Annotated in this window: 46 protein-coding genes (1 of these 46 cut by a window edge); 25 read left to right on the plus strand and 21 right to left on the minus strand. The window is 74.6% G+C overall.

Annotated features, from left to right (window positions below; translation table 11 throughout):
* Positions 1–1,154 carry the 3' portion of an alpha/beta hydrolase domain-containing protein gene (locus ACFYWL_RS24805; RefSeq protein WP_386976943.1) on the plus strand. The gene continues 586 nt to the left of window position 1, outside the view, so the window shows 1,154 of its 1,740 coding nt (coding positions 587–1,740); the start codon falls outside the window, past its left edge; its stop codon occupies positions 1,152–1,154.
* Between the two features lie 103 nt (positions 1,155–1,257).
* Here ACFYWL_RS24805 and ACFYWL_RS24810 read toward each other — a convergent pair whose 3' ends face one another.
* The 3 genes from ACFYWL_RS24810 to ACFYWL_RS24820 are packed head-to-tail and all read right to left on the minus strand — an operon-like array spanning position 1,258 to position 6,079.
* Positions 1,258–2,445: an osmoprotectant NAGGN system M42 family peptidase gene (locus ACFYWL_RS24810; RefSeq protein WP_386976946.1), complete on the minus strand. Its 1,188-nt coding sequence runs from the start codon at positions 2,443–2,445 to the stop codon at positions 1,258–1,260.
* A complete protein-coding gene (ngg, locus tag ACFYWL_RS24815; protein ID WP_386976949.1) occupies positions 2,442–4,292 on the minus strand; it encodes an N-acetylglutaminylglutamine synthetase in 1,851 nt (616 codons plus the stop codon). The genes ACFYWL_RS24810 and ngg overlap by 4 nt, the downstream gene beginning before the upstream one ends.
* A gap of 2 nt (positions 4,293–4,294) precedes the next feature.
* Positions 4,295–6,079 (minus strand): N-acetylglutaminylglutamine amidotransferase, encoded by a 1,785-nt coding sequence (locus ACFYWL_RS24820; protein ID WP_386976953.1) that lies wholly within the window; start codon positions 6,077–6,079, stop codon positions 4,295–4,297.
* Between the two features lie 384 nt (positions 6,080–6,463).
* Here ACFYWL_RS24820 and ACFYWL_RS24825 point away from each other — a divergent pair, with 384 nt between their 5' ends.
* Entirely contained in the window at positions 6,464–8,089 is a 1,626-nt protein-coding gene (locus ACFYWL_RS24825; RefSeq protein ID WP_386976956.1) for a PKD domain-containing protein, read from the plus strand.
* A gap of 12 nt (positions 8,090–8,101) precedes the next feature.
* Here the strand turns inward: ACFYWL_RS24825 and ACFYWL_RS24830 are convergent, their stop codons facing one another.
* From ACFYWL_RS24830 to ACFYWL_RS24855, 6 genes are all read right to left on the minus strand, one after another.
* Positions 8,102–8,764: a nucleotidyl transferase AbiEii/AbiGii toxin family protein gene (locus ACFYWL_RS24830; RefSeq protein WP_386976959.1), complete on the minus strand. Its 663-nt coding sequence runs from the start codon at positions 8,762–8,764 to the stop codon at positions 8,102–8,104.
* Positions 8,765–8,768: 4 nt separating this feature from the next.
* Positions 8,769–9,104, minus strand: coding sequence for a hypothetical protein (locus ACFYWL_RS24835; RefSeq protein ID WP_386976962.1), 336 nt, complete (start codon positions 9,102–9,104; stop codon positions 8,769–8,771).
* A 71-nt stretch (positions 9,105–9,175) separates the two neighbouring features.
* On the minus strand, positions 9,176–9,835 hold the full coding sequence (gene msrA, locus ACFYWL_RS24840) for a peptide-methionine (S)-S-oxide reductase MsrA (protein WP_386976964.1): 660 nt from the start codon (positions 9,833–9,835) through the stop codon (positions 9,176–9,178).
* Positions 9,836–9,935: 100 nt separating this feature from the next.
* The gene (locus ACFYWL_RS24845; protein ID WP_386976967.1) at positions 9,936–10,349 is read right to left on the minus strand and encodes an HIT family protein; all 414 of its coding nucleotides are present in this window, start codon (positions 10,347–10,349) and stop codon (positions 9,936–9,938) included.
* Positions 10,350–10,427: 78 nt separating this feature from the next.
* The gene (locus tag ACFYWL_RS24850) at positions 10,428–11,099 is read right to left on the minus strand and encodes a nucleotidyl transferase AbiEii/AbiGii toxin family protein (RefSeq protein WP_386976970.1); all 672 of its coding nucleotides are present in this window, start codon (positions 11,097–11,099) and stop codon (positions 10,428–10,430) included.
* 20 nt (positions 11,100–11,119) lie between these two features.
* Positions 11,120–11,449, minus strand: coding sequence for a hypothetical protein (locus ACFYWL_RS24855; RefSeq protein WP_386976973.1), 330 nt, complete (start codon positions 11,447–11,449; stop codon positions 11,120–11,122).
* Between the two features lie 133 nt (positions 11,450–11,582).
* On the opposite strand from ACFYWL_RS24855, the gene ACFYWL_RS24860 reads away from it, so the two are divergent.
* From ACFYWL_RS24860 to ilvA, 3 genes are all read left to right on the plus strand, one after another.
* Positions 11,583–12,725, plus strand: a complete 1,143-nt coding sequence (locus ACFYWL_RS24860; protein WP_386976976.1) for a cystathionine gamma-synthase — start codon at positions 11,583–11,585, stop codon at positions 12,723–12,725.
* Positions 12,726–12,741: 16 nt separating this feature from the next.
* Complete coding sequence (locus ACFYWL_RS24865; RefSeq protein WP_386976979.1) at positions 12,742–14,151, plus strand: amidase; 1,410 nt, start codon at positions 12,742–12,744, stop codon at positions 14,149–14,151.
* Between the two features lie 88 nt (positions 14,152–14,239).
* Entirely contained in the window at positions 14,240–15,460 is a 1,221-nt protein-coding gene (ilvA, locus tag ACFYWL_RS24870; protein ID WP_386976981.1) for a threonine ammonia-lyase, read from the plus strand.
* An 80-nt stretch (positions 15,461–15,540) separates the two neighbouring features.
* On the opposite strand, the gene greA is transcribed toward ilvA, so the two are convergent.
* Together greA and ACFYWL_RS24880 are read right to left on the minus strand one after the other, a co-directional pair.
* Entirely contained in the window at positions 15,541–16,041 is a 501-nt protein-coding gene (gene greA, locus ACFYWL_RS24875) for a transcription elongation factor GreA (protein ID WP_386976984.1), read from the minus strand.
* A gap of 141 nt (positions 16,042–16,182) precedes the next feature.
* Positions 16,183–16,617 (minus strand): DUF4307 domain-containing protein, encoded by a 435-nt coding sequence (locus tag ACFYWL_RS24880; protein ID WP_386976986.1) that lies wholly within the window; start codon positions 16,615–16,617, stop codon positions 16,183–16,185.
* A 179-nt stretch (positions 16,618–16,796) separates the two neighbouring features.
* On the opposite strand from ACFYWL_RS24880, the gene mca reads away from it, so the two are divergent.
* The 3 genes from mca (at position 16,797) to ACFYWL_RS24895 (ending at position 21,050) form a co-directional block, all read left to right on the plus strand.
* Positions 16,797–17,678 (plus strand): mycothiol conjugate amidase Mca, encoded by an 882-nt coding sequence (gene mca / locus ACFYWL_RS24885; RefSeq protein WP_386976989.1) that lies wholly within the window; start codon positions 16,797–16,799, stop codon positions 17,676–17,678.
* Positions 17,679–17,782: 104 nt separating this feature from the next.
* Complete coding sequence (locus ACFYWL_RS24890) at positions 17,783–18,124, plus strand: hypothetical protein (protein WP_386976992.1); 342 nt, start codon at positions 17,783–17,785, stop codon at positions 18,122–18,124.
* Positions 18,125–18,587: 463 nt separating this feature from the next.
* The gene (locus ACFYWL_RS24895; protein WP_386977116.1) at positions 18,588–21,050 is read left to right on the plus strand and encodes a putative bifunctional diguanylate cyclase/phosphodiesterase; all 2,463 of its coding nucleotides are present in this window, start codon (positions 18,588–18,590) and stop codon (positions 21,048–21,050) included.
* Positions 21,051–21,266: 216 nt separating this feature from the next.
* On the opposite strand, the gene ACFYWL_RS24900 is transcribed toward ACFYWL_RS24895, so the two are convergent.
* Positions 21,267–22,298, minus strand: a complete 1,032-nt coding sequence (locus ACFYWL_RS24900) for a phosphatidylinositol-specific phospholipase C domain-containing protein (protein WP_386976995.1) — start codon at positions 22,296–22,298, stop codon at positions 21,267–21,269.
* 126 nt (positions 22,299–22,424) lie between these two features.
* Here ACFYWL_RS24900 and ACFYWL_RS24905 point away from each other — a divergent pair, with 126 nt between their 5' ends.
* The 3 genes from ACFYWL_RS24905 to purE all read left to right on the plus strand — a co-directional run bounded on the left by ACFYWL_RS24905 (position 22,425) and on the right by purE (position 26,248).
* Positions 22,425–24,494 (plus strand): thioredoxin domain-containing protein, encoded by a 2,070-nt coding sequence (locus ACFYWL_RS24905; RefSeq protein WP_386976998.1) that lies wholly within the window; start codon positions 22,425–22,427, stop codon positions 24,492–24,494.
* Between the two features lie 102 nt (positions 24,495–24,596).
* The gene (locus tag ACFYWL_RS24910; protein ID WP_386977002.1) at positions 24,597–25,760 is read left to right on the plus strand and encodes a 5-(carboxyamino)imidazole ribonucleotide synthase; all 1,164 of its coding nucleotides are present in this window, start codon (positions 24,597–24,599) and stop codon (positions 25,758–25,760) included.
* Positions 25,757–26,248 carry a 5-(carboxyamino)imidazole ribonucleotide mutase gene (gene purE, locus ACFYWL_RS24915; RefSeq protein WP_386977005.1) on the plus strand — a complete coding sequence of 164 codons (492 nt, stop codon included), beginning with the start codon at positions 25,757–25,759 and terminating at the stop codon, positions 26,246–26,248. Before ACFYWL_RS24910 ends, purE begins: the two co-directional genes overlap by 4 nt.
* A 149-nt stretch (positions 26,249–26,397) precedes the next feature.
* Here purE and ACFYWL_RS24920 read toward each other — a convergent pair whose 3' ends face one another.
* Complete coding sequence (locus ACFYWL_RS24920; protein ID WP_386977008.1) at positions 26,398–31,395, minus strand: SCO7613 C-terminal domain-containing membrane protein; 4,998 nt, start codon at positions 31,393–31,395, stop codon at positions 26,398–26,400.
* A 263-nt stretch (positions 31,396–31,658) separates the two neighbouring features.
* Complete coding sequence (locus ACFYWL_RS24925) at positions 31,659–33,086, minus strand: UDP-glucose dehydrogenase family protein (protein ID WP_386977011.1); 1,428 nt, start codon at positions 33,084–33,086, stop codon at positions 31,659–31,661.
* A 269-nt stretch (positions 33,087–33,355) separates the two neighbouring features.
* On the opposite strand from ACFYWL_RS24925, the gene ACFYWL_RS24930 reads away from it, so the two are divergent.
* The gene (locus tag ACFYWL_RS24930; RefSeq protein ID WP_386977014.1) at positions 33,356–34,519 is read left to right on the plus strand and encodes an acyl-CoA dehydrogenase family protein; all 1,164 of its coding nucleotides are present in this window, start codon (positions 33,356–33,358) and stop codon (positions 34,517–34,519) included.
* 137 nt (positions 34,520–34,656) lie between these two features.
* On the opposite strand, the gene ACFYWL_RS24935 is transcribed toward ACFYWL_RS24930, so the two are convergent.
* Positions 34,657–35,313, minus strand: a complete 657-nt coding sequence (locus ACFYWL_RS24935) for a hypothetical protein (RefSeq protein ID WP_386977017.1) — start codon at positions 35,311–35,313, stop codon at positions 34,657–34,659.
* 23 nt (positions 35,314–35,336) lie between these two features.
* Between ACFYWL_RS24935 and ACFYWL_RS24940 the strand changes: the two genes are divergently transcribed.
* Together ACFYWL_RS24940 and ACFYWL_RS24945 are read left to right on the plus strand one after the other, a co-directional pair.
* Entirely contained in the window at positions 35,337–35,873 is a 537-nt protein-coding gene (locus ACFYWL_RS24940; protein ID WP_386977020.1) for an acyl-CoA thioesterase, read from the plus strand.
* A gap of 230 nt (positions 35,874–36,103) precedes the next feature.
* Positions 36,104–38,092 carry an acetoacetate--CoA ligase gene (locus ACFYWL_RS24945; protein ID WP_386977023.1) on the plus strand — a complete coding sequence of 663 codons (1,989 nt, stop codon included), beginning with the start codon at positions 36,104–36,106 and terminating at the stop codon, positions 38,090–38,092.
* Between the two features lie 23 nt (positions 38,093–38,115).
* Here ACFYWL_RS24945 and ACFYWL_RS24950 read toward each other — a convergent pair whose 3' ends face one another.
* On the minus strand, positions 38,116–38,805 hold the full coding sequence (locus ACFYWL_RS24950; RefSeq protein ID WP_386977026.1) for a TIGR03089 family protein: 690 nt from the start codon (positions 38,803–38,805) through the stop codon (positions 38,116–38,118).
* A gap of 152 nt (positions 38,806–38,957) precedes the next feature.
* Between ACFYWL_RS24950 and ACFYWL_RS24955 the strand changes: the two genes are divergently transcribed.
* The 4 genes from ACFYWL_RS24955 to ACFYWL_RS24970 all read left to right on the plus strand — a co-directional run bounded on the left by ACFYWL_RS24955 (position 38,958) and on the right by ACFYWL_RS24970 (position 43,627).
* Complete coding sequence (locus ACFYWL_RS24955; protein WP_386977029.1) at positions 38,958–40,103, plus strand: glycosyltransferase family 4 protein; 1,146 nt, start codon at positions 38,958–38,960, stop codon at positions 40,101–40,103.
* Positions 40,104–40,158: 55 nt separating this feature from the next.
* Complete coding sequence (locus ACFYWL_RS24960; protein ID WP_386977032.1) at positions 40,159–41,250, plus strand: mannose-1-phosphate guanylyltransferase; 1,092 nt, start codon at positions 40,159–40,161, stop codon at positions 41,248–41,250.
* Between the two features lie 32 nt (positions 41,251–41,282).
* Positions 41,283–42,317 (plus strand): hypothetical protein, encoded by a 1,035-nt coding sequence (locus ACFYWL_RS24965; RefSeq protein WP_386977035.1) that lies wholly within the window; start codon positions 41,283–41,285, stop codon positions 42,315–42,317.
* 305 nt (positions 42,318–42,622) lie between these two features.
* A complete protein-coding gene (locus ACFYWL_RS24970; RefSeq protein ID WP_386977038.1) occupies positions 42,623–43,627 on the plus strand; it encodes an ArsR/SmtB family transcription factor in 1,005 nt (334 codons plus the stop codon).
* A 74-nt stretch (positions 43,628–43,701) separates the two neighbouring features.
* On the opposite strand, the gene ACFYWL_RS24975 is transcribed toward ACFYWL_RS24970, so the two are convergent.
* Together ACFYWL_RS24975 and cofD are read right to left on the minus strand one after the other, a co-directional pair.
* Entirely contained in the window at positions 43,702–44,790 is a 1,089-nt protein-coding gene (locus tag ACFYWL_RS24975; protein ID WP_386977041.1) for a coenzyme F420-0:L-glutamate ligase, read from the minus strand.
* The gene (gene cofD / locus ACFYWL_RS24980) at positions 44,787–45,740 is read right to left on the minus strand and encodes a 2-phospho-L-lactate transferase (protein WP_386977044.1); all 954 of its coding nucleotides are present in this window, start codon (positions 45,738–45,740) and stop codon (positions 44,787–44,789) included. The genes ACFYWL_RS24975 and cofD overlap by 4 nt, the downstream gene beginning before the upstream one ends.
* A 98-nt stretch (positions 45,741–45,838) precedes the next feature.
* Here cofD and ACFYWL_RS24985 point away from each other — a divergent pair, with 98 nt between their 5' ends.
* The 6 genes from ACFYWL_RS24985 (at position 45,839) to ACFYWL_RS25010 (ending at position 52,965) form a co-directional block, all read left to right on the plus strand.
* Complete coding sequence (locus ACFYWL_RS24985; RefSeq protein ID WP_386977047.1) at positions 45,839–46,942, plus strand: hypothetical protein; 1,104 nt, start codon at positions 45,839–45,841, stop codon at positions 46,940–46,942.
* Between the two features lie 430 nt (positions 46,943–47,372).
* Positions 47,373–49,943 carry a bifunctional FO biosynthesis protein CofGH gene (locus ACFYWL_RS24990; protein ID WP_386977050.1) on the plus strand — a complete coding sequence of 857 codons (2,571 nt, stop codon included), beginning with the start codon at positions 47,373–47,375 and terminating at the stop codon, positions 49,941–49,943.
* 155 nt (positions 49,944–50,098) lie between these two features.
* Positions 50,099–50,374, plus strand: a complete 276-nt coding sequence (locus ACFYWL_RS24995) for a hypothetical protein (protein ID WP_043961986.1) — start codon at positions 50,099–50,101, stop codon at positions 50,372–50,374.
* 95 nt (positions 50,375–50,469) lie between these two features.
* Entirely contained in the window at positions 50,470–51,864 is a 1,395-nt protein-coding gene (locus ACFYWL_RS25000; protein ID WP_386977053.1) for a DUF4331 domain-containing protein, read from the plus strand.
* Positions 51,865–51,882: 18 nt separating this feature from the next.
* Positions 51,883–52,233, plus strand: coding sequence for a phospholipase (locus ACFYWL_RS25005; RefSeq protein ID WP_386977056.1), 351 nt, complete (start codon positions 51,883–51,885; stop codon positions 52,231–52,233).
* Positions 52,234–52,707: 474 nt separating this feature from the next.
* Complete coding sequence (locus ACFYWL_RS25010; protein ID WP_007074725.1) at positions 52,708–52,965, plus strand: WhiB family transcriptional regulator; 258 nt, start codon at positions 52,708–52,710, stop codon at positions 52,963–52,965.
* A gap of 166 nt (positions 52,966–53,131) precedes the next feature.
* Here ACFYWL_RS25010 and ACFYWL_RS25015 read toward each other — a convergent pair whose 3' ends face one another.
* Positions 53,132–53,575 (minus strand): metallopeptidase family protein, encoded by a 444-nt coding sequence (locus ACFYWL_RS25015; protein ID WP_386977060.1) that lies wholly within the window; start codon positions 53,573–53,575, stop codon positions 53,132–53,134.
* 175 nt (positions 53,576–53,750) lie between these two features.
* Here ACFYWL_RS25015 and ACFYWL_RS25020 point away from each other — a divergent pair, with 175 nt between their 5' ends.
* The gene (locus tag ACFYWL_RS25020) at positions 53,751–54,131 is read left to right on the plus strand and encodes a DUF3499 domain-containing protein (protein ID WP_386977063.1); all 381 of its coding nucleotides are present in this window, start codon (positions 53,751–53,753) and stop codon (positions 54,129–54,131) included.
* Between the two features lie 57 nt (positions 54,132–54,188).
* On the opposite strand, the gene ACFYWL_RS25025 is transcribed toward ACFYWL_RS25020, so the two are convergent.
* On the minus strand, positions 54,189–55,565 hold the full coding sequence (locus ACFYWL_RS25025) for an NAD(P)/FAD-dependent oxidoreductase (protein ID WP_386977066.1): 1,377 nt from the start codon (positions 55,563–55,565) through the stop codon (positions 54,189–54,191).
* 31 nt (positions 55,566–55,596) lie between these two features.
* A complete protein-coding gene (locus ACFYWL_RS25030) occupies positions 55,597–56,943 on the minus strand; it encodes an aspartate aminotransferase family protein (protein WP_077936245.1) in 1,347 nt (448 codons plus the stop codon).
* Positions 56,944–57,671: the final 728 nt, after the last annotated feature.

The raw sequence follows: 57,671 nt of genomic DNA on the forward strand, positions 1-57,671 counted from the left end.
CCAGCCGCTACGGCCCGTTGGACCTCACGGTGGGCGGCACGGTCACCGACGACAGCCTCTCGTACGACGTCTTCAGCCAGGCGGTGAAGGCGGTCCGCAGCCCGACCGGCGTCGACCCGCTGGGCAAGCTGCCGGCCCCCCGGTACGTGATCGCCACCGGCCACTCGCAGTCCGCCGGCCGGCTCGCGAACTACTACAACGGCGTCCAGCCGTCGGCGAACGTGCTCGACGCGGTCGTCCTGCACGGCGGCGGCGGGGTGCTGCGCACCGACCTGGCGACCCCGGTGTTCCGGCTCAACTCCGAAGGGGACGTCGCCAGCGGCATCCTGCCCGCGGCGGCGCGGGCCCAGCCCGACTCGCCGGTCCTGCGGTCCTGGGAGGTCGCCGGCGCGTCGCACGGCGACTGGAAGCTGATCACCGACTACGGTCCGCTGCGCAAGCGGGACATCGGCAGCTACCCGGGCGGCTACCCGGGCGAGCCGCAGACCTGCACGCTCCCCTCCCTGTCGCGGGTGCCGCAGCACATGACGCAGAACGCGGTGTACGACCACACCGTCGCCTGGGTCGCCCACGGCGTCGCTCCGCCGACCGCGCCCCGGATCGACATGACCGGCACGACGCCACCGGCCGTCGCCCGGGACGACCTCGGGCTCGCCCTCGGTGGCATCCGGCTCGCCCAGCACGAGGCGCCGCTGCGGATCAACAGCGGCAGCAACAGCGGGCCCGGCTTCTGTTTCCTCGACGGCAGTTCGGTGCCGCTGACCGACGCGCAGCTCGCCACGCTCTACCCGACCGTCCGGTCGTACGTCGACGCCAGCGTCGCCGCGACGCTACGCGCCGCCGACGCCGGACACCTGCCCGGGTCGTTCACCCGCGATCCCGCCTGGTACTCGGACCTGCGTGACCTGCTCGGCGAGTACGTGGCCGCCGGCCGGATCAGCGAGCACGTGGCGGCCCGGCTGGAGGACCGGCTCCGGCGAGCCGAGCAGGCCGGCACCGCCGGCAACGCGGCCCGCGCGAGCGCGCTGCTGGAGCAGTTGGCCGACCGGGCGGAGAAGTTGATCACCCGCGACCCGGCCGCCCGGGACGGGGTGCTGCGGACGACCGAGGCGCTGATCGCGCTCCTCGACGCGGCACAGCGCCGCACCCGGTGACCCGACCGCGCCGGCCGCCCACCGGCCGGCGCGGTCCCCGCCCGGCGGCGGGCACGGCGCAGGACGTCGTACCCGCCGCCGGGCGGCGGCACGGCCGGAGTGATCAGTCGGCGATGCCGATCGGGCCCTCGCGCGGGCCCTCCTCGCTGGCCGGCTGCACCGCCAGCGACGGGAAGTCGGCCAGGTCGCCCTCGGGCTCGGCGTCCCACTCGGGGAACACCAGCTCGCTCTGGAGGTAGAGGCAGAGCAACTGGGTGAGGTGGCCCAGCCCGTCGAGGTGGGTGCGCTCGTGGCCGTGGGTGGCGTCCACCCCGAAGCCGAGCAGCGCCACCCGGGCGTGCGCGCCCGCCTCCACCGCCGCCGCCACGTCCGAGCGGTAGAACTCGAAGACGTCGCGGACCAGGTCCACCCCGTGCTCGCGGGCGATCGAGGCGAGGTTGCGGGTCAGGTGGTAGTCGAACGGGCCCACCCCGTCGCCCATGGCCAGGGTGGCCGCGTTCTCCCGGGACTGCTGCCCGGGGGCGACCACCGCGGCGTCCACGGAGACGATCTCGGCGACGTCCGGGTCGAGGCCGTGGCTCGCCCCGTGCCCGATCTCCTCGGTGACCGTCACCAGCAGGTGCGCGGTCACCGCCGGGGTGACGCCCGCGTCGACCATCGCCTTGAACGCGGTAAGCACCGCCGCCACCCCGGCCTTGTCGTCCAGGTGCCGGGACTTGACGTACCCGCTCGGGGTGATCGTCGGATTCGGCAGGAACGCGACGAAGTCTCCGACGTCGATGCCGAGCGCCCGCAGCCCCGCCTCGTCGGCGACGGGCTCGTCGACCCGCACCTCGACCTGCTCCCAGCCGACCCCCTGGAGGTCGACGGCCTCGTTGTAGCGGTGCCCGCTGGCCTTCAGCGGCAGCACCTGGCCGGTGATTACCCGGTCCAGGTCGTCGGTGAAGATCCGCACGTGCGCGCCCTCGGCGAACCGGGCGCTGTGCGTGCCGACCTGCATCAGCTCCAGCCGGCCGTTCTCCTTGAGCCGCTTCACCATGCCGCCGATGGTGTCGGTGTGCACCACGATCGCCCGGTCCGCCCCGGTCTGGCGGGGCCCCGGCAGGCAGGCGCTGAGCGCGCCGCGCCGGGTCAGCGTGGAGGAGATCCCGAGCGCGGAGAGGCGTTCACCCACGTACTGCTGCACGTGGTCGGTGCGCCCCGACGGGCTCGGGATCTCCAGCAGCTCCACCAGCACCTGGCGGAGGTAGTCCAGGTCGATCTTCAGCGGGACGGGTTTGCGTGCGGTCATGCCTGAGAGCTTGCCGCACCCGCCGGTGTCCAGAGGCGTCGCGGTGCCCGCGTGCCGGGGAAGAGGAGGTCGACGAAGCGCTCGGCGGTCGGCTGCGGCTCGTGGTTGGCCAGACCCGGCCGCTCGTTCGCCTCGATGAACACGTGCTCCGGGGCGTCCGGGGCGCTGACCAGCAGGTCCAGCCCGGTCACCGGGATGTCCAGCGCCCGGCTGGCCGCCACGCACGCCTCGGCGATCGCCGGGTGCAGCTCGCCCGTCACGTCGTGGATCGTCCCGCCGGTGTGCAGGTTCGCGGTGCGGCGCACGGCCAGCACCGTGCCCTCGGGCAGCACGTCGTGCAGGTCGTAACCGGCCTCGGCGACCACCTCCCGGGTCATGTCGTCGACGGGGATGCGCGACTCGCCCCCGGTGGCGGCGGCCCGGCGGCGGCTCTGCCGCTCGATCAGCTCGGCGACGTCGTGCACCCCGTCGCCGGTGACCTGGGCGGGCCGCCGCACGGCGGCGGCCACCACCTCGTGGTCGATGACGATCACCCGCAGGTCCTCGCCGTCGCGCATCTGCTCGATCAGCACGTCCGGGCAGAAGCCGCGGGCCAGCGCCACGGCGGCGGTCAGCGCCTCCGGCGTGCGTACGCCGACGGTGATGCCGTTGCCCTGCTCGCCGCGCGCCGGCTTCACCACCACCCGGCCCACCTCGGCCAGGAACGCGACGTCGGCGTCGTCGCCCGTCGCGGTGCGCCCCGCCGGCACCGACAGGCCCGCCTCGGTGAGGATGCGCCGGGTCACCCGCTTGTCGTCGCACCGGCTCATCGCCACCGCCGAGGTCAGCTCGGACAGCGACTCGCGGGTGACGATCGTCCGGCCGCCGTTGCTCAGCCGCAGCTCGCCCCACTCCGGGTCGGTGACCTCCACCCGGATGCCCCGGCGCATCGCCTCGTCCGCGACGATCTTCGCGTACGGGTTGAGCCGGTCGTACCCCTCCGGGGCGGCCGGCAGGAACAGCCGCTCGTTGATCGGGTTCTTCCGCTTCACGCAGAGCGTGGCGGTGCGGTAGAAGCCGAGCCGCTCGTACAGCCGGATCGCCCCGGTGTTCTCGGCCAGCACCGACAGGTCGACGAACGCCCGGCCGCGCGCGGCGAGCCGAGCCGCCAGCTCGGTCAGCAGCGCCTGGCCGGTGCCGGGCGGCGCGGTGTTGAAGTCCACGGTCAGGCACCACAGGCTCGCCCCGTTGTCCGGGTCGGCGAAGACCGCCACGTGGTCCACGCCGGTGATCGTGCCGACCACGTCCCCGGCGGCGTCCTCGGCGACCAGGTGCAGGAACCGGTCGGTGCGGGCGTTGTCGACAAGCACGTCGACCGGGGCGGTGACCATGCCGTTGCGGGCGTAGATCCGGTTCACCGCGTCCGCGTCGTCGGCGTCGCGCAGCGTCCGGATCCGCAGCCCGGGCAACCCGTCGCGCTCGTCGGCGGCGGCCGGCGGCGCGGGCAGCCGCAGCCGGTACGTCAGCGACGGGTCGATGAACAGCTCGTCGGGCAGCCGGGACACCAGCACGTGCGGGTCGCGCAGGTAGATGCAGATGTCCCGCGCCCCGGCCGCCTCCGAGCGCAGCACCGCCGCCACGGCGGCCTGCTCGGTGAACGTCTGGCCGAACACCAGCCGCCCCCAGCCGCAGTCGAGCACCACGCCGTCGGCGGCCGGCTGTTCCCCCTCGGCCTGCCCGTCCGGGGCGTCCGGCGGGGCCGGAGCGGGGGCCACCGGATCGCCGCCCGGCCCCACCCGTTCGCGGCGGCGACCCAGCACCCGTTCCCGGTCGGTGCGCGCCGTCCCGGTCGCGAGGGTGTCGCTCACGGTCAGTCGATTCCGTGGCTCTGGAGCCACATTTCCAGGAGTCCCAGTTGCCACAGCTTGTTTCCGTTCAACGGGGTGAGTTCGGCGTTCGGGTCGGCCAGCAGCGCGTCGACGTACTCGGTGCGGAACAGGTTGCGGTGGCGGGCGGCGGGCGCGTGCAGCGCGTCGCGTACCCGGTCGAGGAGCTTGCCCTCCAGGTGGGTGAGGCCCGGCACGGGGAAGTAGCCCTTCGGCCGGTCGATGACCTCGTGCGGCAGGACCCGGCGGCCGATCTCCTTCAGCACGCCCTTGCCGCCCTGGGCCAGCTTCAGCTCCGGCGGGCAGGTCGCGGCCAGCTCCACGAACTCGTGGTCGAGGAACGGCACCCGGGCCTCCAGCCCGTGCGCCATGGTCATGTTGTCGACCCGCTTCACCGGGTCGTCGGTCAGCATGATCTGGGTGTCGATCCGCAGGCCCGCGTCGACGGCGGTCTGCGCGCCGGGCTGGGCCAGGTGGGCGGCCACGAACTCCCGCGCCGGGTCGCCGTCGGCCAGCCACGCCGGGTCCAGCACCCGGGCCAGGCCGGCCGCGTCCCGGTCGAGGAACGCCTTCGCGTACGTCTCGACGGCCCGCTCCCGGTCGACGCCGGCCAGCGGCGGGTACCAGTGGTAGCCGCCCAGGATCTCGTCCGCGCCCTGGCCGGACTGGACCACCTTGACGTGCCGCGACACCTCCTGGCTGAGCAGCCAGAACGCCACGCAGTCGTGGCTGACCATCGGCTCGCTCATCGCCGCCACCGCCGACTCCAGCGGGGGCAGCAGGTCCCGGGCGGCCACCCGGATCTGGTGATGGTCGGTGTCGAACGTCTTCGCCACGAGGTCCGAGTAGACGAACTCGTCGCCGGAGCGCCCGCCGACCGCGTCGAAGCCGATCGAGAACGTGGCCAGCCCGCGCTGCCCCTGCTCGGCGAGCAGGGCGACGACCAGGCTGGAGTCCAGCCCGCCGGAGAGCAGCACGCCGACCGGCACGTCGGCGACCATCCGGCGGCGCACCGCCGTGGTCAGCGACTCCAGCAGGGCGTCCTCCCAGTCGCGGGCGGACCACCCGGCCCGCTCCGCGCGCCGGGTGAACGCCGGGTCCCAGTAGACCCGCTCGCGGGTGGTGCCGTCGGCCTCGTACACCCGCACGGTGGCCGGGGGCAGCTTGGCGACCCCGCGCAGGATGGTGCGCGGCGGCGGCACGATGCTGTGGAAGCTCAGGTAGTGGGCCAGCGCCACCGGGTCGATGGCGGTGTCGACGCCGCCGCCGGCCAGCAGCGCGGGCAGGGTGCTGGCGAAGCGCACCACGCCCGGGGACTCGGCCACGTACAGCGGCTTGATGCCGAGCCGGTCGCGGGCCAGCACGAGGCGGCCGGTGTCCCGCTCGCTGATCGCCACGGCGAACATCCCGATCAGGTGGTCGACGAAGTCGAGCCCCCACTCGGCGTACGCCTTGACGACCACCTCGCTGTCGCCCGAGGAGAAGAAGCGGTGCCCCCTGGCCTGCAACTCCTCGCGCAGCTCCCGGTAGTTGTAGACGCAGCCGTTGAAGACGCCCGTCAGGCCCGACGCCGGGTCGACCAGGGGCTGCCCGCTCGCCGCCGACAGATCGATGATCTTGAGGCGGCGATGGCCGAGAGCGGTCGCCCCCTGGGACCACACGCCGCTGTCGTCGGGCCCCCGGTCGCTCATCGTGGCCGCCATGCGCTCCACCGCCGCGACGTCGGCCCGCGAGCCGTCACGGCGGAACTCCCCAGCCAGTCCGCACATGCCAGACAATGCTGCCAGAGGTGAGCTCCGCTCGCCTGTTGAGATGATGTCGTCGGCGTTACGTGCTTGCTAAGATGCCCGCCCCCGCGCCCGCGACGCGCCCCCGCCGGCCGACGGCGCTGCCCGGCCCGCCGCCTCCGCGCTCGGCCGCCTGCTCAGACTGCCCGGCCGGTTGTGAGAAACCCCGCATCGGCGCGACCCCGCCGGGCCCACGGTCGACCGTGCCCGGCCGGACGGCCGCGCCCCGCCCGCCGCCGGCGACCGGTCGTCCTCCGGACGGGGCATTCAGCGCCGAACGTCGCCGTGCCAGGGTGAGGTCCGGCCCACGAGGAGGCGATGACCATGCGCGCGACGCGACGGACAGGCGTGCGGACCGGACGTGGCGTGCGTACCGCAGGCCGGCTGGCGCTGGCGGCGGCGGTCGCGGCGGCCGGGGTGCTGGCCGGGGTCGCCCCCGCGCAGGCCGTCGCCACCCGCACCGTGGCCTTCTGGAGCATGGACGAGCCGGCGGGCGGCACGGTGCTCACCGACAGCAGCGGCAACGGCCGGCACGGTCGCGTCGGCGACGAGGTGGCGGCCGGGACGCGCTACGACGGCGCCACCGCACACCGCTTCGCCTTCCACAACCCCGCCGACCGGGAGTACGTGCCGGGGCACGTGAACCTGGTGCCGGCGAGCAACGACTTCAACCCCGAGGCCGGCGACTTCTCGGTCTCGATCCGCTACCGCACCACGAAGTCCTTCGGCAACATCATGCAGAAGGGGCAGGGCGGCACGGCCGGCGGCTACTGGAAGTTCGAGGCCCCCGAGGGCAAGCCCCGGTGCATGTTCCGGGGCGGCGACGGGTCGACCCGCACCGGCTACACCGGCGCCTCCATCGCCGACGGGCAGTGGCACACCGTGACCTGCAACCGCACCGCCAACTACGTCGAGATGTACGTCGACGGCGTGCGCACCAGCCGGCTCACCGGCCCCACCGGGACGATCGCCAACAACTGGCAGTTCTCCATCGGCGGCAAGAGCTCCTGCGACGGGGTGAACGTCACCTGCGACTACTTCGCCGGGGACATCGACTGGATCCGGCTGGTCAAGGGCCCCGGCGGCGCGGCCAACACCCCGCCGCGCGCCGACCTCGCCGCGTCCTGCTCCGGGCTGGTGTGCGCGTTCTCCGCCGCCGGGTCCACCGACGCCGACGGCGCGGTCCAGGACCACGCCTGGGACTTCGGCGACGGCGCGACCGCCGGCACCGCCAGCGTCCCCACCACCACCCACACGTATGCGCAGGCCGGCACCTACCGCGTGGCGGTCACCGTCACCGACGACCGGGGCGGCACCGGCACCGCCACCCGGGACGTCACCGTCGCGCCGCTGCCGGAGCTGATCTCGTACGTCGGGCAGGCCACCGCCAACGCGAACGTCACCAACCACTCCGTCGTCGTGCCCACCGGCGTCGAGGCGGGTGACACCCTGCTGCTGTTCCTCAGCCAGAACACCCACGCCGACACCGGGGAGCCCACCGGGGTCACCGGCTGGACGCGGCTGGACCGCCTCGACGGCGGCTACGCCACCACCACCGCCTGGTGGAAGGTCGCCGCCGCCGGCGACGCCGGCCGGACCCTGCGGGTCACCCTCGGCAAGCAGTCGAAGGGGAACCTGGTGCTCGTCGCCTACCGGGGCACCGACCCGGCCGACCCGGTGGCCGCGTTCGCCCGCGCCGCCGACCCGGCCAGCTCCGCCACCCGGGTCACCCCGACCGCCCCGGTCGCCGCCGAGCGCGGGTGGGGCGTGTCGTACTGGCTGCACGGCGACGCCACGTCCACCGCGCTGACCCCGCCGCCCGGGGTGCAGGTGCGCAGCAACGGCTCGCAGACCGGCGGGGGCCGCGTCACCGGGCTGCTCGCCGACTCGGGCGCGTCGGTGCCGACCGGCGCGTACGGCGGCCTCAGCGCGACCGCCGCGGCGGCCAGCACCACCACGACCACCTGGACCGTCGTCCTCCGCCCCGCCTGACGCCGGTCGGCCCTATTCCTGGTCCGGAGAGCGACTGAGCTCACGCCGCCACTGTGCGAACCGTTCCCGCAGGCCCGGCAGCTCGGCGGGAGAAACGCCGTAGCAGTCGAAGTCCGCGTCGGTGATCTGCGTCAAGGCGCCCAGGGCGTCGACGAAGGCCGCCACCTCGAACCCGGGATCGGCGTTCATCGCCAGCTCGAGGAGACGCCCGCGGGTGTAGCGGCCACTGCTGAGCGCTGCGTCCACGTCAAGGAAGTCCCGCGCCTCGGCGCGGCCGAACAGGGCGCACATCTTGTTGGCGACGGCGTCGTCCGGATGCAGGACAGGGCCGACCGGTGACGGGACCGGAGGGTGGGCACGCCAGTCCGCCGACATCTCCAGCTTCTCCGGCTCGCTCCCGGGCCTGGACCGATCAGCGAGAAGGAGACGGGCGAAGGTCTCGTTGCGGATGACAGCGGTCACCTCGAAGCCGTGCAGGTCGAGCGCCTTCACGACCTCGTCAACGGCACGGGGGAACTCGGCGCGGGTCTGCCAGGCGGTGAAGAGATCCACATCCCAGCTCAGTCGGGAACCCATCCCGTGGGCACTCACCGCGTAACCGCCCGCCAGAGCAAAGCCGTAGCGGCCCGCTACAGCGAGTGCGATCTCGGCGATACGGGCGTGTTGTTGCTGCATGACCTCAGGCGGCAACCTGCCCCGTCCGGCGAAGCTCGGGGAAACGATCCTCCCACGCCTTCCGTACGGACGGGGGCAGCCACATCGAGGGCCACAACTGGATCAAGGTCTGACAGTCGAGGAATGTGTGCAGGTCCTCGGGGGCTGCGGCCTCGTTGAGCACCGTGCGGTACAGGTCGAGGACGCGGCCGGGGTTGGCGAGGTTGTAGCGGGCGTTTCCCGACCACTTCAGGTGTCGGGGAAGGTCGACGACACCGCTGGTCGGACCGTCGAGCCGATCGAGGGAGTCGGGCACGACGACCGGCTTGGCGTATCCGCGTGGACGGATGTCACCGGCCATCGTGCCCTCCTAGACGTCTCTGTCAGAGTAACGGGTCAGGGCAGCCGGAGGTGCGGGCCACGCTGCCCCTTTCAGGCGGTGCGGGCCACACCCACCGGGCAGCTCAGCCCGTTCGGCCCGTGGTTGCAGTACCCGTTCGGGTTCTTCGTGGGCGCGAGATATTGCTGGTGATACTCCTCAGCAAAGTAGTAGTCGCCGAGGCGGGCGATCTCCGTGGTGATCTCACCCTTGCCGGCCCGCGCCACGATCGGCGCGAACGCGTCCCGCGACGCGGTGGCGGTGGCGAGCTGCTCGTCGGTGCTGGCGTAGATCGCCGACCGGTACTGGGTGCCCACGTCGTTGCCCTGCCGCATGCCCTGGGTCGGGTCGTGGTTCTCCCAGAACACCTTCAGCAGGTCCTCGTAGCTGATCACGGTGGGGTCGTAGACGACCTGGACGACCTCGGTGTGCCCGGTCATGCCCGAGCAGACCTCCTCGTACGTCGGGTTCGGGGTGATCCCGCCCGCGTAGCCGACGGAGGTGGTGAGCACGCCGGGCAGGGTCCAGAACAGCCGCTCGGCCCCCCAGAAGCAGCCCATCCCGAACACGGCGACCTGCGCGCCCGCCGGGAACGGCCCCTTCAGCGAGGAGCCGAGCACCTCGTGGCGGTCGCTGATCGGCATCGCGATCGGGCGGCCGGGCAGGGCCCGGTCGGGGGTGGGCAGCTCGGACTTCATGCGGCGAAGGAACACGGTGGAACTCCTCTCGTACTTCTCCCCGCGTGCAACACCGCCGGGCCCCGGTTCCTTACCCGCCCCGGCCCCGGGTAACCGATGCCCGTCGGGCGGGTCCTCAGGCCAGGGCGGCGGCGACCCGGGCGGCGTACGACCCGGCCTCGGCGTCGTCGGCGTAGCGGGTGCGGGGCCAGAAGAAGCCGCGCAGGCCGTCGCCCTTCGTCCTCGGCACGAGGTGGGTGTGCAGGTGCGGCACCGACTGGGACACCTTGTTGTTCATCGCCACGAACGTGCCGCCGGCCCCCAGACCTTCCTCCACGGCCACGGCGAGCCGCTGCACCAGCCCGAAGTAGCCGGGCAGGTCGCCGGCCGGCAGGTCGGCCAGGGTCACCAGGTGGGCGCGCGGCACCACCAGCACGTGGCCCTTGAACACGGGCCGGGTGTCGAGGAACGCCACCCCCTGCGGGGCGTCGGCGACCAGGAACGCCGGGACATCACCGGCCACGATCCCGCAGAACACACACCCGCCCATCCGGCCAGGCTAGCCGCGCGCCCCGCCTTCCGCCGCACCGCGAACTGCGGCTGCGCGCCGCACATTGCCCCGGACACGTCACCACGGATCGAGATAGGTGTCCCACTCGTCGTCGGCAACGCCTGGCGGGCCGGTCTCACCGTTCGCCAGGCGGGCCCTGATGTCGGCCTCCCACCGCAATGCCCAGCGTCGCAGCTCATCAAGGTTCGGCTCGGTCAGGCCGTAGCTCAGGAATGTGCGAGGGTCACGCTCGTCGACAGCACCGAGCCGGTCTGCCAACTCCTCCAGCGAGAACCCTGCGGTGTGACGCGCGCCGAGAGCCTCAAGCTCGGTCCAGCTGAGTTGTGCGTTCGCGGCGTGGATGTCGATGAAATCCCGGTGCGCGGCTCGATCGTGCAGGGCCCGCACCTTTAACCCGACCGCGTCCTCGAAGGCGAGAACGGGGCCGATGCTCAGCCGGGCTGGCGGCCCGAGCGCCTCCTTGAGGAGATCCACCTCGCACGACGCCGAGCCGTCCGACACGAGCATCCGGGCCATTCGTGGGCTGACCTCGATGGCCTGGGCAGAGAAGCCAGCACGCCGATAGGCATCGGTCAGCCCGCTCACCACGGTCGAAAGCGGCAGCGCCGAGGCGGTGGCGAAATCGATGTCCTGTGACGGCCGGCTCACCAGCTCATGCGCGCACATGGCGTACCCACCCGCCAACACCAGGCCGAGATCGTCACCAGCGTCGAAACCGATTCTGAGCAACTGGCGGTGCAGTTCCTCTATTAGAGGGCGGCGAGGCCGGGCAACCGGCGTTCCCAGAGAGCGATCAGGCGTCGAGCGGTCAACCGGCGGATGCGCGGCCAGTCGCGTCGGAGCAGAGTGGCGTTGACATACCGGATCAGGTCGTCCCGCTGGCCGCAGTCGAGCAGCAGGCAGTAGAGCGTCAGGCGCTCACGAGGGTCGCTGACGTCGAAGTCGGCCGGACCGGACCAGGCCAGCCGCACCGGAAGGCTGACCCGCCCGTGCTCGGGGCCGGCTAGCAGCCCCAGGGAGGGCGGGATCCGGTCTGCTGCGCCGACCAGGCGAGAGGGCAGCGGCACGGTCGAGGTCACCCGCCAATTATGGAACACCGGTCGGACAACCTCACAAAGGCGCGGCCGGCTCGGGAGGCGGTGAGAGGGGAACCCTTCTCTACCGTAGGCGTTAACAAGGGGCCCCTCCTTCCCACCGGCTAACGTCTGCGGCATGAACCACGGCTTCGATACGCTCGCGATCCACGCCGGCCAGGACCCGGAGGCCCGCACCGGCGCGGTCATCCCGCCGATCTACCAGACCAGCACGTACGCCCAGGACGCCGTCGGCGCGCCCCGGCAGGGCTACGAATACTCCCGTTCCGGCAACCCGACCCGCGACGCCCTCCAGGAGTGCCTCGCCGCGCTGGAGGGCGGCCCCGTCGGGCTGGCCTTCGCCAGCGGCCTGGCCGCCGAGGACGCCCTGCTGCGTACCGTCTGCAAGCCGGGCGACCACGTGGTCATCCCCGACGACGCGTACGGCGGCACGTACCGGCTGTTCGCCAGGGTCGCCGAGCGGTGGGGGCTGGCGTACACCCCGGCGAAGGTCTCCGACGTCGACGCCGTGCGGGCCGCGATCCGGCCCGGCGCGACGCGGATCATCTGGCTGGAGACGCCGACCAACCCGCTGCTCGGCATCGCCGACATCGCCGCCCTCGCCGCCGTGGCCCACGACGCCGGCGCGCTGCTGGTGGTCGACAACACCTTCGCCTCCCCGTACCTCCAGCAGCCGATCGCGTTCGGCGCGGACGTGGTGGTGCACTCCACCACCAAGTACGTCGGCGGGCACTCCGACGTCGTCGGCGGCGCGCTCGTCGCCGCCGACCGGGCGCTCGGCGAGGAGTTGCGCTACCACCAGAACGCCATGGGCGCGGTCAACGGCCCGTTCGACGCCTGGCTGACCCTGCGCGGCGTCAAGACCCTCGGCGTACGGATGGACCGGCACTGCGACAACGCGGAGCGGATCGCCGCCTACCTCGACGGGCACGCCAAGGTCGCCCAGGTGATCTACCCGGGCCTGCCGTCGCACCCCGGGCACGAGGTGGCCGCCAAGCAGATGCGCCGCTTCGGCGGCATGATCTCGTTCCGGGCGGCCGGCGGCGAGGAGCACGCCGTGCAGATCTGCAACCGGGCGAAGCTGTTCGTGCTCGCCGAGTCCCTCGGCGGGGTGGAGTCCCTGATCGAGCACCCGGGTCGGATGACACACGCAAGTGCCGCCGGCTCGCCGCTTGAAGTTCCCGGTGATCTCGTGCGACTGTCTGTCGGCATCGAGACGGTCGACGACCTGCTCGCCGATCTGGAGCAGGCACTGGGCTGACCGCTGGTGAGGGAGGGTGGCCGTGCAGGACCTCATGCCGACCTGGGTGGGCGCGACCGCGAAGCAGATCGCCCGCGGCGTACGCCGGGGTGACGTCTCCGCCACGCAGGTCGTGGCCGACCACCTCGACCACATCGCCCGGGCCGACGCCGACCTCGCCGCGTTCCGCACGGTGCGCGGCGGGGAGGCGATCACCGAGGCGGAGAAGGTCGACGAGCAGGAGGAGCTGGCCAACCTCCCGCTGGCCGGGGTGCCCGTCGCGGTCAAGGAGAACACCGCCGTCGCCGGCCTGCCCACCTGGCACGGCTCGGCGGCCGTGCGCAGCGCCGTCGCCGAGGCCGACCACGAGGTGGTCCGGCGGCTGCGCGGCGCGGGCGCAGTGATCCTCGGGGTGACCCGGATGCCCGAGCTGGGCCTGTGGGCGCTCACCGACGACGCGAGCGCGGTCACCCGCAACCCGTGGGACCCGCGGCGCACCCCCGGCGGCTCGTCCGGCGGCGCGGCGGCGGCGGTGGCCGCCGGGCTGGTGCCGATGGCGCACGGCAACGACGGGCTCGGCTCGATCCGCATCCCGGCTGCCTGCTGCGGCCTGGTCGGGCTCAAGCCGGGCCGGGGCGTGGTGCCGTGCCAGCTCGGCGCCGACGACTGGTTCGGCCTCACCGAGCACGGCATGCTGACGTCCACGGTCGCCGACGCGGCGGTCGGCTTCCAGGTGCTCGCCGGCCGCCCGCAGGAGAAACTGGTCCCGCCGCAGCGGCTGCGGGTGGGCGTCTCGCTGCGGTCCCCGGTGCGCGGCGTCGCCCCGGACGCGCCGAACCGCGACGCGGTCGCCGCCGCCGGCCGGCTGCTCGCCGCCGCCGGCCACGACACCGTGCCCGCCGACCCGGTCTACCCGACCCGCCTCGGCCTGGCCGGCATCGCCACCTGGTTCGCCGCTGCCGCCGCCGACGTGCGGGCCGCCGGGCTCGACCCGCGCGCCCTCCAGCGGCGCAGCCGCCGGCACGTCGCGCTGGGGGAGTGGGCGCAACGCCGGGGGTACGTCCGCGAGTCCGACCGGGTCGCCTGGCGCGAGCGGTCCATCGGCTTCTTCGCCGACCACTCGGTCGACCTGCTGCTCACCCCGGCGCTGGCGGGGCCGCCGCCGGAGGCCGTCGCCTGGTCCGGCCGGTCCTGGGCGGCCAACATGAAGGCCAGCATCCGGTACGCCCCGTACGCCGCCCCGTGGAACATCGCCGGCCTGCCCGCGATCGTGGTGCCGGTGGGCCGCCGCCCCGACGGGCTGCCGGTGGCGGTGCAACTCGTCGGGCCGCCCGGCTCGGAGCTGCTGCTGCTCGGCGTCGCCGGCCAGTTCGAGATGCAGGCCCCGTGGGCCCGGCACGCCCCCGGCTACCCCCACGTCGGCACGGAGTCGCCGGCCGTCACGTGACCTCCGGCCCGCCGTGATCGCCTCGTAGCCGCAGGTAGCGGCCGGTGTCGCCGCCGCCGGGCGGTGGCCGTGGTGGCACGATCGGGGCATGACGGAACTGGTCGGCCTCGCCGAGGTACGCGCCGCGCGCGAGCTGCTCGCCGGCGTCACCCGCACCACCCCGCTGGAGCCCTCCCGCCCGCTGAGCGCCGCGCTTGGCGGGCCGGTGTGGCTCAAGTGCGAGAACGTGCAGCGCGCCGGCTCGTACAAGGTGCGCGGTGCGTACGTGCGGATCTCCCGGCTGTCGGCGGCGGAGCGCGAGCGGGGGGTGGTGGCCGCGAGCGCCGGCAACCACGCCCAGGGGGTGGCCCTGGCGGCCGGGCTGGTCGGCACGCACGCGACGGTCTTCATGCCGGTGAACGCGCCGCTGCCGAAGGTCGCCGCCACCAAGGGGTACGGCGCGCAGGTCGAGCTGATGGGCAACACCGTCGACGAGTCGCTGCTGGCGGCGCAGACCTTCGCCGAGCGGACCGGGGCGGTCCTCATCCACCCGTTCGACCACCCGGACGTGATCGCCGGGCAGGGCACCGTGGCGCTGGAGATCCTGGAGCAGTGTCCCGACGTGCGGACGATCGTCACCGGGGTCGGCGGCGGCGGCCTGATCTCCGGCATGGCGGTGGCGGCGAAGGCGCTGCGGCCCGACGTGCGGCTGGTCGGGGTGCAGGCGGCGGGCGCGGCGGCCTACCCGCCCTCGCTGGCGGCCGGCGAGCCGGTACGCCTGCCGGCGGTCAGCACCATCGCCGACGGCATCGCGGTGGGCCGCCCGGGGGAGATCACCTTCAACCACGTCCGCAAGCTCGTCGACGAGATCGTCACGGTCTCCGAGGAGGACATCTCCCGGGCGCTGTTGATGCTGCTGGAACGGGGCAAGCAGGTCGTCGAGCCGGCGGGCGCGGTCGGGGTGGCGGCGCTGCTGGCGGGCACAGTGCGGGTCGACACGCCGGTGGTGGCGGTGCTCTCCGGCGGCAACATCGACCCGCTGCTGATGCTGCGCGTCATCGAGCACGGGCTCGCGGCGGCCGGGCGCTACCTGCGGGTGACCGTGCGCTGCTCGGACCGCCCCGGGCAGCTCGCCTCGCTGCTGCACGAGATCGCCGAGCACCGGGCGAACGTGGTCGACGTGGAGCACCAGCGGGCCAACCCGCACCTGCGGCTCGGCGAGGTCGAGGTGGCGCTGTCGGTGGAGACCCGCGGCGTCGAGCACTCCGACACGCTGATCAGCGCGCTGCGGGCCAGCGGCTACCAGGTGGTCTTCGCCGCCGATCACTGACGGCACAAGGAAGGGCCCCTTGTTAACGCATTCCGTTGCACAAGGGGCCCTTGTTAACAGTTGTCCGGCTCGGCGGCCGGTCAGCCGGTGAACGGCTCGAACTTGACCACCGTCACCTTGATGTCCGCGCCGCTCGGCGCGGTGTAGGTCACCGTCTGGCCGGGCCGGCTGCCCAGGATCGACTTGCCCAGCGCCGACTCGGGGCTGTAGACGGTCAGCTCGGTGGTGGAGGAGATCTCCCGCGAGCCGAGCAGGAAGGTCTCGGTGTCGTCGGTGTCGTCGTCGAAGTAGATCGTGACGACCATCCCGGGCGAGACCGTGTCGGCGCTCGGCGCCTCGCCGACCTTGGCGGTGCGGAGCAGCTCCTTCAAGTAGAGGATGCGCCCCTCCTGCTTGCCCTGCTCCTCGCGGGCGGCGTGGTAGCCGCCGTTCTCCCGGAGGTCGCCCTCCTCGCGCCGCGCGTTGATCTCGGCCGCGATCACGGGCCGGTTGGCGATCAGCTCGTCGAGCTCAGCCTGGAGGCGGTCGTGCGCGTCCTGGGACAGCCAGGTGGCGGGCGCCTCGTTTCCGTTGTTGGACACAGGCGATCTCCTCGGTTGTGCGGACTGGCTGACGGGTGAACTACCAAGTTACCAGTGCGGTGCCCGTCCGGGTGCGGACGATCACCGCGGGTGCCGGCGGCGAGGCCCGCGGTGCGTGTGGCGCAGTGGCGTTTCAGCAGCTCAGTCGGCCTGTCGGCAGCGCACCACCTCACCGATGAAAGGGCGGGCCGTGGTGGCCAGCCGATGCCGGGCGGCGGCCCGGGACTCGCCCGGCCGGGCGGTCACGGTGACCTCCTCGCGGGCCACCTCGGCCCCGTCGTGCGAGCGGGCCCGCAGCACGCAGGTCGCCGAGCCGCCCGCCGGGACCGTCACCCGGAAGTCGACCACCACCTGGGAGTCGGTGATGTCCGTGTACGTGACCACCTGGGCGTCGTAGGTCGGGTCGCCGTATTTGCCGTACATGCTGAACGCCGCCAGCCCGAGTGCCGCGACCAGGGCTGTCGCGAGCAGCGCGACCAGCGCCGGCCGGCGGCGGCCCGGCTCCCTGCGCCGGCCGTAGCGGCCCGGGGGGAACGCGGGCGCACCTGGCGTGATTGTGGCGTGCGTCTCGGTCACCGGCGGCGGTCTCCTGGCGTTGTTGTCGGCCCCATCGGCAAGAATGGCAGAGTCCAATCTTTCCAGCCCGGCGCCGGCTCGTGGACGAGTCCTCAGTCACCTTTGCTGAGGTAAGGATGACAGGCCGGCGGGCGACGCCGGCAGGCAGCGCCGGTGGGCACAGACGAGGAGCGCCGCAAGTGGCAGAGCAGCTGCGTCTCATGGCCGTCCACGCGCACCCCGACGACGAGTCGAGCAAGGGTGCCGCGACCATGGCGAAGTACGTCGCCGAGGGGGTCGACGTGCTGGTCGTGACGTGCACCGGTGGCGAGCGCGGCAGCGTGCTCAACCCGAAGATGGACAGGCCGGACGTGTGGGCCAACATCGCCGAGATCCGCCGCGCCGAGATGGACGCCGCCCGCGCCATCCTCGGCGTCGAGCAGGCATGGCTGGGCTTCGTCGACTCGGGGCTGCCCGAGGGCGACCCGCTGCCGCCCCTGCCCGAGGGCTGCTTCGCCCTCCAGGACGTCGAGGTGGCCGCGGGCCCGCTGGTGCGGCTGATCCGGCAGTTCCGTCCGCACGTGATCACCACGTACGACGAGGAGGGCGGCTACCCGCACCCCGACCACATCATGACCCACAAGATCACCGTTGCCGCGTTCGACGCCGCCGGCGATCCGGAGCGCCACCCCGACCTCGGCGAGCCCTGGCAGCCGCTCAAGCTCTACTACGACGTGGGCTTCTCCAAGGGCAAGATCCTCGCGCTGCACGAGGGCATGGTCGCCGCCGGCCTCGCGTCGCCCTACGAGGAGTGGCTCAAGCGCTGGGAGGACCGGCCCGACAAGGGCCCCCGGATCACCACCCGCGTCGAGTGCGCCGACTACTTCCCGGTCCGCGACGACGCGCTGCGCGCCCACGCCACCCAGATCGACCCGGACGGCTTCTGGTTCCACGTGCCGATGGAGCTCCAGCGGCGGGCCTGGCCCACGGAGGACTTCCAGCTCGCCCGCTCGGTGGTGGACAGCCCGCTGCCCGAGTCCGACCTCTTCGCCGGGGTCCGCGAGACGGCCCACGCCTGCTGAGCCAGCCCACGCCTGCTGAGCCAGCCCATGCCTGCTGAGCCGGCCGTGCCCACCGATCCGGGGCCGGGCTACGCTGGGGGCCTGCCACGATCCGGAGGAACACCATGCTGACCGCCGCCCAGGTGCTCGCGCAGAACAACTTCGGTGACACGCGTACGGGCGGCCTGGCCGGCCCGATGGGCCTCTTCCTCATCGTGCTGCTGGGCACCGCCACCGTGCTGCTCATCCGCAACATGAACTCCCGGCTGCGCCGCCTGCCCGACCACTTCCCCGCGCCCGGCGGGTCCGCCGACGCGGGCCGGGCGGACGCCGCAGTCGGGGGCGGGCCGGCGGGCGTCGAGGCGGGGCGGGCCGACGCTACAGTCGTCGATCCGACAGACGGGACCTTGGGGCACGACTCACGCTCGACCGCCCCCAACGGCCCCCAGCAGCACGGAAACGGGTGATCGGGGCGTGATTCACGCCGAAGCCGGCCGTCGCCCCCTGTTGCGCTCCCCGGCTTTGGCTTAGCCTTCCGCCGGGGGACCAAAAGTCCCCGGGCCGCGCGCGGGAGGGGGCACCGATGACCGGGTCAGCGACGGCTGCCCGCTGTGCGGTGCGACGGGCCGTCCGTCACGCGGTGCGGCGACCGGCTGCCCGCGGCGCGGTGCGACCGGCTGCCTGTTGTGCGCCGCGACCGGCTGCCCGATGCGCGGTGCGACCGGCTGCGCGCGGCGCGGTGCCGCGAACGGCGGACGGGGGAGGTCGGTGACCTCCGCCAGGGCCGACGATCCGCTCGGCCTGCCGCAGCCGGTCAGCGCCGATCCTGGCCTGCCACCGCGGTCCGGTGCCGAATCCGCCCTGCCGGAGCGCGTCGCCGCCGACGATTCCGACGGGTCGGCCGAGCGGGGCACGCCGCACCGTGTCCTCGTGCTGACCGTCGCCGTGGCGCTCACCGCCCTCGTGGTCGCCGCGATCGGCCTCACCCTCCCCACCCACCTGCCGCCCGACGACCCGCTCCCGACGCCCGCCCGGTTCGGCATCGGCGTCGCCGTCGTCGTGGTCGCCCAGCTCGCCCGGCTGCGGTTCCGCACCGCCTCCGGGATGGTCAGCACCACCTGGGGCGAGGCGGCGCTCGTCGTCGGCCTCTACCTCGTCCCCGCCGGCTGGCTTCCGGCCGCCACCCTCGTCGGCGCCGGGCTGGCCTGGGCGCTGCTCTCCCTGACCGCCGACCGCCAGCCGCCGCTGGAGACCGTCCGCATCGCCGCCTCGCTGAGCGCCGCCACCGCCCTCGCCGTCGCGGTCACCAGCGCCCTCGGCGTGCCCCTGCTCGCCGCCCCCACCCCGGAGCTGGCGCTGGCGCTGGCGGCCGGCGCGGTGACGTACCTGCTCGCCACCGCCTGGCTCGGTGGGGTCGCCGTCGCCCTGCGGCACGGCGTGCCGATGGGCCCGCCGCTGCTCGCCGCGCTGCGCGGCAAGCTGCTCATGTTCGTCGGGAACGTGGCCGTCGGCCTGGCCGCCGTGGCGCTGCTGGAACTCGACGCCCGGTGGCTGTTCGCGTTCCCGCCCGTGCTCTGGCTGCTCCAGCAGACCTACCGGTACCGGCTGCGGGCCGACCAGGAGCGGCGCACCTGGCGGGCCTTCGCCGAGGCCACCGCCGCGCTCAACCAGCTCGACGAGCGGGGCGTCGCCACGGCGGCGGTCACCGGCGCGCTGACCCTCTTCGGCGCCGAGCTGGTCGACGTGGACGTGGCGCGGGGCGACGGCCGGTGGCGACGCTACCGGGGCGACAGCGGCGGCCGGGTGACCGACCGCGAGATCGACCCGCCCACCGGCACCGCCGCCGGCCCGCACGAGCTGGTCCGCCCGCTGACCGTCGGCAGCACCCGGGTCGGCGAGCTGCGCGTCCGCCTCCCCCGCTCGGCGCCGCCCAACGCCCGCGAGCAGGACGCCGCCGCCGCATACTCCGAAGCCCTCGCCGCCGCCCTGCACGACGCCGCCACCCACCGCGAGCTGCGCCTGGTCACCGCCCGTTCGTCGTACGAGGCGGTGCACGATCCGCTGACCGGCCTGCTCAACCGGGCCGCCATGCTCGGCAAGGGCGACCAGGCGCTGCGGCAGCGCGCGCACGACCACCCCGTGGCCCTGCTGCTGCTCGACATCGACCAGTTCAAGGAGGTCAACGACACCCTCGGGCACGCCGCCGGCGACCAGCTGCTGCGGTTGACCGCCAACCGGCTCGGCACGCTGACCCGCTCCGGGGACCTGCTCGGCCGCCTCGGCGGCGACGAGTTCGCCCTGCTGTTGACGTCGGTCCCGGTGGTCGGCGCCCGGACCGCACCCATGGCGTACGCGCTGCGCCAGGCCCGGGAGATCGCCGAGCGGCTCGCCGCCCCGACCGAGGTGGCCGGGGTGCGGATGTCCGTCGAGGTGTCCGTGGGGGTGGTGGTGGCCGACGCCGGCACCGCCGACCTGACGGAGCTGCTGCGCCGGGCCGACATCGCGATGTACCAGGCGAAGGAGGGCGGCGGCAGCGTCGCCGCGTACGACAGCTCGAAGGACGCCGCGAGCACCGACCAGCTCGCGCTGCTCGCGGAGCTGCGGGAGGCCCTCGCCGCCGACGACCAGCTTGTGCTGGCGCTCCAGCCGGCGGTGGACCTCGCCACCGGCGCGCCGACCGGCGTGGAGGCGCTGATCCGCTGGCGGCACCCGCGCCGGGGCTGGCTCGGCCCCGGCGACTTCATCCGCCCGGTGGAGAACAGCGAGCAGCTCGGCACGTTCACCCGGTACGTGCTGGACAAGGCGCTCACCGTGGCCGCCGAGTGGGCCCGCGCCGGCCTCGACGTGCCGATCTCGGTGAACCTGTCGGCCCGCAGCCTGCTCGACCCCCGGCTGCCCGCCGAGATCGGCGAGGCGCTGCGCCGCCACCAGGTGCCGCCGCACCGGCTGGTGCTGGAGATCACCGAGACGGTGGTGATGAGCGAGCTGGAGGTCATCGACGAGGTGCTGGCCACCCTGCGGTCGATGGGCGTGCAGCTCGCCGTGGACGACTTCGGCACCGGCTTCTCGTCGCTGGCGTTCGTGACCCGCATCGCCGTGGACGAGCTGAAGGTCGACCGGTCGTTCGTGATCCGGATGGCGGACTCGCCGGAGGCGGCGGCCATCGTCCGGGCGACCGTCGGGCTCGCCCACGAGCTGGGCCTGCGGGTGGTCGCCGAGGGCGTGGAGACCGCCGAGCAGCGGCTCGCCCTGGCCGAGCTGGGCTGCACGGCCGCCCAGGGCTACCACTTCTTCAAGCCGATGCCGGCGGACAAGATCGGCGCGGTGCTCGGGTCGCTGGTGGACACGTCCCAGGCGAACGTCGTTCCCCTGCGCGCCGATGGCGCCTCCTGACCCGTACGCCAAGCGGCCCCGCGCTCGACGCCTTTGCAATCTTGGAAAAGAACGGCCCCCGGAGGGGCCGAAATCTCCCAAGATCTCTATCGCCTTCGCGCCTCAACACAACCAGCGCATCGCATCAAGAAGCGCCACTCACCGAACAAGACGAGCGGGCCAGCTGAGGCGCCGACTCATGCTCGGCAGCCTCTTTGCCGCCGACGCGCGGGTCGGTCAGCCGCGGGGGAGGACGTCGTCGACCACGCTGGGCAGGGCCGCCCAGTCGGCCGAGGCGATGCTCGCGTGCGCCCGCGCCAGTTGCGCCACCCGGGCCGCCGCAGCGGCCGGATCGGTGTTTCCCACCGCCGGGGGGACGTTCTGCGCGTCGGTCATCACCAGCAGGTAGTGGTTGGTGTCGTACCAGGCGGTGTCGATGCCGCCGGTGACGTACGCCGACGCGTCGCCGTCGAAGACGACGAACCAGGGGCGCAGGGCGGTGTCGGCGTACCGGGTGCGGGGGTCGCCGGCCTGGGCGCGGTGCACGGCTGGGAACGCCTGCGCCGAGCCGAGGGTGCCGGCGGCGGCGAGCGCGGCGAGGTGCTGGGCGTACTCGATGTCGGTCCACAGCTTGTCGGTGGGGTTGCCCTCCTCGACGGTGCCGGGGATGAGGTGCACGACGACCCGGCCGGCGAGCTGCTGCCGGGTGGGCCAGTTGTCGGCGCGGGCGGCGGCGTCGAGGGTGGCGTGCCCGCCCAGGAGGTCGGCGGGGCGGAACACGGCCGGGCCGAGCCGGGCGGCGAGCAGCGCGTCGAGCTGCGCCGGCCCCTGCCCGGTGCGGGCGCTGAAGCCGGTCTTCAGCTCCAGCTTGAGGTGCAGCGGGCCGGCGTCGGGGTGGGCGGCGAGCCAGAGCCGGATGTCGTCGAGGCAGTGTTCGAGGTTCTTGTTGCGGGTGCCGGTGTAGAGCTGGGCGGCGCTGGTGGCGGCGACGCAGTTGTTGTTGTTGCCGAGCGGGTTGGAGTGGCTGACCCGCCACTGGTTGGCCACGATGTCGGGCCACACGTCCAGCTCGATCATCCCGGGCCGGTCGTCGAGGGCCTGCGCCAGGTAGTCGTACGTCCCCTTGTCGTACGCGTTGTGGGTGCCGACGGCGGTGGTCGCCGAGAGCCGGGCACCGGGGTCGACGGCGGCCTCGGCGGGGCCGGCGGCGACGAGCGCCGCGAGCGCCGCGATCGACGTGAGCGCGGGCAGGGAACGGGATCGGCGCATGCGTGCCTCCTCGGCGGGGCCGGCGACCGTCGCCGGGCATGCACCGATATAAATGCATGAACGTGAATGGGGGAAGACCTGCGGGCGGCCGGCGCGGGACCGCCGCCCGGTGGATATGGTCGACGGGTGAACCGACTCGCGAGCGCCACCAGCCCGTACCTGCTCCAGCACGCCGACAATCCGGTGGACTGGTGGCCGTGGTGCGACGAGGCGTTCGCCGAGGCGAAGCGGCGTGACGTGCCGGTGCTCGTCTCCGTCGGCTATGCGGCCTGCCACTGGTGCCACGTGATGGCGCACGAGTCGTTCGAGGACGAGGCCGTCGGCAAGCTGCTCAACGACGGCTTCGTGGCGATCAAGGTGGACCGCGAGGAGCGGCCCGACGTCGACGCCGTCTACATGACCGCCACCCAGGCGATGACCGGGCAGGGCGGCTGGCCGATGACGGTCTTCGCCACCCCGGACGGCACCCCGTTCTTCTGCGGCACCTACTTCCCGAAGCCCAACTTCGTCCGGCTCCTGGAGTCCGTCGGCACCGCCTGGCGGGAGCAGCGCGAGGCCGTGCTGCAACAGGGCGCCGCCGTGGTCGAGGCGATCGGCGGCGCGCAGGCCGTCGGCGGCCCGACCGCCCCGCTCACCGCCGAGCTGCTCGACGCCGCCGCCGCCCAGCTCGCCCGGGAGTACGACCGGGAAAACGGTGGCTTCGGCGGGGCCCCGAAGTTCCCGCCGCACCTGAACCTGCTCTTCCTGCTGCGCCACCACCAGCGCACCGGCTCCGCCGAGAGCCTGGAGATCGCCCGGCACACCGCCGAGGCGATGGCCCGGGGCGGCATCCACGACCAGCTCGCCGGCGGCTTCGCCCGCTACTCGGTGGACGGGCACTGGACGGTGCCGCACTTCGAGAAGATGCTCTACGACAACGCGCTGCTGCTGCGCGTCTACACCCAGCTGTGGCGGCTCACCGGCGACTCGCTGGCCCGGCGCGTCGCCCGCGACACCGCCCGCTTCCTCGCCGACGAGCTGCACCGGCCCGGCGAGGGCTTCGCCTCCGCGCTCGACGCCGACACCGAGGGCGTCGAGGGGCTCACGTACGCGTGGACCCCGGCGCAGCTCGTCGAGGTGCTGGGGGACGAGGACGGCCGCTGGGCCGCCGACCTCTTCGCGGTCACCGAGGCGGGTTCGTTCGAGCACGGCACGAGCGTGTTGCGGCTGGCCCGGGACGTCGACGACGCCGACCCGGCGATCCGGGGCCGCTGGCGGGACGTGGTCGGGCGGCTCCTCGCGGCCCGCGACACCCGCCCCCAGCCGGCCCGCGACGACAAGGTGGTGGCCGCCTGGAACGGGCTGGCGGTCACCGCGCTCGCCGAGTTCGTCCGCCTCGTCGAGGTCCTCGGCACCGGCACCGGCACCGGCACCGGCACGGGCACCGGCAGCGGCGACGAGGCCGACGCCAACCTGCTGGAGGGCGTCACGATCGTCGCCGACGGGGCGCTGCGGGAGACCGCCGAACACCTGGCCCGCGTGCACCTCGTCGACGGCCGGCTGCGGCGGGTCTCCCGCGACGGCGTGGTCGGCGAGCCGGCCGGGGTGCTGGAGGACTACGGCTGCGTGGCCGAGGCGTTCTGCGCCATGCACCAGCTCACCGGCGAGGGGCGCTGGCTGGAGCTGGCCGGCGGCCTGCTGGACACCGCCCTGGCCCGGTTCGCCGCCCCCGGCGGCGGGTTCTACGACACCGCCGACGACGCCGAGCAGCTCGTCACCCGGCCGGCCGACCCGACCGACAACGCCACCCCGTCCGGCCGGTCCGCGATCGCCGCCGCCCTGGTCACGTATTCGGCCCTCAGCGGCGAGACCCGCTACCGGGAGGCCGCCGAGGCCGCCCTCGCCACCGTCGCGCCGATCGTCGCCCGGCACGCCCGGTTCACCGGGTACGCGGCGGCGGCCGGCGAGGCGCTGCTGTCCGGCCCGTTCGAGATCGCCGTGGTGACCGACGACCCGGCCGGCGACCCGCTCGTCGCCGCCGCGTACCGGCACGCCCCGCCCGGGGCGGTGCTGGTGGCGGGTCGCCCCGACCAGCCGGGCGTGCCGCTGCTCGCCGGCCGGCCGATGCGCGACGGGCGGCCCACCGCGTACGTCTGCCGGGGGTTTGTCTGCCAACGCCCGGTCACGACCGTCGACGACCTCCTCGCCCAGTTGTAAGGAAGGGCCCCCTGTTAACGCATTCGGTATAGCGGGGTACCCCGCTCACCCTTCGCCCCGATCCTCGCCGGCGGCGGGGTCGCCGCTAGGCTGGCCCGCGAGATGGATACCCGAACCGGTCTGCCAGTTGTCGGCATGGTGGGGGGCGGTCAGCTGGCCCGGATGACCCACCAGGCCGCGATCGCCCTCGGTCAGTCGCTGCGCGTGCTCGCGCAGGCCCCGGACGACGGGGCGGCCCTCGTCGCCGCCGACGTCCAGTACGGCGACCACACCGACCTCGCCGCCCTGCGCACCTTCGCGAAGGGCTGCGACGTGGTCACCTTCGACCACGAGCACGTGCCGACGGAGCACATCCGCGCCCTCGCCGCCGAGGGGGTGAAGCTCTTCCCGCCCGCCGACGCCCTGCTGCACGCCCAGGACAAGCAGGTCATGCGGGAGCGGCTCGGCGAGCTGGGCGCGCCCAACCCGGCGTGGCGACCCGTCGCCGACCCCGCCGACCTGGTCGCCTTCGGCGACGCGCAGGGCTGGCCGGTGGTGCTGAAGGCGGCCCGGGGCGGCTACGACGGCCGGGGCGTCTGGATGGTCGACGACGCCGCGCAGGCCGCCGAGCTGGCCGCCACCCTGCTCGCCGGCGGCACCCGGCTGATCGTCGAGGAGCGGGTCGCGCTGCGCCGGGAGCTGGCCGTGCAGGTGGCCCGCTCGCCGTTCGGGCAGGTCGCCGCGTACCCGGTGGTGGAGACCGTGCAGGTGGGCGGCATCTGCGTCGAGGTGCTCGCCCCCGCGCCGGGCCTGCCCGAGGAGCTGGCCGTCGCCGCCCAGCAGCTCGCCATCGACCTGGCCACCGCGCTCGGCGTGGTCGGCCTGCTCGCCGTGGAGCTGTTCGAGACCCCCGCCGGGCTGGTGGTCAACGAGCTGGCCATGCGCCCGCACAACTCGGGGCACTGGACGATCGAGGGGGCCCGCACGTCGCAGTTCGAGCAGCACCTGCGGGCCGTGCTCGACTACCCGATGGGCGACACCTCGCTCGCCGCCCCCGTCGTGGTGATGGCGAACGTGCTCGGCGGGCAGCCGGGCGGCATCTCCATCGACGAGCGGCTGCACCACCTCTTCGCCGCCGAGCCGGGCGCGAAGGTCCACCTGTACGGCAAGCAGGTGCGCCCCGGCCGCAAGATCGGGCACGTCACGGTGCTCGGCGACGACCTGGCGGACGTACGGGCGCGGGCCGCCCGGGCCGCCCACTGGCTGACGGAAGGGACGCCGGCATGACCACCGTCGGTCTGATCATGGGCAGCGACTCGGACTGGCCGACCATGAAGGCCGCCGGGGAGGCCCTGGCGGAGTTCGGGGTCGGCTACGAGGTGGGCGTCGTCTCCGCCCACCGCACCCCCGGCAAAATGATCGAGTACGGTCGCACCGCCGCCGACCGGGGCCTCAAGGTGATCATCGCCGGGGCGGGCGGGGCGGCCCACCTGCCCGGCATGGTCGCCTCGGTCACCCCGCTGCCGGTGATCGGCGTGCCGGTGCCGCTCAAGCACCTCGACGGCATGGACTCGCTGCTGTCCATCGTGCAGATGCCGGCCGGCGTGCCGGTGGCCACCGTGTCGATCGGCAACGCCCGCAACGCCGGGCTGCTCGCCGTCCGCATCCTCGCCGCCGCCGACGAGGACCTGCGGGCGCGCATGGTGGCCTACCAGGCGAGCCTGGAACAGCTCGTCGCCGACAAGGAAGCCGCCCTCCACGCCACCTTGAGGTGATCGCCCGGCCCGCTGGCCCCTAACCGGCGTGCGGACCCGGCCCGCTCTGCCGTCACCGGCGAACGCACCCGGCCCACTCTGCCGTCACCGACGGACGAACCCGGCCCGCTCTGCGCAACAGGGCACCCACGCCGCAGGGCCCCTCCGCTTCATCTCATGCCGCGCAGGGCCGTCTGGAGGCGGTCCTGGGCGCGGCGGCGGCGCTCGTTGCTCGCCCCGAGCACCAGCAGCACCAGCCCCACCGGGATCAGCACCAGCCAGGGGCCCAGGCTGAACAGCGCGTGGACCGCCGCGATCGCGGTGACCGTCGCGCCGACGACCACCGGGGCCTGCTGCTGGCTGGTGGTGCCGAAGATCAGCACCGCCACCGCGCCGAGCAGCAGCAGCACCTGCCGCAGCATGCTGGAGTCGGTGGCCAGCACGATCGCCAGGGTCGGCACGAATGCGGCGACCAGCGCCGGCCCGTACGCCACCCAGCTCGACAGGTCCGGCCGCTGCCGCAGCTCCAGCACCCCCACCAGCAGGGCCAGCGCCGCGAACGGCAGGGTGTAGGCCTCCGGCAGCGCCACGTCGGCGACCCGCATCAGGATCCACCAGGCGACGATCTCGCAGAAGACCACCGCCCAGAACAGGATCCGCCGCTCGACCGGCCGGCGGCCGGGCCGGGTCGCCGCCACCCCGAGCACGGCACCCCAGGCGGCCAGCAGCGCGGCGATGTGCCGGGGCGAGTCGAAGGCCAGCGCCAGGGCGATCAGCGCGGCGGCGAACCCGCTCCACTCCACCGTGGCCGCCTCGCGCCGGGCCTCCGGCCGGCGCAGCCGGGGCAGGGTCGCGGCGAACACCTGCAGGGCCGCGCCGACGGCCAGCACCCCGAACGCGGACCAGACCGCGGCCAGGCCCGCCACCAGGCCGACGACCAGCACGAACAACTGCGCCGTCAGCGAGGCGAACAACCAGCCGAGGATGCGGGCCCGCTGCGTGGTGCCGTACAGGGCGGCGACGACGCCGACGCCGACCGCGCCGCCCAGCGTGAACAGGGTCAGCTCCCGGGTGGCCAGGCTGCCCAGCAGCCCGGCCCCGCCACCGGCCAGGCCGATCACGAAGACCAACACCCGGGCGGTACGCAGCGACCGGGCCCGCTCCGCGATCGGCGGGGGCGGGCTGAGCGCCAGCCCCAGCATCGAGATCGTGAACACCGACAGGGCGGCCAGCACGCTCACCGGCCAGCCGTGGCCCAGGGCGGTCGGCGTGATCAGCAGGGTCACCGCCGCCCCGGGCAGCACCACCGGCACCGCCCGGGACCGCCGCCCGCCGCTGAGCCCGACGGCGGCCAGCGCCGCGGTCAGCGTGAGCAGCAGCGCGGTCAGCACGTGCGTCGGGTCGACCGCGTCGGCGGGCGGGGTGAGCAGCTCGGGCGGCGGCCCCTGCCACACCCGCCCCAGCGCCCGGTACGGCTCGACCAGCGCCACCTCCAGCGCGGGCGCGAGCGAGAACACGGCCAGCGCGACGGGCAGGGCCGCGGCGGCCAGCGCGCCGGCCGCCGGGCTGACCCGCCAGCGCACCGCCGTCGGTTCGTCGTCGGGGGCCCGGCGCAGCGCGCCGTCGAGCAGCACCGTCCAGCGCCGGACCGGTTGCGCCGAGCCGGCGGGCGGCACGGTCGACGCGCGGACCAGCTCGGCGAGCACCCCGAGCAGCGCGGCTGCCGCCGCGTACACGCCGGAGGGCAGGCCGGCCACGATCGCGCCGACGGCGCTGACGGTCGCGCCGCCGACGATGGCCGCGCTGGCGTACGGAAGATATTGCGGGACCTGCCGGCGGACCGCGGCGATCGCGGCCAGGCCGAGGCTCGACGCGGCCAGCGCGGCCGTCAGCACCACCTCCGGCGACCGGCCGGACTCGGCGGCCAGCGCGGCCACCGCGCCGGGGAGCGCGAGCAGCGCCGCCCCGGCCGCGATCCCGCCGACCTGCACCAGGTGCGGCGGCATCCCCTCGGTGGCGACGTCGTCCACCAGCGGGGCGGCGAACACCCGGGACAGGGCCGCCACGACCACGCCGATGAGCACGATGCCGCCCAGCGCCAGCGCGGTCGTCCACGGCCGGACCAGCCCGGCGCCGGCCGCGTGCAGGGCGACCGCGCCGGCCACGGCCGCCCGGGACAGCCCGGCGCGCGGGTCGAGCGACGCGGCGGCGGCCGTGCCGAAGGCCGTGGCGACCGCCAGGCCCACCAGCACCGGCGACCACCAGGGCAGGTCGAAGGCGGCCGGGAGGCCGATGGTGGCGAGGACGGCGGCGACGCCGGAGACGTCGTGCTTCCAGGGATGCGGCAGCAGCACCCCGGCGGCGACGCCGAGCAGGGCCAGGGCGACCGGCGCCTGCCAGGCGGAGCCGCCGGTCGGCGCGGCCGGCCACCCGGACAGGTCGCCCGCCCAGATCGGGCCGGGTACGGCCAGGACGCCCCAGCCGCCGCGCAGCGCGCTCCAGCCCGCGATCAGCCCGATCAGGGTGCCGCCGACGGCGAGGCCGAGGATGGGCCCGCGCCGCCACTGCTCGGGCATCGCCCGTGCCACCACCGCGACCACCGCCACCAGCGCGGCGGCCACCACGAGCTGCCCGCCCGGGGTGAGCACCGCCGCGACCCGGACCAGCGTCGCGACCAGCGCCGCGGTGACCGCCGCCGTGGCCAGGTCGGAGCCGTCGAGCGTCAGGTCCGCGCGCCGCCCCGCGTCGATCGAGGGGGCGAGGAAGACCAGCAGGCCGGCCACGAACAGCAGCGCGCCCACCCAGGCGTCGGCGGCGGTGGCCCCCGGCGCGGTGAACGCGGCGGCCGTGATGATCAGCGCCCCGAGCCCGGTGCCCAGCGCCAGCGGCGTGGGGATGCGCCGCTCGGACACCTGCACGAGGGCCGCGTAGCCGAGGGTGACGCAGACCGCGAGGAAGCTCGCCGCCAGCACCGGCACGGTCGCCACGCGCAGGCTCGCCGGGGTCGGCGTCGGGTCGGTCGGCACGGTCGCGGCGACGAAGGCCGCCACCGCCCCCGGCAGCGCGAACGCCGCACCGCCGGCGGCCCAGTTGGCGACGGCGTCCGCGGCGGCGGGGACCATCCGGATCCGGGGGACCACCGCCACCAGCGCGCCGCCCACGAAGAGGGCGAGCAGCACGGCGGCGGTCAACGCCGGCCGGGCCAGCCCGGCGCCCGCGCCGAGCAGGCCGACGACGGCGGCGGCGACCGCGTGCACCGTCGCGGACCGGGCCGTCGTGGCGGTGAGCCCGACCGCGCCGATGCCGACCGCGGCGAGCACCATCGGCCACGGGGCTGCCGCCCAGCCCAGGCCGAACGACGCGGGGACGGCCAGCGCGGTCAGCGCCGCCCCGGCCACCGCGAACTCGCGGCGGATCTGCGCGGGCAGCGCCAGCACGGCGGCGACCGTGAGCAGGAAGGCACTGGCGGCGAGCTGCCAGGCCGCCGGGCCGACGGCGGCGGCCAGCTCGGCGGAGTATCGGTCGAGGTCGGCCGACCAGGCCGGGGTGGCCGCCAGGGCCGGGGCCAGGCCGGCGCGCAGCGCGCCGACGGCCACCACCAGGCCGCTGACCGTGAGCGCCGCCGCCGAGGCGAGCTGCGGGCCGCGCCGGCCGGCCTCCGGCAGGGCCCGCACCGCCAGGCCGGTGAGGGTGATGACGGCGGCGACGAGCAGCAGGGCCCGGCCGGGGAACGCCACCGAGGCGACCCGGCCCAGCGCGCCGATCACCGCGAGGGTGACCACGCCGGCGGCCACGTCCGGCAGCGGCGGCCGGCGCAGCACCAGCGCGCCGCCCAGCCCCACCAGGGCGGCGAGCAGCAGCACCGCGCCCGCCCCGGCCGCCGTCGGCACCGTGGCGGCGCGCAGCAGCGCGGTCACCGCGTACGCCAGGGCCAGCACCACCGCCACGCCGTGCAGCAGCCAGGTCAGCTCGCGCAGGGCCGGCACCGGGCGGGTCGGCGGCTCGGCGGCCGGCACGCCCGAGAGGGCGTCGAGCACCTCGCCGGACTCCTCCGGGTCGCCCTCCGGCCGGCCCTCCCCGCCGGGCCGAACGCCCCGGGTGGGCCGGCCCTCCGCGGCGTCCTCGGTGGACGGCTCGGCCCCGGTCGGCCGGCCGTCCTCGGCGGGCCGCCGGGGCGGCGGGGCGGGCGGGCCGATCCGGCCGCCCGGCAGGTCCTGCCGCACGGGCCGCTCCACCGTCACCGGCGAGCGGGCCAGCCAGAGGTCGACCACGGCGACGACGGTCAGCACCAGGGCCCAGCCGGCCGGCCCGGACACCCGGTCGTACGCCAGCAGCGGCAGCACCGGCTGCGCGGCCAGCACGGTGGCGAAGCGGGGCGCGCGCAGCCCCGTGAAGAGGGCGTAGCCGAACCCGACGGCGGCGGTGACCAGGAAGATCACCCCGGCGAAGACCGCGCCGGACGCGCCACCGCCGCCGATGAGGTCCACCGTCCACAGCGCGTAGCCGGCGAGGGGCACCAGCAGCAGGCCGACGGCGGAGATGGTCTCGGCGGTCGAGGTGAGCCCGCGCCGGGCCAGCACCGGCGGGGCGAGCAGCAGCAGCACCGTGGCGACGAGCAGGACGCCCAGCCGGGACAGGGCGTCCATCGAGCTGGTGGCCACCAGGGCGAAGACCACCGCGGCCACGGCGAGCAGCAGCGCGCCCAGCCCGAGGGGGATGTTCTGCACCTCGCGCGACGACGCCTCCGGCGGGTGCTCGGGGTCGTCGGCGTCCAGCCAGCGGGCCGCCGACGGCGGCGGGGGCGGCGGATCCTGCGGCGGGGGCGGGGTGACGCCCTGGCGGGGCACCCGGGGCGGCGCTCCCGTCGACGCGGTCGGCGGACGTCGGCCGGGGCGGCGGCGCAGCACCCGCCGGGGGCGGGCGGCCTGCTTGAGGCGTTCCTCGCCGGCGTGCGTCAGGATGTCCCGCTGGAAGAGCGCGGCCTGCATCTTCGCGGCGATCTGCCGCTGCTCGGCGGCGATGGCGGCCTCGCGGGCCTTCATCTCCGCGATCGAGCGCTCGACCTCCGCGAGGTGCCCGGCCCACTGGGGCTGGTGCGCGCCGCAGTGCGGGCACTGGGCGGCCGGCTTGATCTCCCGACTGCACGAGGAGCACTGAAAGGTCTGCACGACACCCCTCCACCCGGCCGGCCCGCACTGTGGACTACCACTGTCGCAGCATGCCCTGAGCCGGCGCGGATTTCGACACCTGTCGGCGGTTCGGCGGTGACGAATGGGCGACCGGGGACGCCGCCGGGGTCGACCGGGGACGCCGCCGGGGCGGCCGGAGCGGCCGGCCGGGTGAGGGGAACGGCCGACCGGTGTGGCCCCGACGCGCGGCGGCCGGCCCGGGGCGAGGTCCGGGGCCGGCCGTCACCGCCGTCGGATCGAGGTCAGGGGCGGCCCATGCCCCGGTACTCCCAGCCGGCCTGGCTCCACAGTGTCGCGTCGAGGCAGTTGCGGCCGTCGACCACGCGGCGGCCGGCGACCAGCTCGCCGAGGGCCACCGGGTCGGCGTTGCGGAAGTCGGCCCACTCGGTGAGCACGCAGACCAGGTCCGCCCCGGTCACCGCGTCGGCCATCGTGGACTCGTACGTCAGCTCGGGGGCCACCCGGCGGGCGTTCTCCGCGCCCTGCGGGTCGAACACGTGCACGTCCGCCCCGGCCTTGCCGAGCAGCCCGGCGACGGCGAGCGCCGGGGCGTCGCGTACGTCGTCGGTGTTGGGTTTGAACGTGGCCCCGAGCACGGCGATGCGGGTGCCGGACAGGTCCGGGCCGGCGGGGCCGGCGCGGCGGCCGAGCAGCTCGGCGGCCAGCGCGATCACCCGGGTCCGGCGGCGCAGGTTGATCAGGTCGACCTCGTGCAGGAAGCGCAGCGCCTCGCCGGCCCCCAGCTCCTGGGCGCGGGCCTGGAAGGCGCGGATGTCCTTGGGCAGGCACGCCCCGCCGAACCCGAGGCCGGCCTGGAGGAACCGGTTGCCGATGCGGGGGTCGTACCCGATGGCCTTGGCGAGCTGGGTGACGTCGCCGCCGGCGACCTCGCACACCTCGGCCATCGCGTTGATGAACGAGATCTTGGTGGCCAGGAAGGCGTTCGCGGCGACCTTGACCAGCTCGGCGGTGGCGAAGTCGGTGACCACCAGCGGGACCTCGCGGTCCTCGGTGGCGGCCAGGTCGAAGACGCCCTTGTGGGCGGCGTAGAGCATGCCGTTGGCCCAGTCGCTCTTGACGCCGACCACGATCCGGTTGGGGCGCAGCACGTCGTCGACGGCGAAGCCCTCCTGGAGGAACTCGGGGCTCCACGCCACCTCGACGCCGAGGTCGGCCGGGGTGTGCTTGCCGACCAGCTGCTCCACCCACTCGGCGGTGCCCACCGGCACGGTGGACTTGCCGACGATCAGCGCCTTGCGGGTCAGGTGCTGGGCGAGGCCGGTGACGGACGCCTCGACGTACGACAGGTCGGCGCCCATCCCGTCGGCCCGCTGCGGGGTCCCCACGCAGATGAAGTGCACGTCGCCGAAGTCGGCGGTCTCGGCGATGTCGGTGCTGAACCGCAGCCGGCCGGCGGCGAGGTTGCGCCGCAGCAGCTCGTCGAGGCCGGGCTCGTGGATCGGCACCTCGCCCGCGTTCAGCTTGGCGATCTTGTCGGCGTCGACGTCGAAGCCGAGCACCTCGTAGCCCAGCTCGGCATAACAGATGGCGTACGTCGCACCGAGGTACCCGGTGCCGAGGAAGGTGACCCGGGGCCGGGCCGCGCCCGACGGCGGCGTCACCGCGGCGATGGCCGACATCGGTTGGGTGTTCGGGTACGGGATCGTCACGCCTGTCTTCTCCGCTCGGGCTGGCGGCGCTTCCTCGCGTCGCTTTCGGCTGCGGCGCCTGACCGGCACCGAAGGGGGATTGTGTCCTTTGCTGCTCGCCGTGCCGCGTCGACCTCCGCGCGCCGTGTTGCGTCGACGCCTCGGTCAGGTCCGAGCCTACGCGGCGGTAAGGATCAACCGAGCGCTGGTCGCTATCCTTCAGTCTGCGCGGTCGGCGGTTCCGAGACGCTACAGACTGGGCATGATAGCCGTGAAGGGGAGGGGCCGACATGGCCGCAGAGCAGTCGTTCGACGTCTACCGGTTGCCCGAGGAGCACGAGGCGGTCCGCGAGGCGGTGCGTGAGGTCTGTGCGGCGAAGGTGGCCCCGCACGCGGCCGAGGCGGACGAGACGGGCGAGTTTCCGAAGGCGTCCTACGACGCGCTGCGCTCCGCCGACTTCCACGCCCCGCACATCCCCGTCGAGTACGGCGGGGCCGGGGCGGACGCCCTGGCCACGGCCATCGTGATCGAGGAGGTCGCCCGGGCCTGCGCCTCGTCCTCGCTGATCCCGGCGGTCAACAAGCTGGGCACCATGCCGCTGCTCCTGGCCGGCTCCGAGGAGCTGAAGCGCGCCTACCTGACCCCGGTGGCCGCCGGGGAGGCGATGTTCTCCTACTGCCTGTCCGAGCCGGAGGCCGGCAGCGACGCCGCGTCGATGACCACCAGGGCGGTCCGCGACGGCGACCACTGGGTGCTCAACGGCGTGAAGCGGTGGATCACCAACGCCGGGGTGTCGGAGTTCTACACCGTCTTCGCCGTGACGGATCCCACAGCCCGCTCGAAGGGCATCTCGGCGTTCGTGGTGGAGAAGTCCGACCAGGGCGTCAGCTTCGGCGCCCCCGAGAAGAAGCTCGGCATCAAGGGCTCGCCGACCCGCGAGGTCTACCTCGACAACGTCCGCATCCCCGCCGAGCGCATGATCGGCGCGGAGGGCACCGGCTTCGCCACCGCCATGAAGACCCTCGACCACACCCGGGTCACCATCGCCGCGCAGGCCGTCGGCATCGCACAGGGCGCGCTCGACTACGCCAAGGGGTACGTGCAGGAACGCAAGCAGTTCGGCAAGGCGGTCGCCGAGTTCCAGGGCGTCCAGTTCATGCTCGCGGACATGGGCATGAAGCTGGAGGCGGCCCGCCAGTTGACGTACGCCGCCGCCGGCAGGTCCGAGCGGGGCGACGCCGACCTGACCTACTTCGGCGCGGCGGCCAAGTGCTTCGCCTCCGACGCCGCCATGGAGATCACCACCGACGCCGTGCAACTGCTCGGTGGGTACGGCTACACCCGCGACTACCCGGTCGAGCGGATGATGCGGGATGCCAAGATCACCCAGATCTACGAGGGCACCAACCAGGTCCAGCGCATCGTGATGGCCCGCCAGCTGCTGCGCGGCTGACCCGTCGGCGGCGCTCCCCGTTCGGGGGCCGGCCGCCGGCGGCCCGGGGTTCCGGCCTCCGGTTCGGTCCGGTGCGCCGGGCACGGGGTGCGGTGGCGGGCAGGCCCGTCCGCGCCCCGTGCCCGGCGGCGGTCTCGTCAGCGCAGCTCGGTCGTGGTGTCCTCGGCGCGGCGCGGCGGGGCCGACCAGGGGGACTCCCCGGCCGTGCGGCGGGGCAGGGGCTCCGGCGGCGGCTGGTCCGGGTAGCCCAGGGTGAGCGGTGCGGTGTCCCGCTCCGCCGCGGTGCCGCCCGACGGCCAGTCGGTGAGCGTGAAGGTGTTGGCGGCGGCGTCCTCCGGCCGCTGCGCCGGCACGGGCTCGGCCGCCGGCCGGGGCCAGCGCCGCCACCGCTGCCCGCTGAACGTGGCCATCAGCAGCAGCACGCCGACCAGGAAGAGCGTGCCGTTCTGCACGGGCAGGAACAGCGGCAGCGGGTCGCCCAGCGCCTTCCAGCCCTCCGGGACGCGGTCGCGCACCTCGAACGGCGCGACGAACATCCCGACGTACGGGGCGATCAGCAGCAGCCCGGCGACCAGCGGGCCGAGCGGCGAGAAACGCAGCGTGCCGAGCAGGCCGAGCAGGACGCCGGCGACGGCCAGGTAGACGCCCGGCTCGATCAGGTTGGCCGTGTTGAACGTGCCGATCTCCACCCACCGGGTGATCGTGCGGGTCGACCCGTCCTGCCCGAGCGCGAGCAGCGCCCAGGTGACGGGTGCCACCACCAGCCCGGCGAGGAAGCTCCAGAGATGTCGCATTGGCGCACCGTACCGTTTCCGGCATGACAGATCACCCCTCCGCCGCGCCGCATCCCTCTGCGTCCCCGCAGGGAAAACCCACGTCGTACTCCCGCGTCACGCTCAGTCGAATCATGACCGCGGTCGATGTCAATCTGTACGGGACCGTGCACGGAGGGGTGTTGATGAAGTTCGTCGACGACGTGGCGGGCGCGGCGGCGGCCCGGCACAGCGGCGGCACGGCGGTGACGGCGGCGATCGACGAGATCGTGTTCTCCGAGGCGGTCCGGGTGGGCGACCTGGTGCACGCGCACGCCCAGGTGAACTGGACCGGGCAGACCTCGATGGAGGTGGGCGTCCGGGTGGTCGCCGAGCGCTGGGACTCGGCCGAGGACGAGCCGGTTCCGGTCGCCACGGCGTACCTGGTCTTCGTGGGGGTGGACGTGGGCGGCCTGCCCCGACCGGTCCGGCCGGTGCTGCCGGAGACCCCGGAGGACGAGCGCCGCTACCGGGAGGCGGAGATCCGCCGCGCCCACCGGCTGGCCCGCCGCCGCGCCATCCAGGCCCACCGCGAGAGCTGACCCGCCCCTTGGGCGCGGCCTGGCGGCCAGTGTGAGAAGGGTGCCCTTCTCTACCGTATGCGTTAACAAGGAGCCCTTCCTTACACCCCACACAGCGCGGGCGTCGGGGGTGTGGGGCGGGCACGCCCCGGCGGTGGGCACCGGGGCGGACAATGGCGCTGCGACATAGGGCAAGATGGCATCACGGCCCACGTGACGGGGCGGTCCGGGGTCTGGAGGAGGGGGGAGCTGTGGGTGACGTGCTGTGGACACCGCCGGCGGACGTGCGCGAGCGGTCCCGGATCGGTGCCTACCTGCGTTGGCTGGCGGAGCACCGGGGGCTGGAGTTCGCCGACTACGCCGCGCTGTGGGAGTGGTCGGTCACCGACCTCGACGGGTTCTGGCGGTCCGTCTGGGACCACTTCGGCGTCGTCGCGCACACCGAGCCGACGGCCACCCTGGCCGACCCGGCGATGCCGGGCGCCCGCTGGTTCCCCGGGGCCACGCTCAACTACGCCGAGAACGTGCTGCGCATGCCGGGGCTCGGCGACGACGACCCGGTGGTGATCGCGCACGGGCAGACCCGCGCGCCGCAGACCCTGACCGCCGCCGGGCTGCGCGAGCAGGTCCGCCGGGTGGCGGCCGGGCTGCGCCGCCTCGGCGTCGGCCCCGGCGACCGCGTGGCCGCGTACGCGCCGAACATCCCCGAGACGTACGTGCTGCTGCTGGCCGCCGCCAGCCTCGGCGCGATCTTCTCGTCCTGCGCGCCGGAGTTCGGCACCCGCAGCGTCACCGACCGGTGGCGGCAGATCGAGCCGAAGCTCCTCGTCGCCGTCGACGGCTACCGGTACGGCGACAAGCCCGTCGACCGGCGCGGCGAGGTGGCCGCCATCCGGGCCGCCCTGCCGTCGCTGGAGCACACCGTCGCGATCGCGTACCTCGACCCGGCCGGCCCGGCCCCCGACGGCGCGATCTCCTGGGCGGAGCTGGCCGCGCCGACCGACGAGCCGCTGGCCTTCGCCGGGGTGCCGTTCGACCACCCGCTGTACGTGCTCTACTCCTCCGGCACCACCGGGCTGCCCAAGCCGATCGTGCACGGCCACGGCGGCATCCTGCTGGAACACCTGAAGATGCTCGCCCTGCACCACGACCTGGGCCCCGGCGACCGGTTCTTCTGGTTCACCACCACCGGCTGGATGATGTGGAACTTCCTGGTCTCCGGGCCGGCCGTCGGCGCGGCGATCGTGCTGTTCGACGGCAACCCGGGCCACCCCGACCTGGGCGGGCTGTGGCGGCTGGCCGCCGAGACCGGCACCACCTACTTCGGCACCTCCGCGCCGTTCCTGCTGGCCTGCCGCAAGGCCGGCCTGGTGCCGCGCGAGGTCGCCGACCTGTCCGCGCTGCGCGGCGTCGGCTCGACCGGCGCGCCGCTGCCCGCCGAGGGCTTCACCTGGGTCTACGAGACGGTCGGCCGCGACCTCCAGCTCCAGTCGCTCTCCGGCGGCACGGACGTGTGCACGGGCTTCGTCGGCGGGGTGCCGCTGCTGCCGGTGCACGCCGGGGAGATCACCTGCCGGGCGCTCGGCGCGCGGGTGGAGGCGCGCTCGGCCGACGGCACCCCGGTCCTCGGCGAGCTGGGCGAGCTGGTGATCACCGCGCCGATGCCGAGCATGCCGGTCGGGTTCTGGAACGACACCGACGGGTCCCGCTACCGGGAGGCGTACTTCGAGCTCTACCCGGGCGTGTGGCGGCACGGCGACTGGATCACCATCAACGAGCGGGGCGGGTGCGTGATCACCGGCCGCTCCGACGCCACCCTCAACCGGGGCGGCGTGCGGCTCGGCACCGCCGAGTTCTACTCCGTCGTCGAGGGCCTCGACGAGGTCGTCGACTCGGTGGTGGTGCACCTGGAGGACGACGAGGGCGGCGCGGGGGAGCTGCTGCTGTTCGTGGTGCTCGCCGACGGGCTCGAACTCGACGACGCGCTGCGGAAGAAGATCTGCCGCGAGCTGCGTACCGCCCTGTCGCCCCGGCACGTGCCCGACCAGATCCACCAGGTCCGGGCCGTCCCGCGCACGCTGAGCGCGAAGAAGCTGGAGGTGCCGGTGAAGAAGATCCTCACCGGCACGCCGGTGGACGACGCGGCGGCCAGGGGCGCCCTGGCCAACCCGGAGTCCCTGACGGCCTTCGCCGCGTTCGCCCAGCGCCGGCCCGCCCCGGAGGCCCCGGCCCGCTCCTGACGGCCGGCCCGCCCGAACGCGCGTCAGGCCAGGGTGCGGGTGACCCGCTCCGTGTCGGCGCGGGCGGGCAGCCGGGCCGGGTCGGCGTTGGCGCACAGCACCGTGGACGCGCCGGCCACCAGCGGGGCGAGCAGCCAGTCGACCGGGTCCGGGTGGGCGGTCACGTCCAGCAGGACCCGGTCGCCCCGGGCCAGTCCCAGCTCCGCCGCCCGGGCCGCCGCGCGGCCCAGCAGCTCCGCGTCGGCCGGCCCACCGGCGGCGTACGGGGTGAAGTGGTCGCCGTGCGCCCGCACGGCGACCACGTAGTCGGCGAAGCCGGCGGGCACCTCGCGCAGCGGCAGGGCGAACGGGGCGAGCGCCAGCGCGTACCGCTCGCCGGCCGGCCAGGCGTCGGCCTCGCCGACCCGCTCGGCGGCGGCGAAGATCACCTCCACCGGGCCCGGCGCGTCGGCCACCACCAGCCCCGCCGACCAGCAGCCCAGCAGCACGGCGGCGGTCTGCCAGTGCGGCGGCAGCAGCGCCCCGGCCGACTCGCCCGGGCCGGCGGCCACCTCGTCGGTCAGCAGGTTGGCGGTCTTGGCCACCCAGTTCGCCAGCGTCGCGCCGGACAGCTCGGTGCGTTCGCCGGTGGCGTCGTCATACCAGGTCAGCAGGGGTTGCGCGGGGTCGGGTGCGATCGCTGCGGCGAACACCCGGGCAATGTTGTCGGCCATCGGCGCGAACGATACGCCGCCGCGGCCCGTATCCCACGACAGTGACAAGTCGGCGAACGGTCGGGTCGCAGTCAGCGACCGGGCCGGGCTCCGGCGTAGGCTTGCCCGGAGTGTTGTTCCCCACAGATTTCGCCACCGCAAGGAGTCGCCCCGTGACCGCCGGTCGTCCGCCCCGCGTACTCATCGACGCCACGAGTGTCCCCGCCGACCGTGGCGGCGTCGGTCGATACGTCGACGGCCTGCTCGGCGCCCTCGGGAAGGTGTGCGGCCAAGGGGTCGACCTGGCCGTGGTCGGCCTGCGCACCGACCTGGAGCGCTACTCCCGGATGCTGCCCGGCGCGGAGATCGTCGCCGCCCCCGCCGCCGTGGCCCACCGCCCGGCCCGGCTTGCCTGGGAGCAGACCGGCCTGCCGCTGCTGGCCCAGCAGGTCGGCGCGCAGGTGCTGCACTCGCCCTTCTACACCTGCCCGTTGCGGGCGGGTTGTCCGGTCACGGTGACCGTGCACGACGCGACCTTCTTCACCGAGCCGGAGCACTACGACAAGTCCCGCCGCACGTTCTTCCGCAGCGCGATCAAGACGTCGCTGCGCCGGGCCGCCCGGGTGATCGTGCCCAGCAAGGCCACCCGGGACGAGCTGATCCGGCTGCTCGACGCCGACCCGACCCGCATCGACGTGGCCTACCACGGGGTCGACCACGCCGCCTTCCACGCGCCCGGCGAGGAGGAGAAGGCCCGGGTCCGGGCCCGGCTGGGGCTCGGCGACAGCAGCTACGTCGCCTTCCTCGGCGCGAAGGAGCCGCGCAAGAACGTCCCGAACCTGATCCGGGGCTGGGCGCGCGCGGTCGCCGACCGGCAGGACCCGCCCGCCCTGGTGATCGCCGGCGGCCAGGGGCACGACGACGACATCGACCGGGCCGTGGCCGAGGTGCCGTCGCACCTGCGCCTGCTGCGCCCGGGCTACCTGCGCTACGCCGACCTGCCCGGCTTCCTCGGCGGCGCGCTGGTCGCCGCCTACCCGTCGTACGGTGAGGGGTTCGGCCTGCCGATCCTGGAGGCGATGGCCTGCGCCGCCCCGGTGCTGACCACGCCGCGGCTGTCGCTGCCGGAGGTCGGCGGCGACGCGGTGGCGTACACGAGCGAGGCCCCGGAGCAGATCGCCGCCGACCTGGCCGCCCTGCTCGACGACGAGCAGCGCCGGCTGTCGCTGGCCAAGGCCGGCTTCGACCGGGCGAAGGAGTTCACCTGGGAATCCAGCGCCGAGGTGCACATCGCGGCGTGGACCCGGGCCCGCGCCTGACGGCGCGCGGCGTGACGATGCGCCCGTACCGTGCTGGTTCGGGCATGATGTGCTGATGCTCTACGCCGTCATCCCGGCGGGCGGCAGCGGCACAAGGTTGTGGCCGTTGTCCCGTGCGGGCCATCCCAAGTTCCTCCACCCGCTCACCGGCACCCCCGCGTCCCTGCTCCAGGCGACGGTGGACCGGCTGACGCCGCTGACCACCCCGGAGCGCACCCTGGTGGTCACCGGAGCCGCGCACGTCGCGGCGGTGGCGCGGCAACTGGCCGGCCTGCCCGAGGAGAACATCCTCGTGGAGCCCTCGCCCCGCGACTCCTGCGCCGCCATCGCCCTCGCCGCGGCGGTGATCGCCCAGCGCGAGCCGGGCGCGGTGATGGGCTCGTTCGCCGCCGACCACCTGATCCGCGACGCCGACGTCTGGCGGGCCACGGTCGCCGAGGCGGTGGCCGGCGCGGAACGGGGGCTGCTGATGACGGTGGGCATCACCCCGACGCGCGCCGAGACCGGGTACGGCTACCTGCACACCGGCGACCCGGCCGCCGACGGTCCACAGCGGCCGGTGCTGGAGTTCAAGGAGAAGCCGGCCGCCGAGGTCGCCGAGGCGTACCTGCGCTCGGGGCACCACCTCTGGAACGCCAGCATGTTCGTCTGGCGGGTCGACGTGTTCCTGGCGGAGCTGGCCCGCCAGCAGCCGGCCCTGCACGCCGGGATCACCGCGATCGCCGCCGCCTGGGGCACCCCCGAGCAGGACGACATCCTCGGCACGGTCTGGCCGACCCTGCCGAAGATCTCCGTCGACTACGCGGTGATGGAGGGCGCGGCGACCGCCGGGCGGGTGGCCACCGTCCCCGGCGACTTCGGCTGGAACGACGTCGGCGACTTCCACACCCTCGGTGAGGTGCTGCCCGCCGACGCGGCCGGCAACGTGGTCCTCGGCACCGACGCCAAGCCGGGCGTGCTGCTGCGCGACGCCAGCGGGCTGGTCGTGGTGCCGCACTCCGGCCGGCTGGTGGCCGCCCTCGGCGTGCACGACCTGATCGTGGTCGACACCCCGGACGCCGTGCTGGTCTGCCCCCGCGACCGCGCCCAGGACGTGAAGGCCCTGGTCGACGAGCTGAAGGAACGGGGCGAGGAGAACCTGGTCTGACCACGGTGGGCGGCGGGTGTCACCCTGGGCGGGTGACCTTGCGACTTGTCGAGTTCGTCGTCGCCGGCAACGAGGCCAGCGACCTGCTGCCGGTGCGCTCGCCGGCCGTGCTCGCCGCCCACCGTGCCCGGCGCGGCTTCTGGACCGTCCTCGACGAGGGCCCGGTCGAGCAGTGCCTCGCCCTGCTGCTCGAACACGACGGCGGCGAGTGGTCCGCCCACCACGTCGACGCCGACGCCGGCACCGAGAACGGCCGCACCGAGGACGGCGAGGCGCTGGCCCACCACGACGGCTGGGTCTACGTCTTCGGCTCCCACTTCGGGTCGAAGGCGGGCCCGCTGCGGCCCCGCCGCGCGTTCGTGGCCCGGTTCCGCGAGGACGACGCCGTCGGCGGCCGGCTGCCCGTGCGGGTGGTGCGCAACCGGTTCCGGCTGCACCGGGCGGTCAACGACGCGCTGGCCGCCGCCGAGCTGGCCACCCTGCCGCCCGGGCAGCGGGTGCGGGAGCGGTTCATCGGCGCGACGGTGGCCCGGGGCGCCGCCCGGGCGAAGGGCTGGGTGGGCCGGCTCGCCGAGGGCGACCTGCCGCTCAACGTCGAGGCGGCGGCGTTCACCCCGCACGGGACGGTGCTGCTCGGCCTGCGCTTCCCGGTGACCGTCGACGGGGAGCCGATCCTGGTCGAGGTGGCCGGGGTGCCGGAGATGTTCGACGGCGGGGACTGGCCGCGGGCCCTCGGCGCGTACGCCCTGACCGGCGTCACCCCGCCCGGCGCGCTCACCGGCTTCCGCGCGCTCGTGCCGCTGCCCGACGGCGGCTACGCGGCGATCGTCGGCTCGATCGACGCGCTGGGCAAGGGTTCGGTGCTGCTCGACGACCACCCGCAGGGCGGCGACGTCACCTCACGGCACGTCCGGTTCCGGCTGGAGAGGGCGGGCGGGCACCTCGTGCCGGGCGAGCTGGTGGCGGACCTGACGCCGTTCCACCACGTGGAGGGGCTGGCCGAGGCCGACGGCCGCTGCTGGTACGTCACGGACGAGGACCACCGGGTCGCGCTCTGGATCGGCTGACCGGGCGCGCGGAACCAGGCGGGCGAGCCTCGGCCCGGCCGGGTGGGCGGACGGGGACACCTCTGCGGAGCAAGGGCCGCAGACCCTCGTGGTGCCGCCCGTCCGCCGGATCCTCCCCGGCCCCGGTGGCCCGGGCCGGCGTCGATGACGGACGGCCCGTGCGGGACAACCCAGAGCATGCCGAAGGCCGACCGGGGACGTCGAGGTTTTTCAGCCCACGCTTAAAAGTGGAGATAACTGCCGCCCGGGTACAGTGCGAACGGTCGGCAGTGCCTCCCCCTCTGCCCGCCGCACGGGAGCGACCAATGCTGAAGATCTATTTCTCGCCCGACGACGTCCTCCGGATCCGGGTGGCCCCGGGCGCGGACCCGCTCTGGGAACTGATCCTCAGCGTGCACGTGCTCCAGGTCCGCAGCCGGGACCCGCTGACCTCCGGCTGGCGGCGGGGCGTCTCCCGGGAGCTGCGCCGGCAGGTCGGCGTGGAGCCGATGCGGCTGCTGTTCGCGCTGAACCCCGGGCGGGGCTACTTCCCCGACTTCCTCACCCCGCAGGAGGGCCTCCAGGGGCTGGCGGAGGGGCTGGAGGCCATCCGCAGCACCCCCGTGCGGCTGCTGCACCGCGACATGACCCGGATGGCCGGGGAGCACCCGCTGCCCTCCTCCGCGGCGGCGCTGGCCCGGGGCGAGCCCGAGGTGCTGCGCCACCTGACGGACTCGATGGAGCGGTACCGCGAGCTGGCGCTGAGCCCGTACTGGGCGCACATCCAGGCCGCGATCGACTCGGACCGGATGCGGCGCGCCCGCGCCCTGCTCGACGGGGGCGTCGAGGGGCTGCTCGACAGCTTCCGCCCGCTCGCCCGCTGGGAGTCGGGGGTGCTGGAGATCCACGGCTACCCGGAGAGCCGGGAGCTGCACCTGGACGGCCGGGGCCTGCTGCTGGTGCCGTCGTTCTTCTGCGCCGGCACCCCCGTGGCGCTGGCCGATCCGGACCTGCCGCCGGTGCTCGTCTATCCGGTGGACCGGCTGGGCGGGCTCGTCCCGGCGGAGGCCGCCGGCGGCGCGTCGACCCGGGCCGGCACCGGGCGGGAGGCGCTGGCCGCGCTGCTCGGCCGCACCCGGGCGGCGGTGCTGGAGGCCACCGACGCCGGCTGCACCACCGGCGAGGTGGCCCGCCGGCTGCACATCTCCCCGGCGGCGGCGAGCCAGCACGCGACCGTGCTGCGCAACGCCGGCCTGCTGGTGAGCCACCGCGACCGCAACACCGTCCTGCACACCCTCACCCCGCTGGGCCGCGCCATCCTCGACGCCTGAGCCCCGGCCGGGCGACCCGCAGCGGCGAGCGGGCCACGGCAGCGGCGACCCGCAGCGCGCCGGGCGGGGCAGCCTCAGAGCGCCAGGCAGGCGGCGGCCGTGCTCCCCGGCGGGGGCGGCAGCAGGGTCGACGGGATGCCCTCGGCGGCCAGGGCGGTGCGCAGGCGTTGCAGGTCCGCGCCGAGGCGCACCAGGCCGGCCGGGTCGACCGGCGTCGGCGGCTCCCCGAGCACCAGGGCCGTGGCCCGCTGCGGCCAGCCGGGCACGGTGGCGACCAGCGCGGCGCGTACCTCGTCGTCGGTGACGGGGGTGAAGACCGTGCCGGGGGCGACCACGCCGGCCACCGCGGCGATGGCCCGCGCCACCGCCGCCGGGTCGGCGGGGGCCTCGCCGGGGCCGTCGGGCAGGGTCGCGGCGGCGGCCAGGCCGGCCGCGCGCGCCTCCGCCGTGCCGAGCGAGAACAGGTCCAGCTCCGCGTCCCGGACCAGCGCCCGCGCGCCGACGCCGTCGTCGGGTGCGGTCGCGGTGAGGTACCCGCGCACCACGGCCACTGGGACCTGGTCGCACTTGCCCTTGATCAGCTCACCGGCACCGGCCAGCTCGTCCACCACCGCCATCTGGGTGAGCTGGAGCTCGTTGCCGTACGGGTCGACCTCGCCCCGGTGGTCGCGGATCGCCGGCATCCCGGCCACCCCGAGCGCCACGTCGGTGAGGCCGTTGCGCCAGGGCCGGCCCATCGTGTCGGTGACGATCACCGCGACGTCCAGGTCGTAGCGCTCGCGCAGCGCCGCCCGCAGGGCCCGCGCCGAGGCGTCCGGGTCCCGCGGGAGCAGCACCAGCCGGGTCTTGTCGACGTTCGAGGCGTCGATGCCGGCCGACGCCAGCACGAAGCCGTGGTGGGTCTGCACGATCCGGGTCGCCCCCCGGGTGGCCACCACCCGGGCCGTCTCGGCGGCCAGCGCCTCGTCGCGGGCGGCCAGCCGCTCCGGCCCGTCGGCCGGCACGTCCACCAGCCGCCCCTCCGCCTTGGAGACGATCTTGCTGGTCACCACGAGCACGTCGCTGTCGCGCAGCCACGGCGCGGCCGTGGCGATCAGCGCCGCCAGGTCGTCGCCCTCGGTCACGTCGCCGATGCCCAGCACCGGCAGGATCTCCAGCCTCATGTCAACTCCACCGCCGCCCGCACCATCGCCGCCGTCGCCGCCTCGTCGGTCATCAGCAGCGGGACCGCCCGGACCGACACGCCCGGCACCACCGCGTCGGCGTCCTCGGGGGCCACCAGCCAGCCGTCCAGCAGCCCGCCGGCGCCCCGGTCGCCGTACAGGCCGCCCACTGCGGCGGCGCTGCACTCGACGCCGAGCACGGCCAGGCACCGTTCGGCCATCCCACGCACCGCCGCCCCGCCGATGATCGGGGACACCCCGACCACCGGGGCCGGGCCGGCGGCCAGCGCCTCGAGCAGCCCCGGCACGGCCAGCACCGGTGCGACGCTCACCACCGGGTTGCTCGGCGCGACCAGCACCACGTCGGCGGCGGCGATCGCGTCGAGCACGCCGGGCGCGGGCTTCGCCGCCTCCGCGCCGACGAAGACGAACCGGTGGGTGGGTATGCCGGCGCGGTGCCGGATCCACCACTCCTGGAAGTGGATCGCCCGCTGGCCGCCGCCGTCGGGGTCGCTCACCACCACGTGCGTCTCCAGCCGGTCGTCGGTCGCCGGCAGCACGCGTACGCCGGGCTGCCAGCGCGCCGCCAGCGCCTCGGTGACCGCCGACAGCGGGTATCCGCCGGTGAGCATGGTGGTGCGCACCAGGTGGGTGGCGACGTCCCGGTCGCCGAGCCCGAACCAGGTCGGCTCCGCGCCGTACGCGGCCAGCTCCGACTTCACCGTCCAGGTCTCGTCGGCCCGGCCCCAGCCCCGCTCGGCGTCGGCCCCGCCGCCGAGGGTGTACATGACGCTGTCCAGGTCGGGGCAGACCTTGAGCCCGTGCAGGTAGAGGTCGTCGCCGACGTTGACCACGGCGGTCACCTCGGCGCCCACCTCGCGGGCGTACGCCCGGACGCCGAGCAGGAATCGGGCCCCCCCGATGCCGCCGGCAAGTACGACGATGCGCATGCTGCCCATCCTCCCGCACGCCCCGCGCCGGGTCGCCGGTGCCCGGGGAGACTAGGCTCACGTCGGCAACTGTCCGTTACCGCCCCGAGGGGGAGTTCGTGACCAGCCCCGCCGAGCCCGCGTCCGGTGACGCGGCGCCCGCGTCCCACCCCGCCACCCCGGCCCGTCGGCTCACCGACCCGTTACGCGAGCTGATCGCGCTCGCGCTGCTCGGCGCGAACGCCGTGCTGTTGTTCGTCGGCCTGATCCGGCTGCTCGCACCGACCGAGTACAGCAGCTTCTACACCCGGGCGGGCAGCGGCTTCTTCTCGTTCGCCGGCCTGGAGGCGGCCGTGCTGCCGGTGCTGGCCGTGCTGCTCGCCACGCACGTCGCCCCCGTGGCGCAGCGGGCGAAGCTGATCGTCCAGGTGGCGCTGGCCGAGTACGCCTTCGGCGCCCTCCTCGCCGCGCTCACCCTGCTGGTCTGGACGGTCGACCGGCTCGCCAAGGCGGAGGTGCTCGACGCCTTCCTCGGCCTGCTGACCCGGGCCGCCTGGCTGGCGATCTTCGCGTCCGGCGCGTTCGTGGTCTTCCGCGTCTGGCGCGCCCTCTACTTCACCCCGAAGCCGAAGCCGGCCCCCGGCATGTACGGCCAGCCGCAGCCGGGCTGGCCGCAGCAGCCCGGTCAGCCGGGCCAGGGCGGTCCGCAGGGCTGGGGCCCGGGGCAGCAGCAGGGTGGTTGGCCGTCCGCCGGGCAGCAGCCCGGCTACCCCTCCGCCGGGCAGCAGCCCGGTTACCCCTCCGCCGGCCAGCCGGGTGGATTCCCGGCCCCCGGCCAGCCGGGCCAGCCCGGCCCGTTCGCCGGCCAGCCCGGCCAGCCGACCTCGCCGTTCGCCCCTGCCTCCGCGCCTCCCGCCTCCGCGCCTCCCGCCTCCGCGCCTCCCGCCTCCGCGCCCCCGGCTTCCGCGCCTCCGTACCCGGCCCCGCCGCAGTCCGGCCCGCCGTTCACGCCGCCCCAGGCGGGCGCGCAGCCGGCTGCGCCGTTCCCCCCGCCGCAGCCCACGACGCCGTCCGCGCCGCCGTTCGGGCAGCCGCCGTCGGCCGAGCCGACCCAGGCGATCCCGCGCCAGCCCGGCGAGCCGGGCGCACCCGGCTCGCCCGGCGTCGAGCGGAGCGCCGACGCCGACGCCGATCGCACCCAGCGCTTTCCGCGCGAGGACTGAACCTGCGCCCATCGGGCGGGCTCCCCGGCAGCCGCGACGGGCCGGGGAGCCCGCCCGACGCGCATCGCGGCACCCTCGTCACCGGCGGGTGACCGTGAGTTGCTGCCCGAGGTGGGAGCGTAACTCTCCGCCCGATCCTTTGCTCTGCACCCGGATACGCAACGCGCTACGCGCCGTGATGGGCCGCCGCGCCCCTCGTCATGCATGATCTTGCATATTCCCAGCCTGCGCTCGGTGCTGCGTCCCTGGGTGCAGAGCAAAGGGAGCGGGGGATGTCTGTCGGGGTCGGCGAGGCGTGACGGACAGTCAGCTCGGGCCGTCGTCGTGGGTCGCCGCGCGGCCGTCACCGGCCGTGTGCGGGGAGGCCGTCGAGTCGAAGGCGGCCTGGCCAGCGGATCAGGCCCGGCGGCAGGGCGCATAGGCTGGGCGGATGGTTGATCGCACCGAGCCCCGCCCCACCGCGGCCAGCATCGAGCGCGCGCTGCGCCGGGCCGCCTCCGGGCTCGCGCTGGCCGTCGACGAGGCCGCCGCGCTGCTCGCCGCCCGGGGCGCCGCCCTCGACGAGCTGCTCCGGGTCGCCGGCGACATCCGCGACGCCGGCCTGCGCGACGCCGGCCGTCCCGGCGTCGTCACGTACTCCAAGAAGGTCTTCGTCCCGCTGACCCGGCTCTGCCGGGACCGCTGCCACTACTGCACCTTCGCCACCGTCCCGCACCGGCTGCCGGCGGCCTTCCTCGACCGGGACGAGGTGCTCGCCATCGCCCGGCAGGGCGCGGCGCAGGGCTGCAAGGAGGCGCTGTTCACCCTCGGCGACCGGCCGGAGGAGCGCTGGCCGGCCGCCCGGGAGTGGCTGGACGCCCGCGGCTACGACTCGACCCTCGACTACCTGCGCGCCTGCGCCGTGGCGGTGCTGGAGGAGACCGGCCTGCTGCCCCACCTCAACCCCGGGGTGCTCTCCTGGTCGGAGCTCCAGCGGCTCAAGCCCGTCGCCCCGAGCATGGGCATGATGCTGGAGACCACCGCGACGCGGCTGTGGTCGGAGCCGGGCGGCCCACACTTCGGCTCGCCCGACAAGGAGCCGGCGGTGCGGCTGCGGGTGCTCGACGACGCCGGCCGGGTCGGGGTGCCGTTCACCACGGGCATCCTGATCGGCATCGGCGAGACCCCGGCCGAGCGGGTCGACGCGATCTTCGCGATCCGCCGCGCCCAGCGCGCGTACGGCCACCTCCAGGAGGTGATCGTGCAGAACTTCCGCGCCAAGCCGGACACGGCGATGCGCGGCATGCCCGACGCCGAGCTGCACGACCTCGCCGCCACGGTGGCGGTGGCCCGGGTGCTGCTCGGCCCCGGCGCCCGGATCCAGGCCCCGCCGAACCTGATCGCCGGCGAGTACGCCCTGCTGCTGCGCGCCGGCATCGACGACTGGGGCGGCGTCTCGCCGGTGACCCCCGACCACGTCAACCCGGAGCGCCCCTGGCCGCAGCTCGACGAGCTGGCCCGCCGCACGGCGGAGGCCGGCTTCACGCTGCGCGAGCGGCTGACGATCTACCCCGAGTACGTCCGGGCCGGCGACCCGTGGCTTGACCCGCGCCTGCTGCCGCACGTGTCCGCGCTGGCCGACCCGGCCACCGGGCTCGCCGTCGAGTCGGCCCGCCCGCAGGGCCGCCCCTGGCAGGAGCCGGAGGAGGTGTTCGGCGGCGGGCGGACCGACCTGCACGCCACCATCGACACCACCGGCCGCACCGGCGACCGGCGCGGCGACTTCGACAACGTCTACGGCGACTGGTCGGAGGTGGCCGCGCAGGCCGACGCGAGCCGGGCGGGAGCGGGGGCGACGGCAGCGGCGGCAGCGGCGGCGGGGGCGACGGCGTCGACCGGGGGCAGCGCCGGGGACGCCGAGCTGCGGGCCGGGCTGCGGCTGGCCGCCGACGACCCGGCGGCGCTGCTGACCCCGGCCCACGAGGCGAAGGCGCTCGCCCTGTTCGGCGCCGACGGCCCGGCGCTGGACGAGCTGTGCCGCATCGCCGACGACGTGCGGCGCGACACCGTCGGCGACGACGTCACCTACGTCGTCAACCGCAACATCAACTTCAGCAACGTCTGCTACGTCGGCTGCCGGTTCTGCGCCTTCGCGCAGCGGGAGCGCGACGCCGACGCGTACCGGCTCTCCGTCGACCAAGTGGCCGACCGGGCCGAGGAGGCGTGGGCCGCCGGCGCGACGGAGGTCTGCCTCCAGGGCGGCATCGACCCGAAGCTGCCGGTCACCGGGTACGCGGACCTGATCCGGGCGATCAAGGCGCGGGTGCCGGGGATGCACGTGCACGCGTTCTCGCCGATGGAGATCGTCACGGCGGCGGCGAAGGCCGGCGTGCCGGTGCGGGAATGGCTGACCGGGCTGCGCGAGGCCGGGCTCGACACCATCCCGGGCACCGCCGCCGAGATCCTCGACGACGAGGTGCGCTGGGTGCTCACCAAGGGCAAGCTGCCGGCCGCCGCCTGGGTCGAGGTGGTCTCGACGGCCCACGAGCTCGGCATCCGGTCCAGCTCCACCATGATGTACGGCCACGTCGACCACCCCGGGCAGTGGCTGGCCCACTTCCGGGTGCTGGCCGGGGTGCAGGACCGCACCGGCGGCTTCACCGAGTTCGTGGCGCTGCCGTTCGTGCACACCAACGCCCCGATCTACCTCGCCGGCATCGCCCGGCCCGGCCCGACGTGGCGGGAGAACCGGGCGGTGCACGCGATGGCCCGGCTGCTGCTGCACGGCCGGATCGACAACATCCAGTGTTCCTGGGTGAAGCTCGGCGACGCCGGGACGGCGGCGATGCTCAACGGCGGCTGCAACGACCTGGGCGGCACGCTGATGGAGGAGACGATCTCCCGGATGGCCGGCTCGGGCAACGGCTCGGCGCGCACCGAGGAGCAGCTGCGGGCCATCGCGGCGCGGGCCGGCCGGCCGGCGCGCAAGCGGACGACCGCGTACGGTCACCTCCGGCCGTAGCGTCGAACCTTTCCGGCGTGCGGGCCGTACCACTGCCTGCCGGCGGCGGCTGAGGCCAGAGCCGCGGCCGGCGGCCCCCTGCGGGCCCGGCGGTCGGCCGGCCCCGCCTTTCGTCACCGCGGGCGCGGACGCGCCGCGCGCCGGAAAGGTTGCCCATGTCCAGTGATCAGCGGAAGCGGCGTTGGCCGCGACTGACCCGCCGGCAGACGTTGACCGCCGCGGCGAGCGCCACCCTCGGGGCCGCCGCGCTCACCGTGCCCGGGTTGTCCGCGGCGCAGAACTCCCCGTCGTCCGGCGGGAAGAAGGACGAGCCCATCGTCGTGCACCTGCGGGGCGGCGACGCGATGGACGTCTTCGTCGGCACGTCCCGGATCGAGGTACGCGACCGCGGCCTGGCGGACCGGCTGCGGCGCGCCGCCGGCAAGCGCTGACGCCGGCCCGGCCCCGCTTTCCCGGCGCGGGCTCCCGGCGCCGGCCCTCTCCACTCTTCCCCTGATCGCTTGCTGCCCAGTGAGGTTGGTCCGCCATGTCTTCCCACCGTGAGGCCCCGGAGATCGCGAAGGATCCGGTCGCCGACAGCTCCGACCTGTACGCGTTCGTCAGCCCCGACCGTCCCGACTCGGTCACGCTGATCGCCAACTACGTGCCGTTGCAGCTCCCCTCCGGCGGCCCGAACTTCTTCGAGTTCGGCGACGACGTGCGGTACGAGATCCATATCGACAACGACGGCGACGGCAAGCCGGACGTCACCTACCGGTTCGAATTCACCACCGAGATCACGAACCCGAACAGCTTTCTCTACAACACCGGCCCGATCGAGTCGCTGGACAGCAAGAACTGGAACCGCAAGCAGTTCTACTCGCTGACCCGCATCGCCGACGGCAAGGAGCACCGGCTGGCCAACAAGCTGGCCTGCCCGCCGTGCAACGTGGGCCCGCTGTCCACCCCGAACTACGCGGCGCTGGCCCGGCAGGCCACGTTCAGCCTGTCGACGGGGGAGAAGGTCTTCGCCGGCCAGCGCGCCGACGGGTTCTTCGTCGACCTGGGGGCGATCTTCGACCTGGGCACCCTGCGGCCGTTCCAGCAGTTGCACGTGGCCGGCAAGAAGCTGTTCAGGGCCGAGGGGGAGCCGGTCAACGCCACCGACCGGATGAACGTGCACACCCTCGCCGTGCAGGTCCCGCTGAGCCGGGTGCGCCGCCGGGCGAACCGGTACGGCACGCACGACCGCGCCTCGGTCATCGGCGTGTGGACGTCGGCGTCGCGCCAGCAGGCGCGGATCCTCGGCAACGGCTCGGCGAGGGACACCGCGACCGGCCCGTTCGTGCAGGTGTCACGGCTGGGCAACCCGTTGTTCAACGAGGTCATCGTGCCGATGTCCAGGAAGGACGAGTGGAACACGCTGCCGCCCACGGAGGACAAGCGGTTCGCGAGTTTCGTCGAGCAGCCGGAGCTGGCCGCCCTGCTCCCGGTGCTCTACCCGGGCGTGTTCCCCAAGCTGGACGCGCTGAACAAGACGAAGAAGCCCCGCGCGGACCTGCTGGCGATCCTGCTCACCGGCATCCCGGCCGGGCTGATCCAGGGCTTCTCCAACAACACCGGCGACATGCAGGCCGACATGCTGCGGCTGAACACGGCCATCCGGCCGAGCGCCAAGCCCGACCGGTTCGGCGTGCTCGGCGGGGACCTGGCGGGCTTCCCGAACGGGCGGCGGGTCGCCGACGACGTGGTCAGCATCGCGCTGCGGGCCATCGCCGGGGTCACCGTGCCGCTGGTCGACAAGGGGTTCACCCCGGACGCGGCGGCCGGCGCGGTCACCCCGGGGCTGAGCGCCGCCGACGTGACGGCCCCGTTCCTGCGCAACTTCCCCTTCCTCGGCACGCCGTACGACGGGTTCAACAACCCGCCGGCGTCGTCCTGACCCGGACGGAGCGAACCGATGCACTCCCACCACCATCACCACGCGTACGGGCCGACGGAGACCGGCGCCGTCGTCCTCGATCTGGGTGGCGACACGGGTGCCCTGATCATCCACACCGGCCGGGAGCTGCACGGCCGGGAGATCGAGATCAGTCGGGTCGACGGGCCGGACGCGCCGCGTACCCACGTCGCAGTGCGTGAGCGCATCGTGCAGGACGGCACCTTCCACAGTGCCGTCTACCCCGATCTTGCCGCAGGGCTCTATACCGTCTGGTGGGATGAGGACGCACCCGCCGGGACGGTTGCCGTGACCGGGGGAACGGTCGCGGAGTTCACTTGGCCCACCAGTGCACCTTCGGTGGCGATCTGATCCACCGCTCAGTTTCGACCGCTGCGCCTCGTCCATCATGTGGACGGGGCGCTGTCGGCGTTGCGGGCCCGATGGGCAGTCTCGGCCAAGTCGCGTTAACCTGTGCCCCACCAAGATCAGCATCGCGTCGTAGCCCCGCCCCTCGGGCCGCGCCGACGGCTTCGCCGGAGCCGGCCGGCGGGCCGCCGCGGCAAGAAAACTCGGGCAACTCGCCGGGGAGGGCGTTACTCGTCCGGGGTCTGAATCGATAGGGCAGGTTGCGAGGCCGGACGGCCGCAAGGGCCGTCCACGGCGTGTCGGGAGGGCGACTCCATTATCAAGTTCGGCTTGACGGCGCACGCATTACACGCGTGTAATTTGAATGGGGTTGTTCGCGCGGAACGCAACAAATGGGGACCGGACGGACACGCACGCCTTTCGCGTGGGGGGTTGCAGCGGCGACGACGCCGGTGCGCGACAAGGAGGCATCTTTAGATGGACGGCCAGCTTGAGGTGGCCGACCTGCTCGGGAACGCGCCGGAGTGGCAGGAGCAGGCACTCTGCTCCCAGACCGACCCGGAGGCGTTCTTCCCCGAGAAGGGCGGCTCGACCCGCGAGGCGAAGCGGATCTGCTCGCGGTGCGAGGTCAAGACCGAATGCCTGGAATACGCTCTCGGCCACGACGAGCGGTTCGGGATCTGGGGTGGGCTCTCGGAACGGGAGCGGCGCAAGCTCAAGCGGCGGGCCGCCTGAGCGTCGCCGGGCCGGGGCGGTGGGGGCCGCCCGGCCCGGGCGTCCCGAGCGCGCGTCGGGGGGCGCGCGCCGGGGCGCAGCGGCGCTGCCGGCCGGGGCGCGGCGGGAGCGGGCGCGGCGGGGGCGAGGCACGGCGGGGCGGGTGCGCCCGGAAAGCCGGGTCGGGCTAGGCCAGCTCGTCCGGGTCGACGCCCAGCAGGTTCGCCACCTGCTCGATGATCACGTCGTGCACCAGGTCGGCCAGGTCCTCCCGGTCCATGGCCCGGAACTCCAGCGGCCGACGGTAGAGCACGATCCGGGGCGGGACCTCCTGCCGGCCGGGACGCCCCGGCAGCAGCCGGGCCAGCGGCACCTCGCCGTCCTCCAGCACGTCGGAGTCGTAGACGTTCAAGTCCGGCGGCACGTCCTCCACCGCGAACTCGACGCCGGCCAGCTCCTTGGCGAACCGCCGCTCCAAAGTCTCGACCGTGTCGAGCACCAGGTCGTCGAAGACCTCGGCCTTCGTCCGGGCCAGCGGCACCGTCGCCGGCACCAGCCGCCCGCGCAGGCCCCGCCCGTGCCGGTCCCGGTGGGCGCGCCGGCCGGGGCGGCGGTGTTCCGGACTGGTCATGACGCACAGGGTAGCCCGCCGAGTCGCCCCGCCCGTGGCTGTGCCGCCGTCGCGGCGCGCCGACCCCGCCCGTCACCGCCCGACGCGTCGGATGTTGCGAATTGTGATCTCGATGACGGGCGTGTCGCAACGCGAACCGGTGCGCCGGACCCGGTAATGGAGATACCCTCCCGCCGTGAGGTCACCACGGCGCTGCTCAAGAAACGGCTGCCCCCGGCAAGCGGTCGCCACATTGACCTATGTCTACAACGAGTCGACGGCCGTGGTCGGGCCCCTCGCGGCCTTCGCCGAGCCGCACACGTACGACCTCTGCGAGCCCCACGCGCGCAGCCTGACCGCCCCCCGGGGCTGGAACGTGGTCCGCCACGAGGGCGAGTTCGAGCCCCCGCCGCCCAGCGCCGACGACCTGGTCGCCCTCGCCGAGGCCGTCCGCGAGGCCGCCCGGCCCGCGCCGCCCCGCCCGCCGGGCGACGACCAGGGCGGCGCGCCGCAGCACCACCACAACCCGCAGACGGGCCGCCGTGGCCACCTGCGGGTGATCCCGCCGAACCACTGACCGCCGGTCGCGCCGCGCACGCCCGCAGCGCGGGCGGCGGCGTGCGCCCGGCTCGGCTCAGTGGCCCAGGAAGCGCTGGAACACGGCGGCCCGCCGGGCCGGGCGGCCCGTGCGCAGCTCCGCCCGGTCGGCGGAGAGCATGACCCGCAGGCCGGCGTTGACGGCCAGCCAGCGCAGCGGCTCCGGCTCCCAGCGCGGCGAGCGGTGACCCACCCACGGCAGGTCGGTCAGGTCGCTGTCCGCGCCCCGGATCAAATCGGCGAGGGTACGCCCGGCGAGGTTCGTCGTCGCCACCCCGTCGCCGACGTACCCGCCGGCCCAGGCGAGCCCGGTCGCCCGGTCCAGCCCCACCGAGGCCGACCAGTCGCGGGCCACGCCCAGCGGGCCGCCCCAGGTGTGCGTCACCGGCGTCTGCGGCCCGAGCGCCGGGAACAGCTCGCCCAGCGTCCGGCGCAGCGCGGCGAACACCCGGGGCTCCCGGTCGAACTCGGGCCGCACCCGGGACCCGAAGTGGTACGGCGCGCCCCGCCCGCCGAACGCCAGCCGCCCGTCGGCCGTGCGCTGCCCGTAGATGATCACGTGGCGGTGGTCGGAGAACGTCTCCCGCCCGGCCAGCCCGATCCGCGCCCAGGTCTCCTCCGGCAGCGGCTCCGTCGCCACCATCAGCGAGTAGACCGGGGCGACGGCCCGCCGCTGCCCGGGCAGCCCCGGCGTGTACCCCTCGGTCGCCCGCACCACCACCGGCGCGCGCACCGTCCCGGCGGGGGTCACGGCCGCCCCGGCCCGGATCGCGGTCACCGGGGTCCGCTCGTGGACGGTCACCCCCCGGCGCTCGACCGCCCGGGCCAGCCCGCGCGCCAGCCGGGCCGGGTGCACCACGGCGCAGTGCGGGGTGTACGTCCCGCCGCGTACCCCGTCGGCGGCGCAGCGGGCGGCGGCCTCGGCCGCGTCGAGCAGCACCAGGTCGTCGGCGGTCAGGCCGTGCGCGTGGGCCTGCGCCACCTCCGCGCGGGCCCGGCCGAGCTGGGCCGCGCTGCGGGCCAGCGTCACCGTCCCGCCGAGGTGCCAGTCGCAGTCGATGCCCTCGGCGGCGACCACCCGGCCCACCTCGCGGACGGTGGCCTGCATGGCCCGCTGCATCCGCAGCGCCGCGTCGCGGCCGTGCCGACGGGCCAGCGCCGGCAGCGAGGTGGGGAACAGCGCCGAGCACCAGCCCCCGTTGCGCCCCGACGCGCCGTACCCGGCGATCTCGGCCTCCAGCACCGTGATCCGCAACGTGGGGTCGGCGAGCGCGAGGTAGTAGGCCGTCCACAGCCCGGTGTAGCCGGCCCCGACGATCACGACGTCCGCGTCGGCGTCCCCGCCCAGCGGCGGGCGGGGCGTCAACGGTTCGTCCACAGTGGACAGCCAGTACGACAGCTCCTGGTAGCGCATGCGACGGCCCGGCTTCGCGACGGCTCGGCGGTTACAGCCGCGCCCACGCCTCGGTGAGCACCGCCCGCAGGATCTGCTCCATCTCGTCGAACTGCTGCTGCTCGGCGATCAGCGGCGGGGCGAGCTGCACGACGGGGTCGCCCCGGTCGTCGGCCCGGCAGTAGAGCCCGGCGGAGAACAGCGCGGTGGAGAGGAACCCGCGCAGCAGCCGCTCCGACTCCGCCTCGTCGAACGTCGCCCGGGTCGCCTTGTCCTTCACCAGCTCGATGCCGTAGAAGTAGCCGTCGCCCCGCACGTCGCCGACGATCGGCAGGTCGTGCAGCTTCTCCAGGGTGGCGCGGAAGGCGTCCTCGTTGGCCCGGACGTGCCCGATCAGGTCCTCCCGGGCGAACACCTCCAGGTTGGCCAGCGCCACCGCGCAGGAGACCGGGTGGCCGCCGAAGGTCACCCCGTGGGCGAACATCCCGGTCTCGGTGAGGAACGGCTCCATCAGCCGGTCGCTGGCGATCATCGCGCCGAGCGGGGCGTACCCGGAGGTGATGCCCTTCGCGGTGGTGATGATGTCCGGCCGGTAGCCGTAGCGGACCGCGCCGAAGTATTCGCCGAGCCGCCCCCACGAGCAGATCACCTCGTCGGAGACGAGCAGCACGTCGTACGCGTCGCAGATCTCGCGGACCCGCTCGAAGTAGCCGGGCGGCGGCGGGAAGCAGCCGCCGGAGTTCTGCACCGGCTCCAGGAAGACCGCCGCGACCGTGTCCGGCCCCTCCCGCTCGATGGCCCGCCGGATCTCCTCGGCCGCCCACCGGCCGAACGCCTCGGGCGAGTCGCCGTGCTCCGGTGCCCGGTAGAAGTTCGTGTTCGGCACCTTCACCGCGCCGGGCACCAGCGGCTCGAAGTCGGTCTTGATGCCGGGCAGCCCGGTGATCGACAGCGCGCCCATCGACGTGCCGTGGTACGCGATGTAGCGGCTCACGACCTTGTACTTGTTGGGCTTGCCGGTCCGCTTGAAGTAGGCCCGGGCCAGCTTCCACGCCGCCTCGACGGCCTCGGAGCCGCCGGTGGTGAAGAAGACCCGGTTCAGGTCGGCCGGCGTCAGCGAGGCGATCTTCTCGGCCAGCTCCACGGCCTTCGGGTGCGCGTACGACCACAGCGGGAAGTAGGCCAGCTCGCCGGCCTGCTTCGCGGCGGCCTCGGCCAGCTCGGTGCGCCCGTGGCCGGCGTTGACGACGAAGAGGCCGGCGAGCCCGTCCAGGTAGCGACGGCCCTGCGAGTCCCACACGTACGCGCCCTCGCCGCGCACGATCGTCGGCACCTCGCCTGCGGAATAGCTGGCCATCCGGGTGAAGTGCATCCAGAGGTGGTCGGTGGCGTTGGCCATGTCAGCCCCATCGGGTCTCGGGCCGGTCAGGGGTGACACCGGCCGCTCTGCCCACGGTTATCCCACAGCCGCACGCGGCAAGGCAAGTGGTATCGGTGGCACTTGACTCCTTGGGCAACGGATTCGGCGCGCTGCGGCGTTACCGGCAACGGAATCCGCATCGTGATTGATCTCTCGCGTCCCGCGGGGCCTCGCGGGCGTTGCGGGTTCTGCGGGCGTTGCGGGTTCTGCGGGCCTCGCGGGTCCCGTCGGTGTTGCGGGTCTCGCGGGCCTTGCGGGTCCGGTGGGCGTTGCGGGTCCTGCGGTCCTTGCGGTTCTCGTGAAGTCCCACGGCTGTCCCGGGCGGTGCCGTTGCGCGGGACCGGCCGGGTGCGGGCGCGGTGGACCCTATGGAGCTGAGTCACTAACGACATCACCCGCCCTACGCCACCCCTGCCGCCCTGCCGCTGCCCCGCTGCTTCCCGGTCGCCCCGCCGCCCCCGGCCACCCGTTACCTTTCTGATCGTCCCCAGCCGTCCCCCGATCGCCTCCCGGCCGCCCCCACGCCGCTTCTGGCGCCTTGCCCGCCACGATCCGGCGGCCCCGAAGCGCAGATCTTGGAAGCTGATGGCCCCTCTGGGGGCCCGAATCTTCCAAGATCCACCCGCACCCAGCCGCACCCGCCCGCACCCGCGCCCGTCCGCACCCGCACCTCGTCCCGCCTCGTCCCGTCCGCGCCCCATCTCCGG

It is taken from the genome of Micromonospora sp. NPDC002575 (assembly GCF_042889525.1).
Classification (GTDB): domain Bacteria; phylum Actinomycetota; class Actinomycetes; order Mycobacteriales; family Micromonosporaceae; genus Micromonospora; species Micromonospora carbonacea.

Coding starts and splice junctions, on each gene's coding strand:
- ACFYWL_RS24820 (WP_386976953.1), bottom strand. CDS start 6,079: ATGTGCGGACTGGCTGGGGAGTTCCGCCGTGACGGCTCGCGGGCCGAC.
- ACFYWL_RS25025 (WP_386977066.1), bottom strand. CDS start 55,565: ATGCGCTACCAGGAGCTGTCGTACTGGCTGTCCACTGTGGACGAACCG.
- ACFYWL_RS24810 (WP_386976946.1), bottom strand. CDS start 2,445: ATGACCGCACGCAAACCCGTCCCGCTGAAGATCGACCTGGACTACCTC.
- ACFYWL_RS24975 (WP_386977041.1), bottom strand. CDS start 44,790: ATGAGGCTGGAGATCCTGCCGGTGCTGGGCATCGGCGACGTGACCGAG.
- ACFYWL_RS24930 (WP_386977014.1), top strand. CDS start 33,356: ATGGCCGCAGAGCAGTCGTTCGACGTCTACCGGTTGCCCGAGGAGCAC.
- ACFYWL_RS24900 (WP_386976995.1), bottom strand. CDS start 22,298: ATGCGCCGATCCCGTTCCCTGCCCGCGCTCACGTCGATCGCGGCGCTC.
- ACFYWL_RS25015 (WP_386977060.1), bottom strand. CDS start 53,575: ATGACCAGTCCGGAACACCGCCGCCCCGGCCGGCGCGCCCACCGGGAC.
- ACFYWL_RS25000 (WP_386977053.1), top strand. CDS start 50,470: ATGTCTTCCCACCGTGAGGCCCCGGAGATCGCGAAGGATCCGGTCGCC.
- ACFYWL_RS24890 (WP_386976992.1), top strand. CDS start 17,783: ATGCTGACCGCCGCCCAGGTGCTCGCGCAGAACAACTTCGGTGACACG.
- ACFYWL_RS24940 (WP_386977020.1), top strand. CDS start 35,337: ATGACAGATCACCCCTCCGCCGCGCCGCATCCCTCTGCGTCCCCGCAG.
- purE (WP_386977005.1), top strand. CDS start 25,757: ATGACCACCGTCGGTCTGATCATGGGCAGCGACTCGGACTGGCCGACC.
- ACFYWL_RS25030 (WP_077936245.1), bottom strand. CDS start 56,943: ATGGCCAACGCCACCGACCACCTCTGGATGCACTTCACCCGGATGGCC.
- ACFYWL_RS25005 (WP_386977056.1), top strand. CDS start 51,883: ATGCACTCCCACCACCATCACCACGCGTACGGGCCGACGGAGACCGGC.
- ACFYWL_RS24935 (WP_386977017.1), bottom strand. CDS start 35,313: ATGCGACATCTCTGGAGCTTCCTCGCCGGGCTGGTGGTGGCACCCGTC.
- ACFYWL_RS25010 (WP_007074725.1), top strand. CDS start 52,708: ATGGACGGCCAGCTTGAGGTGGCCGACCTGCTCGGGAACGCGCCGGAG.
- ACFYWL_RS24950 (WP_386977026.1), bottom strand. CDS start 38,805: ATGGCCGACAACATTGCCCGGGTGTTCGCCGCAGCGATCGCACCCGAC.
- ACFYWL_RS24995 (WP_043961986.1), top strand. CDS start 50,099: ATGTCCAGTGATCAGCGGAAGCGGCGTTGGCCGCGACTGACCCGCCGG.
- ACFYWL_RS24830 (WP_386976959.1), bottom strand. CDS start 8,764: ATGCAGCAACAACACGCCCGTATCGCCGAGATCGCACTCGCTGTAGCG.
- ACFYWL_RS24990 (WP_386977050.1), top strand. CDS start 47,373: ATGGTTGATCGCACCGAGCCCCGCCCCACCGCGGCCAGCATCGAGCGC.
- ACFYWL_RS24970 (WP_386977038.1), top strand. CDS start 42,623: ATGCTGAAGATCTATTTCTCGCCCGACGACGTCCTCCGGATCCGGGTG.
- ilvA (WP_386976981.1), top strand. CDS start 14,240: ATGACGGAACTGGTCGGCCTCGCCGAGGTACGCGCCGCGCGCGAGCTG.
- ACFYWL_RS24960 (WP_386977032.1), top strand. CDS start 40,159: ATGCTCTACGCCGTCATCCCGGCGGGCGGCAGCGGCACAAGGTTGTGG.
- ACFYWL_RS24860 (WP_386976976.1), top strand. CDS start 11,583: ATGAACCACGGCTTCGATACGCTCGCGATCCACGCCGGCCAGGACCCG.
- ACFYWL_RS24845 (WP_386976967.1), bottom strand. CDS start 10,349: ATGGGCGGGTGTGTGTTCTGCGGGATCGTGGCCGGTGATGTCCCGGCG.
- ACFYWL_RS24910 (WP_386977002.1), top strand. CDS start 24,597: ATGGATACCCGAACCGGTCTGCCAGTTGTCGGCATGGTGGGGGGCGGT.
- cofD (WP_386977044.1), bottom strand. CDS start 45,740: ATGCGCATCGTCGTACTTGCCGGCGGCATCGGGGGGGCCCGATTCCTG.
- ACFYWL_RS24835 (WP_386976962.1), bottom strand. CDS start 9,104: ATGGCCGGTGACATCCGTCCACGCGGATACGCCAAGCCGGTCGTCGTG.